Below are 57671 nucleotides of genomic sequence, written 5' to 3'. Positions count from 1 at the left end.
TAGGAGAGTCATTCATGCGTAAATTAGTACTCTGGGGACATAGTGTTGATGAGTATCGTGAGATGTTTGATTTGTCTCAAGAGGATATGAATTCAAAGATATTGGAATATGGATGTGGTCCCAGTGCAGTAAACGCTCAACAGTTTCAAGAAGCGCATCAAGCAGTAAGTTGTGATCCTTTGTTTGTTTTGGATAAAGATACCTTATCCTCCAAGGCGATTATGATTTTTGCACAAATGGCAGATGAAGTTCATAAGCAACACGATCAATTTGATTTCAGTCGCTTTGGAGGTTTAGAGCAGCTGCTTGAGCATCGACAAAATGGAATGAAAAAATTTTTTGCAGATTATGAGCAAGGCAAGGCTGAAGGACGATATTATGGTGCAGCAGATTATCATTTACCTTATCCCGATTTCTCTTTTGATTTTGCATTAAGTACAAATTACTTATTTGCAGATTTGGAAGATCAGACTGTCGAATTCCATTTAAATGTAATTCGTGAATTAGCAAGAGTAGCGAAGGAAGTAAGAATTTTTCCCTTAAATGATACGGAAGGAAAAACCTCTGAGTTTTTAGGCCCTGTATTGTTGGAGCTGCAAAAAGAAGGTTATGGCGTAGAAATTAGAGAAGTCGATTATCATTTGCATAAGTCTGAAAGCGCTATGTTGCGAGTTTGGGCACAGAAATGTGATATTTAATTAATGCAGCCTGGGTGAAGCGAAGCGAAACCCAGGTGTTCTGAATTAACCCAAACCCGGGGTTTCGCTTCGCTTCACCCAGGTCACAAGGTTTTTTATGTATTCGATGTTACGTCCCATACTTTTTAGTATGGATCCTGAAAGTGCGCATACTTTTAGTTTGTCTGCTTTGCATTATGTACCCAAGTTTTGTTTTAAAAAGGTAAAGCCTAAACCTACTGAAGCTTTGGGACTACAATTTCCACATGTTGTCGGTTTGGCGGCAGGTTTGGATAAAAATGGAGAGCATTTAGACGCATTAGCCAAACTGGGTTTTTCCTTTATTGAAGTAGGTACTGTTACGCCAAGACCACAAATCGGTAATCCTAAGCCGCGATTATTTCGTTTGCCAGCGGCTCACGCGATTATTAATCGTATGGGGTTTAATAATCACGGGGTTGATGCCTTGGTAGGGAATGTAAAAAAGGCACGTTACAAAGGAATCTTGGGTATTAATATCGGCAAAAATAAAGATACTTCGTTGGAACATGCTGCAGATGATTACATTCATTGTCTGGGTAAAGTATATGAGTATGCCTCATATGTGACCATTAATATTTCTTCACCGAATACCCCCGATTTGCGCCAGTTACAGCAAAAAGAATATTTTGCCAACTTATTGTCGCAAATACAGGCTGAACAAATTAAATTGTCAGATAAATTTCAACGCCATGTGCCTTTAGTAGTTAAAGTATCTCCAGATGAAGATTTAGAAACATTAAAACAGATGACGGAAGTGATTTTGCAGTATGGTATTGAAGGAATTATTGCGACGAATACAACCTGTTCTCGGACTGGAGTGAGTCATTTATCCCATGCTCAGGAAACTGGAGGGTTAAGTGGTAAACCTCTATGGGAGCTTTCTACCCAGTGTCTGCGTTTGCTAAAACAATATGTTGGTGATGATGTTAGCTTGATCGGAGTAGGAGGCATCGACAATTGTGACAGTGCGCAGGCTAAGTTGGATGCTGGTGCTTCATTAATCCAAGTGTATACTGGTTTGATTTACCAAGGACCGGGTTTGATATACGAATTGTCAAAAGGATTAAAATGAAACAGTAAATGGTATCCAGTTATGATCTCTTCTTCATTTTTACCACGATTTGCTTAGGATATCTAAGATGAAATGCATTACTAAAGATCTGGCTTGGCAAATGGAATCGTGTATCAAGCAAACCCATATAGAAGTAACCAAGCAATATCCACAAGGAAAAATATTGGAACTTAATGGAGGCGCTGCTTGTTTTTCAGGGACTGATTCATATTTGTCACAAGTAGTAGGGTGGGGATTTGCCACAAAACGTGCGCATTTTCAGTCTGAAATAGAGCAAATAGAACATTTTTATAAAACATTAAACCATACTCGTGTAGATATTGAATTATGTCCTTTTGTGGGAAATGAACTTACAATATTTTTAAGCCAGCGTGGTTATTGCATCAGTGAATTAAACAATGTCTCAATATTGGATTTAAACACATATCAGCCTAATGACGGTGCTGCAGATCCCTTAACCATTAAAGAAATAAAGCCGCATGAACTGAATGAATGGGCCAAAAAGGTTGCCTTAGGTTTTGATGCTCCTGAAGCTGAGGATCAATTTTCTCGTTATGCCCAATCTAAAGGAGTTAGTGCCTATGCTGTTTTTGATAACGATGTAATTGTAGCTGGTGCTTCGATTGCCATTCACGGCGATTTCTGTGATTTAGGGGTGACGAGCACTTTGCCTGCTTTTCGAGAGAAAGGATTACAAAAAAAATTACTAAAAGTCCGATTGAATAGGGCAAAACAGCAAGGGGTGTCTTGGGCAACGGTTACTACAGAGCCAGGGAGTGTTTCTGATTGTAACGTACAAAAAATAGGTTTCCATTGTGCTTATACCCGCATCAAAATGACTTTGGAATGACATGAATCCCATTCAATTTTGTAGCTGGCGCAGCAGAATCAGGTTTTCGGATAGAAATAACTTACTTATAACAAGGGGACGCGATGCAGTACTCAGGCCACTTTGAATTTTAAGCAATATTAGCACTTCCCTGTAATAACAGTTACAATAGCCCATGTTTCGATTGTGTTACTTGAGTCATGAAGAAGAAACTTTCTGTTAAAACCAGCATTTTATACAAACGTTTGCTTGCATATGTGAAACCATTTTGGCCCATACTGGCATTAGGTATATTTGCCAACATTTTGTATTCCTTGATTGACGCTGGTTTTACATACATGATGCGTCCTTTTTTTGATAAAAGCTTTATTAATGTCGATATGGATTTTATTAAGAAAATTCCTTATATCGTTTTAATCGGAATTACCTTGAGAGGACTTGTTAGTTCATTGGGCAGTTATTGTATGACTTGGGTTGCCCGCTCAGTAGTTAAAGTATTAAGGGAAAAAGTTTTTAATCATATTCTTCGTCTGCCTGCTGATTTTTATGACGAAGCAACTTCAGGACAAATGCTTTCCAAAATATTGTATGACGTGGAGCAAGTAGCGCAGGTTAGCGCAGATGCTTTAACAGATATTGTCCAAAATATTTGTTTAATTATAGGTTTTCTCACTGTGATGATGGTCATTTGCTGGCAGTTATCACTCATGTTTCTGTTAACTATTCCCTTTGTTGGCTTAATTGTGAACTATACAAATAAACGCGTACGACGAATAAGTCATAAAGTACAAAAAACTATGGGAGAGGTTACTGAAATTGCCAGCGAAGCAATTGAAGGTTATAAAGTAGTGCGTATTTTTGGAGGGGCTGCTTATGAATCTGGAAAATTCTGTAAAGCCATAGAGCGTTCACGCCAAAACGATATGAAAGTTGCTACAAGCAAGGCGATTAATGTGTCTGGAGTGCAAATTGTTATTGCGATAGGTATTGCAGCAATCATTGCAGCAGCAATTCAATTGTCTACAGTAGTGATTATTTCTGCCGGTTCTTTTTTAGCAATTATTGCTGCAATGATTCAGTTAATTAAACCGATGAAAACCCTAACGACCTTGAATGCCGTAATACAAAAAGGTCTAGCTGGTGCTGAAAGTGTTTTCTCCATGTTGGATCTACCCATTGAGCAAGAACAAGGGATCGTTTTGTCGCAAAGATCACAGGGCGCTCTGGAGTTTAAACATGTCTCTTATGCTTACCGACAAGGGGAGCGCATATTACATGATGTAAGTTTCACTGTTGAAGCAGGTAAAACGGTAGCATTGGTAGGTCATTCTGGAAGTGGCAAAACAACGATTGCCAGTTTATTGCCTCGCTTTTACGAAGTGACTCAAGGTGTTATTACTCTGGATAATACACCTATTAATCAAATAAGCTTGGCTAGTTTGCGTGAGCAAATGGCTTTAGTGAGTCAGAATGTGACATTATTTAATGACACTTTAGCCAATAATATAGCATACGGTCGTTCGGATGTGAGCCGGCAACAAATTATTCAAGCTGCCAAAATGGCTTTTGCTGACGAATTTATTAGCCGTTTTCCAGAGGGTTATGATACGCGTATTGGTGAAAATGGAGTATTACTCTCGGGTGGTCAGCGACAAAGAATAGCTATTGCGCGTGCTATTTTAAAGGATGCACCTATTTTAATTCTTGATGAAGCAACATCTGCTTTGGATAGTGAGTCCGAGCGATACATCCAAATCGCTTTGGATCAAGTGATGAAAAATCGCACTACACTTGTTATTGCGCATCGTTTATCGACGATTAAGCATGCGGATAAAATTATAGTGATGCAACACGGATGTATAGTAGAGCAAGGTACCCATCAGGAACTACTTGATTTACAAGGCTATTATGCACAACTTCAAGGAATGCAGCACATAGATATGATTCGTGAGGATGTGGTAGCCTGATGTCTGCTTTCCTGGATAAATTATGGTATGGAAAAGATCATCCACTTCAATGGGTGTTGCGCCCTTTGTCTTGGGGATATTTTGCTGTAGTTTCAGTCAGGCGCTATTTTTTGCAACGTTTTAGTCAAATAAATTGCCCAGTTCCTCTGATTGTTGTTGGTAATATAACGGTTGGAGGAGTGGGAAAAACTCCTTTAGTTATTGAGTTGACCAAAAGAATACAACAAAAAGGATTGCGAGTTGGTATTGTTAGCCGTGGTTATGGTGCAGCAACGAAGCATTTTCCCTATGAAGTACATGTAAATGATTCTGCTCTAAAAGTTGGAGATGAGCCTTTACTGTTGGCACAAAAAACCAAATGTCCTGTAGTGATTGCACCGAAACGAACCGAGGCGGTTCGTTATCTTTTAGAAAAGCATCAAAGCCAAATCATTATAAGCGATGATGGATTACAACATTACCGTATGGGACGAGCTATTGAAATTGCTGTTATTGATGGAACTCGAGGATTAGGTAATGGCCTTTGTTTGCCGGCAGGCCCACTAAGAGAGTCTGCTGCACGTCTAGAACAGGTTGATTTTATTGTGGTAAATGAAGGTAAGTGGCATGAGGATTCGGATTCAGTATCGATGAAACAAGCCCACTCTGCAGTAGCGTTTCAAAAGAGGTCTAATGCATATCCAATGGTATTGAGGCCTGGAACAATTAAAAAATTAAGTACAGATGAGGAAATTGAACCTCAGAAATTAAATGAAAAATGGGAGGCGATTGCTGCGATAGGTAATCCCCAACGTTTTTATTCCACTTTGCTGCAATTAGGGATAGAATTCGATACCTGTTCTTATCCTGATCATTATCAGTTTAAGCCAGATGATTTGAATTCTTCGAAATCACTTATTATTATGACGGAAAAAGATGCAGTGAAATGCCGAGCATTCAGCTCGGATAACATGCATTATTTACCCGTAGAGGCTGTATTGGATGATGCATTTTGGGACGCATTGTGGTTACATCAACAGTTAAAAGGTTATTGCTGATTATGTTTGCTTGGATTCGCTGTTTTTTATTTTTAATTATGTTCCACGTTAGTTCAGGATTATTTGCGACTGAAATTGAACCAGTGCCGCAACTTGTACAATCTATCGATTCAACTACAGGTAGTTGGACTTTTTCTGGTATGGTAAAAAATGAAAGTGGGGATAAATACGGCTATTTTTTTGAAATGCATCGCCAGGGTTCAGAGTTCCATACTAAAGCAGCTTTAATTGATGGACAAACAAATCAACTGGTATTTTTTAACGAAGATAAAGAAAAAATTGAGCAATCAACACCACTTGATTGGCATGTTGGTTATTCCTTTATTCGTTACAATCCCATCAATGACAGCTGGATTTTTGGTGTTAAAACAGCAGATAAAAAAGGATTTAATTTCAAAGTAGATATGTTAAAACAAGCGAATAACGTGAATGACTCCTTGATCTTACGTCCAGGAGTAAAACTTCAGGTGCTCCAGACAAGCCAGCTTAATGGACATTTACGTATCGATGATAAGGAGCAGTTTGTTACAGGGAATAAAACCTGGTTTGGCAAATTGGTATTAAACAACGATCAAAAAGACACTCATGAGATTAGTACAACCTTCTGTCGGTTGACTGATGATAATGGATTTTACTCTGCAAATCTTAAAGAAAAAGATGCAACTAGTGCTGCTGTAGCAGGTTGGCTTGATCCATTGGGCAATAAAGTAAAAATGTCCCAATTTGTTTCAATAAAACCTTTAGATAATGATCTGTGCATGCTGAGCATAGGTTTACCCAAGCTGAGTTTAAAATTGATCAATACTCTGAAGGCTAATGATCCATCATCACATACAGTCGCAGGGTTTTCTAAAGACGGTCGTGAAGGTTTTTGTTTTGTTACGCAACAATCATTTTTAAAAAATCAACCAAGCGAACTCGGTATTAATAAGGAGAAGTTAACTGCCTGAGGGTGGGATGTTTTGTAAAATAGAAACAGTCAATTTATTTATTGCTTGATGCCCGGTTTTTTTTATATAAATTATCCATAATTACAATGGTAAATAGATAAGAAGTGAGATCAAAGCAACGGATATTTTTTGCTATTTACAATAATGCAGCACTGGATAATCGATAGTTATTTTTTCCTGTCGATTTCACTGCATACAATGCTTCATCAGCTTGTTTGATTAAGCTGTTTAAGTCACAGCCATCAGCTGGGTATAGGCTTATGCCAATACTGCCTGTAATTGAAATGTCATGTCGTTTTATGGTTATAGTTTTAGCAACAGCATCAAGAATTTTTTTTGCTATAGTTTCAACGGAACTTACATTAGATAATTCAGTGAGCGCGATAATGAATTCATCGCCACCTTGCCTGACAAGTATATCAGTAGACCGTAAAATAGTTTTTAACCTTTTTCCTATCTCTATTAATAAGAGATCTCCTATATCATGCCCCAAATTGTCATTTACTCTTTTAAAATAATCCAAGTCCATAAATAAAATGGCAATTTGTTTTTGGTAACGTATCGCATAGGCTAATGCATGATTAAATGATATTTCCAACTGCTTTCTATTTCCCAAACCAGTTAAAACATCATGATGAGCAATATATTTAAGTTCTTGCTCTGCTCGTTTTTGAGTATCAATATTTTGAATTTGTGCAATAAATTGGAGTGGTTTATTCTCTGGATCTCGGATTAATGAAACACTAAGTAAAATCCATATGATGTCGCCATTTTTATGAATATAGCGTTTCTCCATATGATAGAATCGTATTTCCCCCGCCAATAATTGCCGTATATAATTTAAATCCAGCTTTAAATCTTCTGGATAGGTAATGGATTGAAAATCAGTATTCAATAATTCCTTTTCTGAGTATCCAACAATCTGACAAAGAGATTCATTGACTTTTAGCCATCGCCCCTCCAAAGAAACTATAGCCATACCAATTGCTGCTGAATTAAATGCAGAACGAAATCGTGACTCACTTTCTTCCAATGCAGCATTTATTCTAATTAACTCGTCAATTAGATCTAAATTCTCATAACGCAATTTAAAATTTTTATTAAGCAGCCCATATCCTATCGAAGATACAATTGATACAAAACAAAAATAAATCAGTAATGCGGCTCCAAGTAACCAATAGGTCAGTGTATTTTGATAAAAAAGCCAAAAGCTTAGAGGAAGAATGGATAAAGTAAAAAATAAAAGACTTGCAAAAAGATTGGGCTGAAGAATATGAAGTCCACCAGATGCTACTCCGATAATGATAATGATGACCAGCATTTGATCTAACAGATTGTTATAAGGAATTAGCACTGATCCTGCTACTCCCCATAGTGCACCATAAATAGCACCAAAACTTATTAACCATTTTAAATAGTATTCTGATGATAAGGGACGATAAGAATTAAAAATATATACACTTACATGTAATGCAAAAATGGATAGAGTAGCCAGAAACCATACAAAAAGAGTTTTTGGATTGATAACTGTATATAGTCCAATAAAGACTATTAATGAGCATAAAAAATTTGCAGGGATGCTTAATAATAAGTTTTTATTAAGCAGCATTATGCGCTCGGCAAATATTACTTTCTCTATTTTCTTACTGTCTATTCGAGCATCTTGCATGTAGATCCCATCAAATTTTAAAGAGAAGCTAAACCTCAGTTTTAGTTTGATAATTCTACATATTAATATAGTAGATAAATATTAATTGGTGTTCTTTAACTGCTCTCTAGAATCCAGTTTGGGGCACTGAAGACCCTTGGTTTACCTGAGCCAGCTTTTGTTCTTTCTCTTTATCCCATCGATCTTGCAGCTTTTGCAATCGTTCTTTTACGTCAGGAGCAAAAGTCAGTTCTGGAGGAATTTTTTGGGGATGATTCTTTTTATCATCTTTTGAAGTCTTCAATGCGCTGGGAGCAACTGCAGATGAATTAAATTTAGCCAGATGAGGCTCTGACTGTTCTTCCAATTCCGGATTCTTCAATGCGCTGAGTATCACTCCAGATGAATCAAGTTTAGCTAGATGAGGGTCTAATTGTTCTTGCAGTTTTTTCGCATGTTTAGGATCTACAATCCACATAGCATCAGTTAGCGCGGGGATGCACATGTTGGGCTCATCATTTACCCACCAACCTAAATCGCTCATGGCTTCACGTACGAAATCCGCATCTTCGTTCTCTTCATCAAGAGCATAACGTAATATGGTGATAAGAGCTTTTTCTGGATCTTTATAATCAATAGGAAGTTTCGAATCTGAATTCAAAAAGCTAAACCAGCCATGTTCTAATTTTTCGTGGTATTTCTGTTTAAATTGTTTGCATAATTGGGCTGCACTTTGTTCTGGAGGTGCCGAGAGTTTATATTTACCCAAACCTTCCGGACTTTTGTAGTATTCGGACATTAACAAGGCATGCATCGTAGCAGTTGGGTGAACATCATCCCAAAACATATGTTTCGCTCCTGGAGATGTCCCCTCCGGGGTTATTTTATATTCAGGTGAATCTATGTAGGGCTCTTTTAGTTTGTCTTTATCAAAATATTCATGGTATTTTGAATCTTTGCCCTTATCAAGGACATCATTATAAACTGTGCTAAAGACTTGATTGATATTAAAAAGATCAATAGAGCAATCAGGACGGTTCTTATTTAGTTTTGTTTGCAGCTCCAGATATTTGGTTCTTAATTGCGCATTGAAATAGTTTGATATTTCTCGAGCGTGTTGACACTCCTCAGGTGATTTATTCTGGAAACGTGGAGTTAATGATAGATCGGGCAAATTACATAAAACAAAATTTTTATAACCTTGTTTAATTAATTTCTCAATATTATCAATGTTACTCTGTACCGCACGATCAGCAGCTTCCTTTGTTAGGTCCGAATTTGCTGTAATTAAATCATTTGCCCCGGAAAATATAGTAATAAGTGTCTTTTCCTTTTGTTCTTTAGTAACTTCCTGTTTCTCATTATCTTCTAAGAATTGCGCTACCTGCTTCGATAAGTTGGATACAAGCAAACGGGTGAAAAAAAGCTTTATCGATGTAAGCAGGGAATAAAAGGAAAGAAAATCAACACTCCAGCTGTAATCATAAGATGTTGCACCACCCTGGCTATAATTTACAAAGAAATTTCGACCGTTAAATTGCGCAGTCCGGCCATTATCAAGAGAGTAATATTCTTGAACGTATTGCCTATAACGGGGATCTGATATCAATTTGTCTGATATATCATCAGAGGATTCTTGCAGTGGAGCTTTGGTGAGCCTCTTTTCTTTGCGAGGATCCGGGACATTTTTTCTGTATCGACCTGCGATTGCGGCATCAGTTAAGTCAGCATTATCAAGTGTATATCTTGGCTCTTTTTCGTTTTCTGGAGTGCTTTCTCGTTTTGCCGCGAATAGATGGCCTTCATCTCTATCCTGTGCATGTTTTTTACGTTGCACTTCATTTGATTCAGCCTCAACTTCATTCGAAGTGTATCTCTTTCGCTGATAGGGTGATTGATAAAGAATATCATCACTGATATCCGCAGAGTCAAGATTATATTTTCCAAAATGATGTTCAGTATCTTTCTTTATTTTATCCTCATTAATGAATTTGCTAATGAGGGTCGCTCGCAGCACGTCTGCCCAGGTATAACCATTGGTAAAGCGTTCTTTGGGGGACTTATCCAATCCTAGCTCTTTGTCCCAGAGCCCATTTATAAAGGATCCTAGAAAAGAAAATTTTTCCCCCATGTTTTTTCCGTCAGAAAGGCTATCGCCAAATACGACGAAGTAACTTATTTCTTTTTGGGCAGGGCCGATAGGTTTTCTGATATCTGTTTTGGAAGTCGCCATATAAAATAACTACATACTGGGCAATATTTGTTATTTTATAGATAGATTATTAAGGTTTTATTAATAGGGGAAAAAGAGAAAAGTAATTATTTGCAGCTTACTTCTCTTTTTCAGGAAGAAATTGGGACAGTGCACTGGCAATAATTAATGCAGCTGGAATAATTAATAGAGTAAGTTGATAATCATATAGGGTATGGAGGTTTGTATCGCCTTTAGAGTAATCCAGTAAATAGCCTACCAGTGGTTGTAGAAGAGGGGCTGAAGCCATTGCTAAGGTATTGGTAAACCCAGTGCATGCAGAGAGCGACTCAGGTGGCGCTAGTTCATTCGCGATGGTAAATGCAAGCATATACGCGCCGCAACATAGCCCAATTGCAAACAAAAGTACCCCAGTGAGGAAAATAGCGTGTGTGGGTATGAAAAGAACAAGAATAAATAAAATGGCAGTTGATAAGCATGAAATATGAATAAGTGGTTTGCGTTTAGACAAATGAATTGAGAGCCAGCCGTAAATAGGACAACTTAAACCCGCTCCTAATAAAGTCATGGATGTAAGTATACTGGCAGTTTCTAGAGAACAGTTTAATTTTAACTGAAGGAAAGGAACTGCCCACATTGCAGCAAAAACAGTAATAACCGAAAACTCTAGACCAACAAATAATCCATTAATCCATACTAATTTATTTTTTAGCATAAGTAGCAAATGTTTTTTATACTGATGATGATCCGTAATTACAGGTTTATTACTTGGAATAAAATTCAAACATAAAAAAGCAATTAAAAGACCTATGATACCGCTTCCTGCAAGAAAGTAATGCCAGCTAATGCGACTTATCTGGGAGCCCATTCCAATCATGCACAATACCGTAACAGTAAATCCTAGAGTTTCTGTAAGCCCGATCATAAACGCATATAGCCTTAGGGGATAATGTTGGCGCAGCACACGTGTCATACCTACAAACGCAAAAGCAGAGCCGCCACCGATAATGAGACGCCCAAGAAATAGCACGAATAAGTTGTATCCAGTAGAAAATAGCAAACAACCCAAGGCACACAGTAAGGCGTTTAAGGATAATAGAGTTCGCGTATTGTATCGATCAAAAAGAAGACCTACGGGAATTTGCATTGTGGTATAAACATAATAAAAAGCACTACTTAATAGACCGGCAGTGAATGCTGTGAGTTGTTTCTCATGCATTATAGCGCCAATAATAATCCCTGATGATAATTGCAAGAAAAATTGAAACAAAAGAAAGAATACGCTGACTAACCATATAATGGTTCTTTTGGAGCTGTGTGAAGGTGTTGGGTGCAATAAATTCATTAATCTGTTTCAAGAAAAAAGGCGAAATATATAGCATCATGGAGAGAGTGTAAATTTATTTTGAAAATTAAGGCGCAGCTTGAGTTAAATTTGCGCTGATCGCAGCAGCTTGGGGCAGGGTAACGAAAACGTGGATGTTCTAATACGTTCCAATACCTCAGGTCTCGTTGTATTACCTCCATACTATAAATGCAACCAAGCATTAATTGCATCTAATGGAAATGAATGATGGGCACACCAATTCTGAACAATACGATTATCTAAAGTTGAGGATATTCCATGCACTCCAGGCGTCAGTTTTTCGTTCAGAAGCATTAATGCAGCAAGGTTATGAATATAAAACTCCGGATCGATATATTTCATTGGTGTCGGATCATGGAGTACGAAATTGATTGGCATTTTATGATTTAAGACCTCATCATCACTAAAGTGAGGACCAAACTCATCATAGACTCCTAAGTTAGCTAAAATTTTTCCGCTGAACCAGGAGTGAGGATATTCGTTCATCACTGCTTTTTTCCCTGTTGCGCTAACAACAACATTCACTTCGATTAATGCACGTTCCAACTCACTGAAATCCTGAGGAGCGATTGCTTTGATACCTAACTTTTGGGCTAAATTTCGTTGTTGTTCAGTCGGCTCAACAACAACTACAGGAATTTTATTCTGTGTGCAAAAATAGGCGAGTCCTCGGCCGATTTTCCCAAAACCAAAAATAATCCATGAGGTTTCAGCGAGATTGACTCCTGTCAATTGAACCAGAGCCACATGACTGCTTTCAGCACACCCAAAAACTGTCTCGAGTTGTTTTGTCATCGTGCGATCCACGCTAATCACAGGAAAATTAAGTAGTTGCTGTCGGTAAAATTGATCCCCAGAACCGGTTAATTCGATTGCACCAATTTTAGGCTTTCCAAGAAATTGATAAAGCTGTCCGCCACAATCAAAATAAAGATCAAATGGTTCTCCAGCAAGTGAGCGTGGATCGTCTACATAACGAACTTTGGCCTCCTTTAAAGAGGATACTGCCTGTGGATGAGCATGACAAAATTCTGTAGGATTGGTGACGGTGACATCGGCTCCTGCTGCAATTAAGCAAGCTATTTTTAATAAAGTATTGGTTACTACAGGAACATGATGAGCTACTCGTAACCCAGTCAATGGACGTGTGACACTCCATTCTGCAAGTTGTTCATGCATAAAAGGAGCTTCTGTTTGAGGATATTTTTGAAAGATTTTTTTTAGTGCGTCCTGCATTATATTATGACCATAATAAAAAATGCCTAATCGTAGCATAATTTATTGACAGGACTTACGAAAAAAACCAATCTTTTCGTTAAAAAAATTTTTTTCATTCAGTTATTTAGTTTATCTAAACTCCCTCATTTAAAACAGTTTTTGCCTCGATCTTGGAGTTTTTCGTAAGTCCTGATTGATCCATTATATTTCCGAAAATAAAAGTACCGTGGGTTGAAGCGAAGAGAAACCCAGGTTTTCTAAAGAGGGACAAAAGTATTTAGCCCAGGTTCCCTGTTGATTTCACCCAGGCTATAAGCGCGGTTATGTTATTATTTGCTCATTGATAATTTGTGCTCAATGGTAGAGGAGCTGTCATTGCTAAGCCAGCTAACAATCCATTGCCAAAATCCAGTGACTAGACTTTGCTTTGCAGGAGTAAAGAACGAATAATTTTTCATGGTACCTTGAGGTTGAGGCTTGCATATTTGATTTAAATATTCCAATTCCTCTTTAAATAAGGTTTTAGTTAGAATTCTATTATTCCCATTAACTTTTTGATTGATTGAATCAATCAGTGCATCTATATGGGGCAACTCATCCTTAGTAAAAGATTTTCGAATCACGGCTTCGAGCTTCTTCCTGGCAGTATTTTCATTTGTAATTTGAAGTTTTGACATCAAATCCTTTTTCAATTGAGTCGTGTTATTATTTGCTAAAATTGCATATTCGATAATATTCAACTCTTGTTTTGTTTTAGCTGATTGAATCAAATTATTATAATGCTTGGCACGAATTTGGCCACGATAATAATCAAAAAAATAAGAAAAATAACTTAAAGTTTGGTCACGATGTTTTAGATAATCTTTTACTGCATCAGTACAGCTTTTTTTCAATTTAGCCAGATTCGATTTATCCAAATTCGATTGTTTCGTATCTTTTTTAGAAGGTAACGATTTTTTCTCCATTTCTTTTGGTTCTGGTGAAATCACTTTTGCTTGAGGCGCGAAAAAGCGTTGAATTTCAGGCAAAACAAAATTCTCAGGTAAGTTTACTCGTGCTAAACTTTCACGAAGTAATCTGATTGTTGTATGGAATTCATTAGCAACGGCGTCATTTTGCATCGAAAGCGGTCTTTGAAATTGTCTGAGCAAGCAATGAAGCTTAAATTCCAATTGACAAACCTGTTTAAATCGAGGGTTATCGATTAGTTTTTCCAAAAGCGCACAATTGCTTTCACTCAAGTAATCTGGGTCAATATCTTTTCCAGCCATAATAATTTTTATTTGCGCCAGATGATTCGCTATTTCCAGATTTTCAATGGGCTGATCCAAATCAATGTTCTGCTCATTAATAATCCTCTGACATTCTGCAAATATTTTAGCAAGTTCTTCCAATGCTTGTTTCAAGGGTAAACTGTCAAAAATATGACGATAAATTTGATTGTTTAAATCGAGTTGCTCTTCCAGCATCTTGAGCTCAACGCGTTCCAGAGCTTTTTGAATTACTTCTTTATATGGATGTGCTAATTGAGTAAGAACTTGAGGATTTGTACTGTTCAGAAGTTGAAACAGCTTAGGACGTACGTCGGTTTTATCATAATGGGCTTCGAGATTCTCCATATAAGCCTTGATGATGTCCGCACCATGGTCTTGTATAGGCTGTTGCAGGTCCTCATCCAAGTCGGTCAATTTTTTATTTTCAAGAAGATTGCCTAGTGTCGCCCATTCTTTTTGTTGTAATGCTTCAGTTATTAATATTTGCAGGCTGTATTGCTTTTCAAATAAGGGGAAGACACTTGCAAAGAGTACAGGATCTTTTAACGCATCTAGAATACTCTTATTGGGAGCACTTGGAAGATCACTTTGCTTAAACAAAGTATTAAATATCTTCTCATTTTTTTCTTTAACTGCTCTTTTTAAAAGATTTAAATAAAGTGTGCTGCTTTGGATTGAAGGATCTTGCTCTGGATTTTTAATTGAATTCAGAAGCGAAGCTCTAGGATTGGGGACGTTGGATTTTAATAATAATTGATAAAGTCTACCATAGCCTTGTTCATAGATTCTATCAAACAAAGCAGGAATAGGTTGATCACCAAATAATTGTTGAATTGCAGATTTTCTTTCAATCGTGCTCAGAGTAAATTCTTTGGCAAGGAGCTGATTGGCTATTTTTGTTTGCTTTTGAGCACAACTAAAAAGAAATAATTCTTTAAAATCTAATCCGAAATTAAGATTAGACTCAATAAATGGTGCTAAAACAGAGTCATTACCTTTTTCTATTGCTTGTTTAAGTAATTCTACAATAGGTTGTTTTAAAAGAGTTTCAGGGGTTATTCTTCCTTGACTCAAAAATCGGGCAACCAAATTTTTATTGTTATTGACTAATGCGGATGTAAAAATTTGTTCTGTTAATTCATCATCAATTACAACTGTTTCTCTATCGAGTAAAAAGTCTAAAGGTATTAACAGGTTATTTTGTGCCAGCAGGGCAATAAGTTTTGGTCTTTGCTTTAATGTTGGCGCGAGTTGTAATAATAATTTAATTCCATTTTCATTTTTGTCCTGGATTAAGTCATTGAGGAATTCATCGAGTTCCTCTTCTTCCCAGGTTACTTTGCTAAATAATGTTTTTGCTAGAGATGGAAGCTTATTCTTGAATAAGTCTTTGATTCGTTTTTTTTGTTCTTGTGGCACTGCGTTCAATGAAAGAATATCGGAGGGAATCTTGGTTATAACTCGATTGAGTTTGGCAAGATTTCTAGTATTTGTAGCCGAAGCATTGAGGTACTCATTAAAAAGTTGAGGGGCCTTTTGAGCACATATCGTTATTACAGGCGCAATATTCCAGTTTAAACTGTATTCTAAAATGAGTTTCTTTATTTTAGGGCTTGCATCTGCAAAACAGTTTTCGATGATTGCGTAATCTTCATAATCAAAACATAACATGAAGAGTGCACGTATATCCTCGGTTTTACGCAGCACGTTGAACTTTAATTGAGTAAGAGTATCTAAAATAGATAAGTCTTCTTCTTGTAATCCTTTAGTGTAAAGGAATTCCAAGGTGTCTTGTTCAAGGCGGCTTTTTTGGGACTGCAGTTTTTCCTGAAGAAACAAACTCATTTCTTTATTGCCATTCAATATGGCAATGGTCAGTGCACTTTTGAGCATTTCTTCGGGAATATTATCTCTCCATGCTTTTTTAACATGCTCATTTTTTCGCAGGAAAATAAGGGCATTGAGTAGCGTTATTGAGCCAAGCGGCGTGCTTAGATCAATTAAATCGTATTCACGTTTTTCGACATGTCCCCAAAGCGTCGAATTTGATTGTGCAAGCCATGCGTGGGCATAAGTTTCAAAAATGGTTTTATCGTCACGCTGCATGCATTGAGCGAGCAAATCAGGATCCTGAAGATTAACCATGAAGCCATTTTCAAAGAGTTTTTTCAGAGTGGTCACATTAATCGCTTGAATAAGCTCTTGGTTAAAAATAGAAGTAAATGATTTTGGGTTAATTTTGGCATTTATTAATTGCTTGAATAACAAATGTAAAACATGATGTTGGTTGGCGATAGCAGCACATTGAATTTGTTTTATTATTTGTTCTGGCGACAGTTTACTTAAAAACTGGTCTATTGTATTAGAATCCACTTCTTGTTTAATAAACGTCAGAAGTTGCAAATGATTATAAGTCGTTTGATTTTTATGTTCTTGAGTAAGATTTAATTGATCTAATAACTTTAATATTTTGGTGTAATCTGCTTCCCTTTTCATAGGTAGCACAAGTTGTTTTACTGAGCGATCCAGAAGCATCTGCAATTCATTTTTTAACTCTTCTTGTTCTTCAACTGCAGTGTATGTTTTGCGATAATGATCAATTAACTTTTCTGCTTCTTTAAGGTTTCCAACAAAGAGAGTGAACTGAATTCCTTGTAAAACAGCTTTTTTTAGAATGGGTGATTTTGGTTGTTGTATTAAAAGATTGTTAAACTCAGGACGAAAATATTCTTTTGTTAGTGTGTCATAATTGATTTTGTTCTGCTTAAATAAATATTCGAGGGTGTCGATATCATTTGCTATAGCCGCAAAGAAACTGGAATTTGTATCGATCTGACCTGCAATGGAAATTTGATGTAACTCGTCATGTGAAGGGTAGTGTTCAGGAGTTGCATCAGGAGGAGCAAATGCACGAATGGCTAGTCCAAAAGAATCGTCTTTATAATCAAAGCAATCTTTAATTTCTTTGATTAAGTCATCAATTGATTCAAGCTCTTTGGTTTTTTTGTTGTAATTCGGATCGTAAACTATATATTTTCCGTTTTCGACAGATAAAGTGATAGCATGGTTTTTACTAAAAATTGAATAGAAGCGATTATTGCCCGTAATTTTTTTGAAAATTTCTTTCCAGTGTGCTTCAGCTGTTACGAGTCCTAAATTAAATTCATTTCTTAATGGTTTAGTTCCAATATCTAATATTTTTTCGACGTCACTTTGTAAGAATTCATAATAACTATATTCATCGGCACGGAATGTTTTTTCAATTTTGATAATGAAATTATCAAGAACAGGATTATCACCGATGTGATAAGTGCTGGGTAAATTCGCTAACTGGTCGAGTAAATAAAAAAACGACTCTGTTTTACGCTCTAAATTAGATTTGGTATTTCCTGCTGCATATTTGATATATAAAGCAGCGAGTGCTGCACATACTCCTTTTTTATTCAATGTGAAGTCAATATTGCCTTTTTGTTTTAGACAAAGATTTACAACATTAATAATTTTGCCTTGATTCGGCATAGTAAACTCCTCAATTTTTGATGTTGCGATTATAATTGACATATTAATTGAATACAATGCAGAGTGTATCCATATTGGTCACTACGGGATAGAGGGGGGGGATTTTAAAAATGGGTAAAAGTTATAATTCTATACTTCAAAAATAACTTCTTTTGCAGGTGGTCTTAAATTATAGTGGGAACTCATACTATGTCCATATGCTCCAGTATTTGCAATTAAAATGATATCATTTTCTCGAGTTAAGGGGAGTAACCGGTCGTATCCCAATGTATCTCCAGATTCACAAATCGGACCAACCAAATGCGAAAAACCAGCTTTTTTTGAGTGCAGTTGACTTAAATTGACAATTTCATGATAAGCCCCATATAAAGAAGGCCTGATTAATGAATTCATCCCTGTTTCAATTCCTATAAATTGGACTTCGCCTTTTTCCTTACATTGAGTGGCTTTTGCTAAGAGGACACCGCTTTCTGCAACGAAATAGCGACCAGGCTCTAACCAGAACTGCAAATGTGGGTAATTTGCTTTTACTTTTAATAATCGTGAATCAAGTTTTGTCAGGTCCAAGGGTTTTTGTCCTGGTTTTTCAACAATTCCCAAACCACCACCTAAATTAATGAATTCAATATTAGGGAATTTCTCAATGAGTGATGTGAGTATTAAAGCGGTTTGCTCCCAAAGCTCTGGTGTAAGAATTCCACTTCCCGAATGTGAGTGCAGCCCAATGACATGGATATTATACTTATGAGTTAATGTTCTAAGTTGTTCTATGTCATTTTGGTCAATTCCAAACTTTGACTCATTTCCTCCGGTTATAACATGTTTGTGGTGGCCCGCACCTGTACCAGGGTCAATACGGACTATAATGTTGCGGTTTTTGAATAATTCAGGCCAGTTTGCTAAAGGGTATAAATTATCTATTGTAATATAGCAGCCTAAATTCATGGCAAATTCATATTCTAGCTTTGGGGCAAAATTTGGCGTAAATAAAATTCGTTTTTTGTTCATATGGGGGAATAAATCTGTTATTCGTTTTAACTCCTGAATGGAAACACATTCAAATCCAATGCCTTCATTTTCCAAAGTTTTTAAAATAGAAGGATGGGGGTTGGCTTTGACTGCATAAAATAGAGTATCGATTGATTGTAAGCTCAGTAACTGTTTGGCCTGAGATACTTGGGTTTCGCAATGATATACATAGCATGGAGAATGTTGTTCTGCAATTGCAAGCAGACGGTCACGCTCGATTTCCCACCATGGGGTAGGGCGATTGATCCTTTTTTCAGTTTTTTGGGGATGAAATACTTTTTCGAATTGAATGATAAAATTATCCAAAATTTGATTGTCTCCAAGAAGATAATCATTGGGTATCATGCATAATTGTTCAAATCCCTCAAAAAATTGGTCGGTTTTATTTTCCAGGGAATAGTGTTCATATAAGTCAGATAGTCCAGCGTAAGCAGCTGATTTATTCAATTTAAAATCTTTATCGGACTTTTGTTTGAGACATAAGGTGAGCGCATCAATAATTCGGCTATTTTGGGTCATTATGAGCTCATGATTTGATTGCATCATATGAGAGTATAATTTACGAATTGTATTAATTCAATTCACATTGCCTTGTGTGTGGTTTGATATTGGTCAATATGATGTATTAATTTATGCTTGCAATTTTATTTATGCTCACATAGTCTGTACTAAAAAATAATTATTCATAAGGAATTGATATGGCGCAAGATAAAATAAATATTGATGATGCAGGAAAGACTGGTGCTATAGTTGCTCTTGGAAATACAGTTTTAGCGCCTTTGTATTGGGTTGATGCGAAATTGGGTTTAACTGCAGCAATTGTTGCGACGAGTGCATTTTTATATGGTGCGCATGAAATAGGTAAGAAAAGAAGACCGATTGCAAATGGTGTAAATAGCTTAAATTCCTTTTTTGGTGGTAATACAGGCGATAAAAGCACGGAAGTGCAAAATGCTCTAGCAAATATTGTTGTTGGAGGTGCGGCTATATTTGACGAAATTATGCCTAATGATAAAAATAATCGTCCATAATATTTTCATTTTTAGATAATTTATTAAGGAAATGTATTATGCCTCGAGAACAAGTAAGTTCTGAAAAAGTTTTAAAGACTGGTGCATTAATCAGTTTTGGAAATTTATTTATGTCACCTTTTTACACCAGATTAGGCCCATTTGCTTCGCTGACTCTTACCGCCGCCGCGTTATTTGGATTGCATGAAGTAGGCAGAAGCAGGCAGTCGGGAAATGGCTTTTGGGGCTTTTTTTCAAATAAGGCCAATCCGGATGTTTCTGATTTAAACACTGCTGTGAAAAACGTTGTGGAGGGTGGTGCAACGGTGTTTGATCAGGTTTTCCCTCCGGGAAAAAAATAGTGCAAGCGCCCACGCTCCATTCACTGAGTGGCTGTGTTTAGCTCATCTTGCGCGAAAATCCCGTTTCGGAAGCCCCACATACTGATGAATGCTGTAATGGCACTAACTTAAGAATATTTTTCTATATTTCCTTCCTGTCTACGTCCCGCGAACACGTTGCGGAACGTAGACTCTCAGAGAATAAGTTTAAGCGTAACCTGCGCTCAAATCCAATCGTTCTCTAAGGTGAACCATGGGAATCTATAAAAAAGAAAACCCCAGTTTCGCTGTGCTGCACCGAGGCTAGATTGATTTATCCCATTTTATGAATTTTAACTATCATACCAATCTGAGCATTATCTAGATAATAAACAACATTGTCTTTTAAGCGCTGTTTTTGTGAGACAGTGAATGATGATTGTGGGTTATTGGGCGGTGATACCTGAAACTCAGCATCAAAAGAATAATAATTGCTTTGTTTTACATTTAAAGTACCTTGCATTTGCCAACCATGATGATCGATGAAGGGTAGAGCTACGATGCTTTGATTATTTGCTGGTTGTCTCCATGAATAATGCCCCAAGACTTGGTAACTTGATCTTCGACTCAGTAAATAGTATTCATCGCGTAAGCTTGAAGAAGAAGGAGACAACAAGCGATAGGGCTTCCCTGATTTTTCTGTATCTGTTTTTAAGGATATTGCATTGGCATTTGTTGGGATAAGCGGTGCATCAATAGAAAGCGCTCTGTTTTGATTTGGCTGTGCAAATATAATTAAATCAATTTGGTAAGAAGGCTTGGCTAAAGTCAGGCAAGAATACAGGAGGCTAAGAGTTATTATTATTAATCGTTCCATGGCTAATTTATTTATTGTTGTTATTTTAATGGATTTGCCCTTAACTGCATTGTAGCCACTCTGCTTTGAAGTTATGCGAAACTTACTTTTCTCCCAAAGGGGCTTTGTTGAAAAAATCTCATGTAATTCCCGCCTTTGGGGGAATTACATATATACAGTTTGGTCATCATTGTATCTTTCCAAACTATTTATTCAACAACGCCCTCAGTAATGGGGCAGGGGTATTTTTAACTTAAAAACAGAGTTACTATCTTGCATCCAGGCAACAATACTACATGTAACAATGCGATTATAGCTGTCTCTATTGAGTTCACTCAACAACAATTTTAGGGAACTTATCCGCATAATTAATTGGTTTTTTCGCCAATTCCATAGCACTCTTCATTGCTGTTTTAATCAATGTATCAGTTAATTCATTACGAGCTTGAGTTGCAGTAGGGTTACCTTCATCACAGTTTTGTCTTATGCGTCCATCCAAAGGAAGTTGTCCGAGTAATGTTGTATGGTATGTAGCGCAAAGAGTTTCGGCGCCACCTGTACCAAAAATTGCTTCTTGATGTCCGCATTGGCTGCAAATATGAGTGGACATATTTTCTATAATACCCAACACATCAATTCCTGTTTTAGAAAACATGGTTATTGCTTTTTGTGCATCAAGAGTTGCTACGTTTTGCGGTGTAGTTACTACTATAGCTGCGGTTAGGGGTATTTTTTGTACTAATGTCAATTGGATATCTCCTGTACCTGGTGGTAAATCAAGGAATAAATAATCCAGATCATCCCAAAGTGTAATATCCAGCATTTGAATTAGCGATTTAGCAAGCATAGGACCTCGCCAGATGAGTGCCTGCTCGCTGTTGGTGAGATAGCCAATAGACATGGATTGTATTCCATGAGCTTTTGCAGGAATGTAATGCTCGCCGCTGATTTGTACTGGTTCGGTTTTGCCGAGCATTAAAGGCATGCTTGGGCCATAGATGTCCGCATCTAGAATACCTACTCGTGCACCTAATCGAGCTAATGCTGTTGCTAGGTTTACAGTTACAGTAGATTTTCCTACACCCCCTTTTCCTGAAGCCACAGCAATCGTATTTTTTACGCCACGCAAGCCTTTACCAACAAGTTGTGTTCTATGCGGTTTGATTTGTTGGTTGATGTGAATGACTATGTTTTGATTGGGGAATGCTGATTGTAACGCTGCGAGTAATAGAGGTTTATAATGTTCTTCAAGTAAGTTACATGGAAATCCGGCAGTTAAGTTGAGGCTCAACTGCTTATCCGTCATTTCAAGGCTGCACTGTAAATTCATTTCCTTACCGGTAAGATCAAGAAACGGATCTTTTAAGGTACTCAGCAAGTGGATTACGGTATTTTCAGTGGTCATAGATTAGCCTTTTAACACAAAAGAGGAATAATAGCGCAGAGCAGTTTTATTTCATAGGATTAGTTTGCAAGATCAAACAGTGAGTCCAGCAGGTTCATATTCCCAACTAATCCAGTGATTGCTGGAGAGGTAATAAATACCACAATAAATAGGAAGATGAGTATGCTTTGTTAAATAAGAACCGTATTCGACCAATTGTTGTCGATGCTTTATCATTGATGTTTCATCTTCTTTTCCTGTCTTGAAATCGATAATCCAGCGTTTGCCCTGATCCTCAAACGTGCGATCAATGATACGAGTAATGGGTCTACCATGCTGTTCTACCAATAACTCGTATTCATTTTGTTCCTGATGATGTTTGCTAATAATCCATAGTCCTATTGGATCTTCAAATATCCGAGTAATTTGTTCCTGGATGCTGGATAGAGCCTCGTGTTGCATCTTTTCATCGAAACCTGATTTTCGTAATTCATAGCGTGCAAGGTTCCAAGGAACTTCAGCTACAGTCCCAGGATGATGATCACATATCCATTGCAAGAGTTGGTGAGTTACGATGCCTGTTAATCTAGGGATATTTGTTGATAAAGAGGGGGGAGTCGTCTTGATGTTGAGATGCACATCAAAAGCATCAGGTGTTATATTTCGGTAATAATCGAGTGGTAAACGCCCAAATTTAGGTAAAGACAAGTTTGTTTCTTCAAGCATGTGTATGGGGTTATCTTCAGTAAATTCTATATGTTTAAGAAGGCTCTTAAACGAGGCTTTAGAGGAACGTTCTGAATGATCCGTTAAATACAGACGTGATTTTGCCCTTGTTACTGCAACATACAGTAATCGCTGTGCTTCATAATGGCTTTTAACTCCATCCAATCGACTTAAATAATCATATAATGCACAATGCTCTTGGTGTGCAGCTTGTATGGGAGACATTAGCAACAAATTGCCGTGTTTTTGAGTAGGCAAATTAAGCCAACGTAACATCGGGCTATCGCCACGATTGGGTTGCGTTCCCAAGCCAGGCAAAAGTACAGTATCAAATTCAAGCCCTTTGGACTTATGAATCGTCATTATTTGTAAACGAGAGGGATTTGCTTGTTGTGAATAGAGTTTGTTAAGTTCTGAGAGAAACTCGCTTAGATCCGGTAAACGACCATCTTGTTCGTGGCGATCCAGTAAGGTCCAAAATTGTTCCAGATCATTGAGTTGTTCGGTGTTCAGAATACTATCCATATACAATTCTTTTAATGTTTGAATCACCCAGGCTGAAAGCTTGCTCTCATATCTTTGAGTTAAAGCGTTATGCATAACTCGTATAAAAAAATCGGCGCGAATCCTACCTTCCTCACTTAACCCCTGGATTTTGTTTAAATGCAATAAGGCAAAGTAAATTGATTTTTTCTTATTAAACTGTGCTATGGCATGAATATCATTTAAAGCAAGGCCGCAATAAGGACTGTGAAGAGCCGCGAGCCAGGAGAGGCGATTCGCTGGTGTCAACAAGGCCTGGGTCAATGACCAAACATCACGTAGATGGCCTAGATTGGTTAATAAAGTAATATCCGTACCCTGATAAGGAATCTGATGTTGGCGCAAGAGTCTAGTTATTTCAACGAGTTGCGTTCTTGAGCGTACTAAAATCGCGATAGATTGATGAGGATAAGTTTGTAATTCGTATTGAACGATTTCGATGAGTTTTTTTGCTTCCTGTTCCTTATTTTTAAATTGTAGGGCGCAAATGGTACTGCATTCTTCATCTTGAATGACATTGACACTGGAATGAAATGAAACAGCTCCAGATTCTATATCAACTTGTTTGGGGAAGATATTGGAAAATTGATGATTTACCCAATTGACAATAGTTTGTGTTGAGCGAAAGTTGCAGCTTAATTCTAGCGATCTTAATTTAACAGGCCCAATGCCTTGTTCTTTAGCGCGAAAAAATAATCCTACTTCAGCTTGCCTGAATCGGTAAATCGACTGCATGGGATCACCGACGATAAATAGAGTTTTTCCATCATCTTCCTGCCATCCATGAACGAGTTTCGTTAACAGCTCAAATTGAGTAATTGATGTATCCTGAAACTCATCGACCAAAATGTGATGAAGAGTATGATCTAAATATAAAGCTAAATCAGTCGGATTTTCTTCATCACCTAATGCACTCAATGCTTGCTGAGATATGGCAGTGAAATCAACCTCATTTTGCTCGCTAAACAAAACATGTAAATGACTTACAAGAAAGGGGAGCAATAAAAACAGCGCTTGCAGGACGTCCCATTGCTCCAAATCATATTCTGGTTTAGGTAAATTGCTGACTTGGATTAATGCTTCAAGAAAATCAGGGTATTCATTGAGTTCGTTGAGCAATTCTTTGCTGGCATTTTTTAGTCTTTTATATTCATCTGGAGCGCAGGAGCTACTGAGCAAACCTACATGATGATCAAAGCTTTTGCGGAAATTTGCATCCCCTGTAAGCAAGAGTTTACTTAAGGCTGTTGCTATCTCTTGGGTGGTTTGTTGAAAATCATACCAATCTTTGAGCAGATAGCGTGGTGAACTGGGATTATTTTCTATGATTGCCAATTCGCGGGCGCATTGAGTTAAATCTTGAGCCAAATGTGGAGGTAGACTTTGTGTGAATCGTTTTAACTCATGTTGTTCTATAAGGAGTAGTGCGTGCTCAAACGCTGATTTTTCTTGAGTCCGTGCTTGAAATAACGGAGTTATCCATTGATCTCTTTGAGAGAGTAATACCGTGAATAATTCAAGTAATCGATCCTGGCGATTATCCACATGTAGCAAGAGCGTTTTTATTGCATTCTGATATTCAGGGGTTGTCAGCGCAAACTGAATACAGCATCGACTCGCGTTTAAATAATGACTTTCAGCTTTCTCAGTAATTTGTGAATAAGAAATTTGCTTTTCCAAAAGTGGAATTGATTGATTAATGCTTTGGCATAAAGAGTCTATAGTTATGACTCTTAATCGATTGGGCTGCTGTAACAAATCCCATTGATAGTAAGCATCACTTTGAAGTGCTGCATGGGCAAAATCAAGTGTCATTTGTTGATGAGGCGTATTGGCTTTTTTATGATGTGCTGCCTGCTGTAGCGCCAATACGATACGTTCACGCATTTCACTCGCGGCTTTGCGAGTAAATGTTAATGCGACAATCTGCTCCGGAGCCGTTACCGTACTCAACAATCGCAAATAGCGCTGGGTAAGAATTTCAGTTTTCCCTGATCCTGCGGGGGCTTGTACGATAAATGATAAGGAAGGATTAGTGGCCTGGCTTCGTTGATCACTGTCGACTAGCATTATTTTTATTCCTATATATTTGTCATTAATCGGGGAGTAATGAAACTGGACTACAAAAACATCATAATCTTCATCCTTCTATGGGAACCTTCTCTCCTCTACCCTTAATTTAAGGAAAAAACGTCGCTCCGGCAAAGGCGAGAACCTATTCTACAGTGCATTGTGCCTTATTAGGAATGGATTCCCGCCTTCGCGGGAATGACAAATACGCAAACAATGTATGCAACAAAAAAGCAACCATTAGGGAGAAGATAGTTTATTCGACAACAATTTCTTGTGCCGGCGGACGCAAATTGTAATGAGAACTCATGCAACGACCGTAGGCTCCAGTATTGGCAATTAATAGCACATCACCTTCTTCGGTTACGGGTAATAATCGGTCATATCCTAAAGTATCTCCTGATTCACAAATAGGGCCCACGATATGAGAAAAACCAGCTTTTTCTTCATGTAATCGACTCAGGTTTACGATTTCATGGTAGGCGCCGTATAAGGAGGGGCGGATTAATGAGTTCATACCTGTTTCTATGCCAACGAATTTTACCTTTCCTTTTTCTTTGCATTGAGTAACTTTAGCGAGAATAACACCGCTTTCCGCTACAAAAAATCGACCGGGTTCAAGCCAGATTTCAATCTGTGGATATCGTGATTTCACGGCCATTAACAGCGCATCCATACTTGCAAAATCCAATGGTTGTTGGCCGGGTTTCTCCACGATACCTAGGCCACCACCCAAATTAATGGATTTAACGAGAGGGAATTGTTCTGTTAACGATGCAAGCATTAAAGCAGTTTGTTGCCATAATTCTGGAGTGAGAATGCCACTTCCTGAGTGTGCATGCAAACCTATTACCTGGATTTTATTTTTATTCGTTAGTGCGATAATTTGGTCAATGTCATTTTGCGTAATGCCAAATTTTGATTCATTTCCCCCTGTTGAGACATGTTTGTGATGACCGGCACCAGTACCAGGGTCAATACGAATAATAACTTCTCGATTCTTAAATAAATCAGGCCAATGCTCTAGCGGATATAGACTATCTATGGTGACATAACAGCCAACATTTAAAGCATATTCATATTCTGTTTTTGGCGCAAAATTAGGCGTAAACAAAATTCGTTTTCGGTCTATGTTAGGGAAGAGTTCTAATACTCGGTCTAACTCCTGAATGGAAACACATTCAAAACCAATCCCTTCTTTTTCCATAGTTTTTAAAATCGATGGATGAGGGTTGGCTTTAATTGCATAAAATAATGTATCAATTGATTTTAAAGCCAGTAGTTGCTTGGCTCGGTCCGCTTGGGTTTGAGTGTGGTAAACATAACAAGGCGAATTGAGCGAGGCAATGGTTAATAACCGATCGCGCTCTTTTTCCCACCATGGAATATTGCGAACAGCAGGTTTGCCAAATTCTTCATGCCAGCTTTTTGAGTAATAGAAAATTTGAGGGTTATTTTCTATAAGCAAGTGATGAAGTTTTTGACATAATTGATTTGCTTGCGACTCATCGACAACAAAAGTTAGGTTCAAATCATTGGATGCCAGTGACATCAAGTAGACTTGTTTTGCTTCAAACACCTCCAATGCAGGACCAAGTTGTGGTAATACTGTCCTGATATGATGGCCTACAAGACTTACTGCACTACATGGCTCAATGAGTTTGGCCCGACCAAATTGATTGAGTTCTGCAAGTAACGCATTAATTGCTGGGCGGTCATGTATTTTGCTATTGATATCTAGCGATAAAGTAACGTTAAATTCTGAAGATGAGAGCAAATCTACCGAGAAACCATGATGTTTGAAGGCTGTAAATACATCAGATAAAAATCCAACTTGTTGCCACATGTGCAAGGTATCTATAGAGATCAATAAGATGCTATTTTTAATCTGAATGGATTTTATTAACGGTGCCGTTTCATCAATATCCTTGGTAATAAGCGTTCCTGAATGTTCTGGCATTTGAGTAAATTTAACCGACATTGGAATATTGGCGCGCCGAACCGGGGGTATGCAGTTGGGATGTAACACTTTTGCTCCCATGGACGCAATTTCTTGAGCTTCATCGTAATTTAATTTTTTCAATAAACGGGCTTGGGGCAGTTGATGAGGGTTCGCCGTATAAATTCCTGGAACATCAGTCCAAATTTCACACGATGCTGCTTGAAGCTTTCCTGCAAGAAGCGCGGCGGATGTATCTGAGCCACCACGACCTAGTAAAACCGTTTCGCCTTGAGGGTTGGCAGCAAAAAATCCTTGAGTAATGATGGCTTGAGCACCACTGGAGATAAATTTCTCAACTAACTGAGGATCATATTCACTTTCACAGCGAGCAGAGAGGTAATTTGCAGATCCGCCTTCAGGGAAAGGCGAACTGGTTAAGAGCTCGCGCGCGTCATACCATTTACAATGAATTCCTTGTTTTTCGAGAAATGAATGCCCTAAGCGGGTCATCATCAGCTCGCCCATACTTAAAATTTCTGCATGTGTTTTGGCAGGAGCCTGCCTTAATAAGGCAATGCCGGTGAGCCACTGCTCTAGTTGAAGCAAATCTTTCGCTACTAATTCAGGATCGACTTCCAGCTGTTCAGCAAGATTAAGATGCCCATTACGAATATCAGTAAGAATACTCTGATGTTCATTGATTAAAGCCGCTTCAATGGCTTTTTCAAGTTTGTTAGAAATTTGTGTTAGTGCGGAGCATACAATAACAGGCTGTACCCCGGAACTCATATGCTTTTTGGTGATGGAAACAATATTATTCCAATTATTACGAGTTGAAACGCTGGTACCGCCAAATTTAGTTACTATTTGTTGCATGATTCATTTCCGCACAAAATTAATACACATTAACATGGACAGAAGTAGATGCACAAGTTCTTATAGGTTGAATTACAGATTTATTGATGGTTTTAATTCATTAATTGGCCATGATGGGTTTAATTGGTTCATTATGAGTTAATATTCATTACTCGTTGAATATAAATAAGAAAAAGGTATTTTTAATGATTTGAAAAAAGGGTACACTCACTTTTTAGCGAACGTATTTATTCAATTTTGGAAGTATGATATTTGAGGAGTAAGGAGTGAAGAATATGCACAAACCTTTAAGAACACTGGTTAACGCGGCTGTAATTAGTGTTCTAGCTACTGGTGGAGCTCATGCAGCTGGATTCTCTTTATATGGAGAAGGTGCCGGATATGCCGTTGGTAACTATGCTGCTGGCTCTGCCGCAGAAGCGGCTGATGCATCAACAGGATGGTATAATCCTGCTGGTTTAGCATTGCTTCGTGAGCAGCAAGTAGTTTTTGGTGGCATTGGTATATTCCCTACTCTTAAACTAGATGGTACCAGTACCTTTAATACATCTACTGGTCTGCCTCCACCGTTTCCTTCATCCGTTCAATATGTACAAGAGTTTGAAGGCGTAGATGGCAGTTACAATGGTTTTGTCCCTTCATTTCATTACGCACTTCCTTTAGGTGAACGTACTACCTTCGGCCTAAGTGTTACCTCACCATTTGGTTTGTCTACTGATTGGGCTCCTGATTCACCAGTACGTTATTCATCTACCTATACTGAAATTTTAACCATGGATATTTCACCCGAATTGGGTACTCGCTTAACTGAAAATTTTGCAGTTGGAGCGGGCCTAGATTTCCAATGGGCACGTGCTAAATTCAATCAAATGATTGGTGCACCGACTTTATTTCAAATTCTTGGGGAAGATCCTGCCACTGTTGATTCATTAAGTTATAACAAAGCTTCATCTTGGGGGGTTGGATTTCATGTTGGGGTGATGGGAATATTTAATGACAATCACACACGTATAGGTCTTAATTATCTGTCCCGAATGAGACATGTTTTCTATGGACATAGCCGTTTTTCCGGAATATTAGCCAATAACAATTTTAATCTGGTTTTCCCGGTATTACCTCCTTCGACATCTCGAACAAATAATGATGTATTTACTAACCCACAAGAATTCCCTGATGTGCTTACTTTAAGTGGATACCAAGATATCAATGAGAAATTGGCTTTATTGGGATCTGTTGTTTATACTGGATGGGGGTCGTTTAAAAACATCCAATTGAACAATGTGGCTGTACCAAATATTGGAGGGGCGCCATTTTTTAATGTGACCCAGGCAAATATTAATAGTAATGTACCTCAAAATTACCACGATTCCTGGCGTGTTGCGCTTGGTGCAAACTATCATGTAAATCCCAAGTTGATGCTCCGTGTGGGTGGCGGTTATGATCAGACGCCAACAAATGATATAGATCGAAATGTGCGTTTACCTGATGTCGATCGTTGGGCTGTTGCCGTTGGCGCTCATTATCAATGGCGACCTACTGTTGGTGTTGATGTAGGATACACCCATCTGTTTGCTGGTAATAAACCAAATGTCAATTCTGTACAGCCTCTTTCACAAACTTCTACATACAATGTGGAAGTTAATGATGGTCGTTTCGCAGCAGATCTGGTTGGTGCTCAATTGACATGGATTATTGATAAAGCCCCAGAAGCTCCTACAAAATAATTACTTAAAATTGATTCTGATAGATAAAAAGCCACTTAAAGTGGCTTTTTTATTTATTAAACGATGGGGGTTGTTGATATGGAGGTGAGCTTATCTCCTCACTAATCCAAATAAGATTGATTACTTTTTAGTAATAGTCGCTTCACCAGGACCATTTATAGTAAGGGTATATCCGTTTTTAGATAAAAACTTTGGAGTGATATCTCCTGTATCAAGATCCATACGAACTTCACCTACCTCAATAGGATTTGATGTATTCGTGGCCATTTTAATTACTGCAGAGCATTGTTTACCTGTTGTGTGTCCGTAGCAGGCCAATTTTACGAGATTCCAGTAAACTTTTTGAGTTGAATTGGCGGGAGTTGGGTATGCAGAAGGGACGCCTGCTATATAAGCATTTGATTCTTCAGGAGTGTTATTATGCGTCATTAAATAAGTTGGACTTGCAAAAGCTGTTAAAGCACTGATGCCTAAAGCTACTGCTGAAAAACTTTTAAATATTAAATTCATTATCTCTCTTTCTCCGTTTAATTATAAATGATTGGCTAGTTTTTATTGAATTCACTATGATTAGTGACAAGTCAAACAGTTCTAAACCAATCGGTTTTTCTACATCAAAACCCATCAAGAGTATATCGGAAAATAACTAAGTGTCTATCACCGTAGGGTTCATAGACACCATATGCGTGGGTTTTTATTGTAAGAAAAAGTGATGGGCTGGGCATCTTATATGAATGATTTATTTTGACTTAACAAGCGTGCAATATCTTTTGCAAAATAAGAAATAATAAAATCCGCTCCAGCACGTTTTATCGCAATCAAACTTTCTATAATGGCCTGTTCTTCATTGATTAGCTTGTTTTGAGCAGCTATTTTAATCATTGAATATTCACCACTTACCTGATAAGCACAAAGAGGCACTTCAGGGAAATTTTGTTTTAGTTTTGCTATAACATCCAAATAAAATCCAGCAGGTTTTACCATGATCATATCGGCACCTTCCTCAAGATCCAGGGCTGTTTCTCTTAAGGCTTCAGCGCCATTCGCAGGATCCATTTGATAGGCCTTGCGATCACCAAATTTTGGTGCTCCTTGGGCTGCCTCTCTAAAAGGTCCGTATAGACAAGAACAATATTTGGCACTGTAACTTAAAATAGGAATATGTTGATATCCTTGTGCATCTAATGCTTGACGAATTGCATTCACCATTCCATCAGTCATTCCACTGGGTGCAACCCAATCAGCACCAGCTTGCGCATGACTTACCGCTTGTTTTGCAAGTAAAGCCAGAGTTTTTTCAGTATCAATGCATTCTTCAGTAAGCACACCACAATGACCATGATCTGTGTACTCACAAAAGCAAAGATCGGTAATAATGAGGATGTCTTTATTTACAGAACGAATTTTTTTTATCGCTTTTTGAATAATTCCTTCATGATGAAATGATTCACTACCACAAGCATCTTTTTGTTTAGGAATGCCAAATAGAAGTACTGCTGGAATGCCTAAGGAATAGAGCGACTCAATTTCTTTCGGGAGACAATCAAGACTTAATTGAAACTGACCAGGCATCGCACTTATCTCTTGCGGTTCATTAAGTAATTCACTGATAAATAAAGGAGCAATAAATTGCTGCGGATGCAAGCGTGTTTCTTTAATTAAGGCTCGGGACATCGGATTGCTTCTTAAACGCGTTAATCTTAATGGTATATTGTAGTCGGTCATGAATTAATTCCTATCATGTAGTTCATTCTGTGGCTAAGAGATCGAAGCGCCCAAAAAATTCGAGATATTTTAACACAACTCCTGTAACTTGGGTGAAGACGCAAGCCCTAACCCAGGGAGATGACCGAGAATTCCTCACCTCCCGATTACGTTTACTTGATCAAACCTGCATTTTAGTGTTTTCTTTTTTTTATTTTCTTATTGGAGGTATACAAAAAATCAATAGCGCTACTGCTATCACTGTTGCTAATTTGGATACTAAAAAATCGATTGAGTAAGTATCTCAGCGTCAACATATTCGCATCTGTTTGTGACAGACCGATGTTATAGCTTAAATAAAGACGCTTTGAAAGAGATTTTCCCACTACAAAGGAAGTCGTGTCGCTTGAGGTATTGGTGAGTTGATTATAGTTGGTATTCGTTTGTACATTAAAATCAATACCAACCGTTTGTTTGAGTTGTTCTAAAAGTTGGAGACTGTTCGTGGTGCTACCAAGATTCATCGACGATATAGCCGCTAGAAGTAATTGTCCTCCAGCCTTGTCTGCTTGGTTCGCGGGACGACCTAGAACAAGCATGGAAAGAATATCTGCTTGGGAAAGAGTTGAAGGATCAGAAAATAATTGTATTTTAGGACGGGTTAAGCGACCGGTTGCTTCTACGCCTAAAGTCATGGTTTCCCCATAATTAATATTTTGCACATCGGTACTATTAAAGTCTAAAAGTTGACTCGAACTAGCAAAGTTTGTTGAAGTAGTAGTAATTTTTTTTGCAGCACGGAGATTAATTCCCGGATTACTTATGGACCCACCAGTAAAGATTAATTGTCCTTGTTGTATTGCCAAATCCTGTCCGTAGGCCTTATAAGTACCCTGTCTCACTGATAGTTCACCATATGCATTGATTGAACTTTGTTGCGATTGTTTTAAATGCAGTACTCCATCCAAATAACCCTTTAACCCTTTTACATTAACTACAACTTCTTTTCCCATTTTAAGATCAATATCCATGCTATTAATCAAGGTAAACGAAGAGGATGATTTTTCCTTACGTTTATAAACCACATCATCGGGCAAGGAAACGCTGTTGTGGAATGAACGGGGTTTAATTTCAGCATAAGGAACCAAGATAGTGCCTGAAATGGATTGTACTGTTGGTGTTAAATGTAGATTGAGTTTTGGTGAAATGCCGACTTTGAATTCACTGGTTTGAACCAGTGGAAAATCATTGCCTTCCAGGGTGATATCACCTGTAAATTGGGTGCTTAGGTTTGCCTTCCCAGTAAGTGATAAATGATGACCTGAGGATACTATAGAACCTGTTGCTTCCCAAGAACGTTCCTTTCCACGTACATTCACCTCAAAAGAATCGATATTAAGTCCTAGCCGAGGTAAGAAAAAACTGGTGTTTATCAGTCTTAATTGACTTTCGATTTTTCTTTTACTCAAAGTACCGTTTACTTTTAATGAAGCAATCAACTGTCCTTTTAGTTTGCTAATTTCGGGGCTAATTTTTTGGATAAAATCCAAGGAGTTTAATTCCAATAATAATTCACTGTTGATTGGTTGCTCGTCTTTTAAGCCAGTATCAAGAGCAAATTTAGGTAATTGAAACTTCAGTTTTAAATTTTTATGTTCATCAATCGCTAAAATACCAGAACCTTTAAGATATTCAGGTGAAAGAAGGATCTTTAGAGAACCACCTTTGAATTGAAGCACTGGGAGGGTGTCATTACTGGGGTCATGATAAACACCAAGACGTATTGTGAACAATAAATTCCCTTGATTTTTAGCACTAATCTCACCTTGAGCTGATAAATTGGTATATAAACGAGCATGCTGGGGTGCACTATTCTGAGGGCTTAGATTTGCATCAAAAGTCCATTGCCAAGGCAAGGTTCCGCGAATTTTTGCCTTCATTAGCCAATGATCCTCAGGAGCAGTGGTCATTTGAGAATGCATATCAATTTGTAGATTGGGCAAGACACCGGTTGCTGTAATTGTTCCTTTTTCACTATCGATAACTTTATCTTGTTCCGTGTTCCATTGTAGGCCTTGCCATTGAGCAGTTATTAATTGGCTTTCCCATAGAGAATGAGGATGCAACTGTACATCCAATTGTTTTATTTTAATTTTAAGTGATTTATTTTGATATTCGATTCCGCTCACAGTAAAGTGATTTAATAGGCTACCCTCAATTTGATGAATTTTTATATTACCAGGAAGATATAAACGACTGAAATGAATTATCGTATGTAACCCCGATTGGGTTTCTAATAAAAATAAGGCAATTCCGCCTAATAAAATAAGAAATAACGAGCTAATATAAAGTGTTTTGACTAACACGTGCAGAGTTTTTACCAGAATTCGCTTCATAAGTCTGGTCCCATGCTGATTACTAATCGTGGACTGCTGCTATTCCGCTGCCATCGTTTATTGATTTCTTGAGCTAATCCTACTTTAATTGGTCCTATAGGTGAAACCCACATTAAACCACCACCTGCATCGAAATATCCAGCTAAAGGAGTTGGATTGTAAACAGCACCTGCATCATAAAATGCTATGACGTACCAGTTTTTTTTGGTTTCCTTTTGAATTTCAAAGCCACCGTAACTGAGTACTCTTCCGGGACCTATTGCATTAAAACTAAATGCTTTTAAATTATCTGCTCCTCCTAAAAGTAATGCAAGCGACAATGGTTGTTGATTGATGTTATTGATTGCTGTAACTCCTTGAATTGCATGTCCGTAAAGACGCAAACGGATTGGTTCTATTCGCATTGCAGCTTTTATATCCACGGAAGCTTGGGCAAAATTAATTGTCGACAAGAGAGCTTGATTTGCAGCAAGGCCATTAAGCGTGATGTTATATCCAGATGGCGAAAAAAGCAGATCTTGTGTTTTGCTAAACGTAAAACTTGCTTTTGGATAGAGTAGAAATTGTTTCGTATTTGGCTCTAATGCATAATGAAATCCTTCATATAAGGTATTGACTGATAAAGTGCGTTGATAATTAGTTACACGATGCTGTTGAGCCAGTGACATAAGAATCGAGTTACTATAACCTGCACTGTAGCTTAAATTCGAAAAGTTTCCGGTAAGAGTATATTGATCATTTACAGGGTTTTTTCCGGGAACAACATACTGGGCCTGTAATGCATTTTGAACAAAGGATCCTTGAGCCATAAGATTGAATTTATGTCCTTGGCTATTGACTGGTACTACATGTAAGGCAGCTCGGCCGCGAGGTCCTGTATCTGTTCCGTAACCTGCGCCAAGGGTATAAGAGTATTTGGATACAGGTTCAGTATAGATTTGTACAGGAGTTGTTGGGTTGTCTGTAATTTGTGGTTTAACGAGAACGGAACTAAAGTAGCCGCTGTTTGATAAATCATTGTTTAATTTAAGTATCTTATCTCCTGAATAGACTTGTCCTGGATGAAAAGGAACAAAACGATGCAGTAATTTAGGGTTAATGTATGTAGGGTTAAATTGTATTTGTCCAAAATAATAAAGAGGTCCAGTATCAAGAATGAGTGTGATTTCTGCTGTATAGTTATCTTCATCGATTAAAATTTCACTTTTCTTAAATCCAGCACGCATGTATCCCTGACTTTCTGCGCTATCAAGGAGTTTTAATTTAGTTTGTTCATATTGTTCCGTGAAAAGGGGGGCTCCTTGCTGTAGAGGTATATTTTTTATTGCATCACGCAAGACAGGATTATGCGCTCCTTCACCAATTATCTCCATTTTAAGCTGTGAAATCATGATTTGTGGGCCAGCATGGATGGTAATGAGCAACTGCTGCGCATTAGGTCTTTGAAGTGTTGCCTCGGCCTTAAAATAGCCGAAAGGTTGTACCGCTTGAAGTATTTGTTCTCTCAATTCTTCCAGGCTAAATTGGGAGAGAGGTTTTAATTTTTGTAATTCATTCAATCGTTTTTCAACGTTCGCCTCTACTTTTCCAGAAACTCCATGAATTGTAATGGATGCCAAGTCATTACTTTTAGCAAATAAAGCAAAACAGGTAATGAGAAGTATCATATAAATTAATTTCTTCATGATAGTCTCAGTACTCGCTTCACCAGAAAAATCCTCTTATTCTGCGTATAAAACGCTTTTATGAATATACACTTATTCGAAATTTAGGGCTAGGAATAAAATATATCTGCGCTGCACCCAGCCTACATTGCTGTTGCATTACTATACATCCGCCGTTTCCATGCTTTTGAGTCGATAAATCAAGTCAAGCGCCTCTCTAGCAGTCAATTGATCGGGATCAATTTGCGCCAATTCACGCAAAATAGGTGATTGAGGTTTTACTTGAACTATAGGTTGGGTTTGCAAAGTCGATGGAGTCTGATTTTGTACATGATGTAAGTGAGTGTGGGCAATTTTTAAAACCTCAGCAGGTATGCCGGCAAGCTCGGCGACCTCAAGCCCATAACTTCGGTTTGCATGTCCAGGCTCTACCCGATATAGAAAGATGATGCGACCAGTATCCAAAGAGGCTTGTAAGTGAGCATTCCGAATACATGACCACTGCTGGGGAAGATTTGTTAATTCAAAGTAGTGCGTGGAAAATAAAGTATAGGCCTTGATGGTTGTTGCAAGATAGGTGCAAGCGGCATAGGCTAGCGCCATGCCATCGTATGTACTGGTTCCGCGACCGATTTCATCAATTAAAACCAGACTTTCATGGGTTGCCTGTCTTAAAATTTGTGCTGTTTCAGTCATTTCTACCATAAAGGTTGAACGTCCAGAGGCTAAATCATCACTAGCACCAATACGTGTAAAAATTCTATCAATAGGTCCTAAAGTGACTGATTTAGCGGGTACAAAGCTGCCAATATGTGCTAGAAGTACAATTAAAGCTGTTTGGCGCATGTACGTTGATTTTCCGCCCATATTGGGGCCGGTGATAAGCAATATATTTTGCGATGGTTTAAGATGCAGGTCATTGGCGATAAAACGTTCTTGGAGCAAATGTTCAATTACTGGATGACGGCCGGCTTCAATGGTAATTTGCGATTCAGCTACAAGATTTGGACAACACCAATTGAAACTTTGTGCTCGCTCTGCCAGAGTTGTTATCACATCCAGTTGAGCTAGAGCCTGCGCTAATTGTGTCAATTCGTTTATATTGTTCTGGATTTCAATCAGTAAATTCTCATAAAGCCATTTTTCGCGTGCTAAGGCCTTTACTTGCGCCGATAATACCTTCTCTTCAAATTGCTTCAATTCTGGGGTGATGTAACGTTCTACATTTTTTAAAGTTTGTTTTCGGTGGTAATGAGGTGGTGCTTTCTCTGCTTGGGTTTTGGACAGCTCAATGTAATATCCTTGTACGTTATTGAAGCCAAATTTCAGCGAGGACAATCCAGTTGTTTGTTTTTCTTCCAGCTCCAATTGCATGAGTTTATCGTTGGCACGCGTGCTGAGCATCCTCAATTCATCAAGCTCTTCATCAAAACCGGGAGCTATAACGCCACCATCACGAATTAACATTGGTGGGTTTTCTATAATCGCGGATGCGAGCAATTGCTGGAGTACTGGTAGCGGTTTAATGTGGTTTTTTAATTGTACGGTGAGTTCGCTCTTGTTGTGCACAAGTACAGTATTCAGCTCGGGAAGTAACGCTAAAGTATGACTTAAAGCAACTAAATCACGTGGGCGAGCTGATTTTAGAGCAATACGCGAGATAATCCGTTCTACATCACATGTTTGTCTTAATAATTCATGGATAGATACATCGTTTTGCAGATGCAGTAGTTCCATTATCGCATCTTGGCGGGCTTTGATCTTGCCACGATGTTTAAGCGGTCTTCCTAACCAACGTTTGAGCAAACGACCGCCCATGGAGCAGGCCGTTTTATCCAGAAGAGATAATACGCTGTTTTCATGATTGCCATTGATATTATCAAATAACTCAAGATGTTTTTGTGTCGCGGCATCGAGTTGCAAGTAATCATGTGTATGTTCTAGGGTTATCGTAGTTAAATGAGGTAGCGATTGTTTTTGTGTTGTGTGTAAATAGGCCAGTAAAGCACCTGCTGCAACCAGTGCGGTGGTATATTCTTGTTCACCAAACGCGGCGAGATCATTTACTGAAAATTGCTCACATAAGAGTTTTTTGGCACTATCGAAGCAAAACTCCCAGCCTGGTCTTAGCTTAATTGGGAAATTTTGGCAGTATTCTTCCAGTGAGGATGTTTCTTGTAAGAGCAACTCTGCGGGTTGCAATCTCGTAAGCTCTGCGCTGAGTTGATTTGTTTCAGCTAATTCCAGTAAATGAAAACGGCCGCTACTTAATTCAACCCATGCGAGACCAATTTTTTGCTTTTGATGGTGAACGGCCAAAAGTAAATTATCTTTTTTAGCATCCAAAAGTGCTTCATCAGTCACTGTTCCTGGAGTGATAATACGGGTAACCTGACGTTCGACGGGTCCCTTACTGGTTGCAGGATCTCCTATTTGTTCACAGATAGCTACCGACTCGCCTTTTTTAATTAATCTTGCCAGATAATTTTCTACAGCATGGTAAGGAACGCCAGCCATAGGAATTGGTTTATCAGCAGATTGGCCACGATGGGTCAAAGTAAGATCCAATAATTGTGATGCACGCTTGGCATCATCAAAAAATAATTCATAAAAATCGCCCATACGGTAGAACAGGAGCATATCAGGATATTCTGATTTAATGCGTAAATACTGTTGCATCATCGGCGTATGGGAAGTTGTCATGAATGTTTTTACTCGAGTTTAAATTGCGGCGATTTTAGCAAAATGATCTAAGGTAGAGTAGAGCCTATTTGAAATGGTAGGGGAAGATTACTGGTTAATTTAGGGTATAGGGATAATTGTTGTGCAATTATTTTCCATATTGACCTTTGTAAATATCAAAAAATAAACCTTGGATTCAAGAATAGAATCTGGGATATTATCAAATAGACTAAATCTAATGACTTATAATGAACAGGCAAAGGAAATGCTATGTTAACTCCAAAGGATGTGAAGACCGTTGAAGCAGCCAAAAAAATTGTTGAAGAGCGTAATCTAACTCATGTCAAGGTTGGTTTATTTGATATAGATGGAGTTATGCTTGGAAAATATATGAGTCGTAATAAATTCTTCTCGGCTCTGGATAATGGTTTTTCTTTTTGTGATGTGATCTTAGGGTGGGACTCCAAAAATAAACTGTACGATAATGGGAAATATACTGGTTGGCACACCGGTTACCCTGATACTTTAGTGCGTATTCTTCCCGAAACGTGTCGCGATCTGGTTTTTGAAGAAAATCAGTTGTTATTTATGGCTGAATTTGCTGGAGAGGCTGAAGCCTTATGTCCTCGAGCATTGCTGCGTCGCATTGTTAATAAAGCGGATTCAATGGGGTATGTCGTCTATGCTGCCTTAGAATATGAATTCTTTATGTTTGACGAAACACCTGACAGTGTACGGTCTAAAAGCTTCCGCGATTTAAAACCCATGACGCCTGACTTCTTTGGTTATTCAATGATTCGCAATACCGTCCATGCGGATTTATATCATCAGATTCTCAATATGAGTGAGATTATGGACTTTCCTATTGAGGGGTTGCATGCGGAAACAGGCCCTGGGGTGATTGAAGCAGCGATTGCTGTAGATAAGGCCCTCGAAGCAGGGGACAAGGCTGCCTTGTTTAAAACATTTATGAAGGTTTTAGCGCAGCGCAACAATATGATGGCAACTTTTATGGCTAAATGGTCGCCGCATTATCCAGGTCAAAGCGGACATATTCATCTTTCTTTACGCCATAAAAATGAGGAAACCAGTGCGTTTTATGAACCTTCCATGCCCTATAATATGAGCCCAATTCAACGGCATTTTGTAGCTGGGCAACAGCGACTTATGCCTGAGTTTTTGGCAATGGTCTCGCCTACTGTGAACAGTTTTTCTCGTTTGATTCCAGGATTTTGGGCTCCAACTGATGCAACCTGGGGTGTAGAAAATCGTACTACGGCACTACGTGTTATACCGGGAAGTGATAAGTCGCAGCGGGTTGAATATCGTTTGGGGTCTGCCGATTCGAATCCTTATTTGGCTTTGGCAGCCGCTTTAGGCTCTGGTTTGTATGGAATCGAACAAAAACTGGAACCATATCCCGAAATTAAAGGCAATTCTTATACACAGCAGCACGAAGCAGAGCTTGCTTTACCTCGAACTCTTTGGGAAGCGGCTACTCGTCTTAAGGAATCAAAAGCCGCTCGTTCTTTATTTGGCGATTCATTTGTTGATCATTTTGCTGCTTCTCGAGAATGGGAAGAGCGCGAATTTCGCCGTCATATTACGGACTGGGAATTGGACCGCTATTTTGAAATTATTTAACCTGGGTTTACTCGATTATGAATGACACATTGAAAACCTATTCGCCTATAGATAATTCTTTATATGTAGAACGTGCTTTTGCCAAAGATAATGAGATTCAATTTGCTTTGGAGAGGGCATTAAATGCAAAAAAACACTGGGCAGCTACTCCCCTTGCCGAGCGCGAGAGATACTGTACTGCGGCAGTAGATGCTCTGGTTGCCAACAAGAATGAGATTGCCAACGAAATTTGCTGGCAAATGGGGAGACCCATCCGTTATGCTGCTGGCGAAATTAATGGTCTTGAAGAGCGGGCTCGTTATATGATCGCTGCTGCACGTGATGCACTTGTCCCGATCTCATTGCCTGAAAAAATGGGCTTTATTCGTTATATCAAACGTGAGCCATTAGGACTCACCCTAGTTATTGCTCCTTGGAACTATCCTTACCTTACTGCTGTAAATGCGATTATTCCAGCCATAATGGCTGGAAACGTGGTGTTGCTCAAACATTCAGCGCAAACACCACTTGTAGCGGAGCGATTTGACCAAGCATTTAGAGAAGCCAATCTTCCGCAAGGAGTATTTCAGTATTTGCATCTAACTCATTCCGATACGGAAAAAATTTTGCGCGATTCATCAATAAATAATGTTGCTTTTACGGGTTCTGTTGCTGGTGGAGCGATGATAGAACGAGTAACCGCGGGACGTTTTTTAAGTATTGGCCTTGAGCTTGGAGGAAAAGATCCGGCTTATGTCCGTTATGATGCTGATATTAATAATGCAGTTGATACACTTATGGATGGGGCGTTCTTTAACTCAGGTCAATCTTGCTGTGGTATTGAACGTATTTATGTTCACAAGAGTGTTTACGAGCATTTTGTTAACAAGGCAGTAGCCTTGGTTAAACAATATAAACTCGGACGCCCTGATGATCCTGAAACAACCTTGGGGCCACTCGTTCGTCCTTCTTCGGTGGCGTTTGTACGCGCGCAGATTCAAGAGGCATTGGCGCAAGGAGCTGTAGCACATATTGATAGTCGAGATTTTGTAATGGATCAACCAGGTTCTGCCTATATGGCCCCCCAAATTTTAACGCAAGTAAACCACAAAATGCGGATAATGACCGAAGAGACATTCGGGCCAGTGGTCGGTATTATGTCTGTTGATAGTGATGAAGAAGCTATTGCATTGATGAATGACAGCGAGTATGGGTTAACAGCCGCTGTTTTTACTCAAGACATTTCCCAAGGAATTGCTATTGGTGAACAACTTCATACAGGAACATTTTTTATCAATCGTTGTGATTATCTAGATCCTGCTTTGGCTTGGACTGGAGTTAAGAATTCTGGGCGTGGATGTACGCTCTCTTCTATAGGATATGACTTACTGACTAGACCCAAATCGTATCATTTAAAAACGATTAACAGAGAAAGGAATCTACCATAATGAGTACATTACTGATGGCTAATTGGAATTATCCCACTTCGATAAAGGTAGGAGCAGGGCGTGTTCGTGAACTTGTCGAAGTTTGCCATACCTTGGGAATAAATTCACCTCTCTTGGTCACGGACAGTAACCTTGCGAAATTACCGGTGATTGAGTCAATATTGACACATTGTCGTGATACGGGCTTGTTTATTTCCTTATTCGCCGATGTAAAAGCAAATCCATCGGGAGAAAATGTCATGGCAGGTGTAAATGCCTATCAAAAGGGGCAACATGATGGGGTTATTGCTTTTGGAGGAGGCTCAGCTCTTGATGCAGGTAAAGCCATTGCTTTGATGATTGGACAAAAGCGTCCTTTATGGGATTTTGAAGACATAGGAGATAATTGGCGACGCGTCAATGCGGCAGGTGTCGCTCCAGTTATTGCTATACCAAGTACCGCAGGTACTGGTTCTGAGGTTGGGCGTGCTTCTGTGATAACCGATACGCAACAACAACGCAAAAAGATTATTTTTCACCCTAAAATGATGCCGGCTATGGTTATTTTAGATCCTGAATTGACAGTTGCTTTACCACCGAATATTACGGCAGCAACAGGTATGGACGCGCTGTCTCATTGTTTGGAGGCCTATTGTGCTCCCGGATATCATCCGCTTGCAGAAGGAATTGCTCTTGAGGGGATTCGTCTAATAAAAGAACACTTACCTCGAGTGATGCAAAATGGTAATGATATAAATTCCAGGACACAAATGCTTGTAGCTTCTTCGATGGGGGCAACGGCTTTTCAACGTGGTTTAGGCGCTATGCATGCACTTGCTCATCCTTTGGGAGCAATTTATGATGCGCATCATGGGCGATTAAATGCCATTCTCATGCCTTATGTATTACACGCTAATCGATCCGAGATTGAATACAAAATAACGCGGTTAGCGACCTACTTAGAGATTGAAAATGGGTTTGATGGATTTCTTGATTGGATAATCCAGTTGCGTCAAGAATTAGGCATCGAGCACAGTTTAGCTGAAATTGGTATTGATAAACGACATGCGGCACGTATTGCAACAATGGCGACGGAAGACCCTTCAGCACAGAGTAATCCAATTCTTTTTGACATTCAACAATATGAACGCATCCTTATTGCAGCAATTCAAGGCGATTCTTCCCGTCATTCAGAGATGGTGATGATGAGATTGACAGAAGCACCTTAAGGACCACCATGAACATTGGAATATTACAATGTGACCAAGTAGATCCAAGGCTAATTGAGGTACATGGAACTTACTCGGAAATGTATATTAAGCTACTGCATCAGGAAGGCCCCAATTTGTCATTCACAGTCTATGATGTTCGTTATGATGAATTGCCAAGTCATATTGATGCCGCTGATGCTTATGTTATTACCGGGAGTCGCTATGGTGTTAATGATGATTTAGCTTGGATTAGTGCACTTGAAGAATTCATTCGACGTCTTCATGCGGCAAGAAAAAAAATCATAGGGATTTGTTTTGGCCATCAGCTTATTGCGAAGGCGTTAGGGGGGAAGGTTATAAAATCTCATCAGGGGTGGGGTATAGGTATGTCTGTAAATAAAATTACCCAACACAAGCCATGGATGTCACCATCTCTAGGGATTTTAAATCTGATCGTTAGCCATCAGGATCAAGTTGTGTTTCTTCCTGAGGAGGCAGAGGTTCTGGCTGCTAGTGATTTCTGTCCGTTTTATATGTTGCAGATTGGCGACAACCTGCTCACCGTCCAAGGGCACCCTGAGTTCAGCAAAAGATATTCTCAGGCGTTGATTGAACTTCGCAAAAATAACTTAGGAAAAGAACTAGCCGCGCAGGGATTAAAATCATTGCAACAACACTGTGATGATAAGGTATTTGCCAAATGGGTTATTAATTTTTTGAGTTTCTAAAATAAGATAATGCCATACTTTTTTATTGAAATATCAATAGGTCATGGTTGAAGTTAAATTTATTTGCTAAAATCTAAAGGGATTTAAAAAAAATATTAAACTTATAGGGAGAATGAAATGAATCGTTTCGCTTTAATTGCAGCAACTGGTTTTCTAGCATTAGCGCTAACTGCATGTGGTGAGTCAAGTAACAAACCTACAGCTACCACTACTACTGAAACTACTACAACACAACAACCAGCTCCAGCACAACAACCCGCTGCTCCAGCGCAGCAACCAGCTGGTGGCAACCAAACTCAAAACCAGTAAAAGACTTTAACCTGGGTGAAGGCTTAGGCCGTAACCCAGGAACATTTCGGCCTATTGATGAGTCCTTTTGATAAATTAATCAAAGAAATTTCAGCAATTCTTAAAAAAATGAATTGGCAATTAGTTACGGCTGAATCATGTACGGGTGGGCTTATTGCAAGTTATCTCACTGAAGTTCCTGGTAGTTCAGTCTGGTTTGAACGTGGGTTTGTGACGTACAGTAACCTATCGAAAGAAGAGCTGCTTTCAGTGCCTAAGCAATTAATTGAAGAATACGGTGCGGTCAGTGAACCTGTTGCATTGGCGATGGCGACTGGTGCTTTGCAACATAGTGTAGGTCATGTAGCCGTATCGGTTACTGGTATTGCTGGCCCGGATGGCGGCAGCTTTGAGAAACCCGTGGGAACAGTGTGTTTTGGTTGGGCCGCTAGAGACATGAAGCCCAGGATATTAAGAAAACAGTTCACCGGAGATCGGCAAGATATACGCTTGGCTGCATGCCAGGAAGCTTTATCTGGTATTCTTTCTTATATAAAAATTGATAGACACTGATATCGTAAGAAATAGTGTTGCCGGGAGCATGGGACACTTTACAAGCAATTTTTGAAGTCTCAGATTAAAGTAAATTTCTCTATATAAATATTACTGCAGCTACCAACTCTTGATAAGCGCTCTATTTTTGTCCTATGGTTAGGCTTATTAAATCGTTAGCTACTTGGTGTGCATTTTGTTCAAATTCAAATTTCATTCGATCTTTCAAGGGTACATATGCTCTTTCTGGTGTAGGGAAAAATATATGCTTAGTGGCATTAGCAATATTTATTGCTGCACGTGCTGCATATAATGGAGCAGCTGTTACTTTGGAAGTTAGTTCTTCATTTTTACTCTGCATAATATCTACCTCGGAAAATATGTCTTACAATTGTACCAGATGATTAACCAACTATCAATCAGAGGCGGTTTTTCTACGGTAGGCTGGTTTCTTTTCTGAAAGCGACATTTTGGTTTTGCCGCATTTGAGCTTGAGCAAAAAAACTCCTTTAATACAGTGAATCAATTTGCTGCTTGTTCCTATCTGTGTGATAATTTTACCCTTGCATATAACTACCTGGAAAATATTATGGAAGAAAATAAACAAAAAGCATTATCCGCTGCCCTCTCGCAAATTGAACGTCAGTTTGGTAAGGGATCAGTGATGCGTATGGGCGACAGCACCGTATCCCGAGATATAGAAGCCATTTCAACTGGGTCTTTAGGATTAGACATTGCTTTGGGAATTGGTGGTTTACCCAAAGGACGTATTGTTGAAATTTATGGCCCAGAGTCTTCTGGTAAAACAACGTTAACCTTACAAGTTATTGCCGAATGTCAAAAAATGGGAGGCACTGCTGCATTTATTGATGCAGAACATGCCTTAGACCCCAGCTATGCGCAAAAGCTGGGTGTTAATGTGGATGAGTTACTGGTTTCTCAACCTGATACAGGAGAGCAAGCTTTAGAAATTACCGATATGCTGGTACGCTCAGCTGCGGTCGATGTTATTATCGTTGACTCTGTTGCTGCATTAACTCCTAAAGCAGAAATTGAAGGAGAAATGGGCGACTCACATGTTGGCTTACAAGCTCGACTCATGTCACAGGCTTTACGTAAATTGACTGCTAATATTAAACGCTCTAATACACTGGTCATTTTTATTAACCAGATTCGTATGAAAATTGGCGTAATGTTCGGTAGCCCCGAAACAACTACCGGCGGTAATGCATTAAAATTCTATGCTTCCGTCCGCCTGGATATTCGTCGCATTGGATCAATTAAAAAAGGCGAAGAAATCTTAGGTAGTGAAACACGAGTTAAAGTTGTTAAGAATAAAGTGGCACCACCATTTAAGATGACCGAATTTGATATTCTGTATAACGAAGGTATTTCTCGTGAAAGTGAAATTATCAATTTAGGTGTCCAACTCAATCTGATTGAAAAATCTGGGGCTTGGTACAGTTATAAGGGTGAGAAAATTGGCCAGGGTAAAGATAATGTTCGCTTATACCTGAAAGAGAATCCTCAAGTTGCAGCAACTCTCGAACATCAAATTCGTGCAGAGCTTTTAGAGAAAAAACTCCCTATGCTTGCGTCAGCTAGTGCCGACGAATTTGAGGCCGTTGATGACTAAAGCATTTGATTGTGCTGTGCGCCTGCTATCCAGGCGCGAGCACAGTGCACTAGAACTTTGTGATAAATTAAAGCAAAAAGGATATAGTGCTATAGAAGCAAAAATAGCATTGGATGAATGCCAACGCTTGGATTTGCAAAGTGAACGACGGTTTGTGGAGATCTACAGTCGTTCACGAATACGTCAAGGTTATGGACCTTTAAAAATAAGCCAGGAATTGACTAGTAAAGGAGTTGATAAGGAATTAATTCATCAGTTCTTGCAGCAAGAGCAAGATAATTGGTTGACTTATGCTTTAGATGTTTGGCAGAAAAAAAGTAAAGGTCAATGTGAGTTATCGTTTGATGAGCTCCAAAAACAACAGCGTTTTTTGCTTTATCGTGGATTTGGTATGGATACCATTGTTCAAGTGAAAAAAGAATTGAAAAAATAAAAATGAAATCGTAGCCTAGGTGCCTTGTAGCCTGGGTAATGTGCAGTAGTGCTTTTAAGTTAAGCAAAATTCCCTTTTCTCCAAAAGGGAGAAGGTGCCCGTTAGGGCGGATGAGGGGATTTACTATATTAGTCTCACCCCAGCTCTCTCCTATTGTTGAGAGAGGGCGTTTATTTTTAGATTAAAAGCACAATTTCTGCACATTTCCCGAGGACGGTTGAAAATTAAAATTAACTCAAATTGGTGTTGATTCGAAATGAAAAGTTCTGAAATTAGAAAAGCATTTTTTGATTATTTCACACAACGTGGTCATCAACTAGTGGAATCCAGCTCCTTAATTCCTGCTAATGATCCTACTTTATTGTTTACTAATGCGGGTATGGTGCAATTTAAGGATTTATTTTTAGGACTTGAAACACGTTCTTATCAGCGAGCGGTTACTGCCCAACGTTGTGTACGCGCAGGTGGTAAACACAATGATTTGGAAAATGTGGGGTATACAGCAAGACACCATACATTTTTTGAAATGTTGGGTAATTTTAGTTTCGGTGATTATTTTAAGCGAGAAGCAATAAAATTTGCTTGGGAATTTTTAACTCAAGTTCTGCATTTGCCCGAAGAGCGTTTGTGGGTGACAGTTTATAAAGAAGATCAAGAAGCAGAGGATATTTGGTTAAAAGAAATGAATGTTTCGGCTGCGCGTTTCTCACGTTGTGGAGAAAAAGATAATTTCTGGTCTATGGGGGATACAGGCCCTTGTGGTCCATGCACCGAGATTTTTTACGATCATGGTCCTGATATTCCAGGTGGTCCTCCAGGAAGTCCTGATGAAGACGGGGATCGATATATTGAAATTTGGAACCTGGTATTCATGCAATTTAATCGGGATAAAGATGGGAATTTGCATCCGCTACCCAAACCATCTGTAGATACAGGTATGGGACTTGAGCGACTCGCTGCCGTAGTTCAAGGTGTTCACAGCAATTATGAAATAGACAGTTTCCAGTATTTAATTCAATCGACAGCAAAACTTGGAACTATTACCAATTTAAACCACACTTCGTTAAAGGTAATTGCGGATCATATTCGTTCTTGTTCCTTTTTAATCGCTGATGGAGTGATTCCTGGTAATGAAGGACGCGGGTATGTGCTTAGAAGAATTATTAGAAGGGCAATAAGACATGGTAATAAGTTAGGCTTGCCAACTCCGTTTTTTTCACAATTAGTAGAACCTTTAATTACAGTTATGGGCGATGCTTATCCTGAATTGATAAAATCTAAAGCCCATATAGAAAAAATCCTCAACCAGGAAGAAAATCAGTTTGCCCGCACGCTTGATCAGGGATTACGTCTATTGCAAGAGCAAATGCATTCTCTTGGTGGCCACGAAATATCAGGGGAAATCGCATTTAAACTGTATGATACCTACGGTTTTCCTGTCGATTTGACTGCTGATATAGCTCGAGAGCAAGGCCTCTACGTGGATATGGATGGCTTCAATCAATTGATGCAACAGCAAAGAGAGCAGTCTCAGGCTGCCAGTCAGTTCAGCGTGGATTATAGTACTACTGCTCAATTGGATTACCAATCTAATTTTCATGGTTATGAACAAAACGAAACAGAAGCAAAAATTATTGCTTTGCTTCTAGAAGGAAATGAAGTTGATGCCTTAAGTCAAGGTACGAAAGGAGCTGTAGTTCTGGATCACACCCCTTTTTATGCGGAAAGTGGGGGGCAAGTAGGGGATAAGGGAATATTAATAAGTACAGGTTTTCGTTTTCGTGTCGATGATACGCAAAAAAAAGGTCAAGCCATAGTACATTATGGTGAAGTAGTGGAAGGTTCAGCGACCTTGAATCAGTTGCTGAAAGCAGAAATAGATAACGAGCGCCGAGAAGCAATTCGTATAAATCATACCGCAACTCATTTATTGCATGCTGCTTTAAAAACAGTAGTCGGACCACAAGTCCAGCAAAAGGGTTCATTGGTTGATGCAGAGCGAGCACGCTTTGACTTTTCTCATTTTGAATCATTGACCACAGAACAAATTAAAGAAATTGAATTATTAGTTAATGATCAAATTCGAGCCAACAACGAAGTTGTAACTCAACTCATGGATATTGATTCTGCCAAAAAAAGTGGTGCAGTTGCTCTGTTCGGAGAAAAATATACCGATAAGGTACGTGTATTATCTATGGGTGAGTTTTCTAAGGAGCTTTGTGGTGGAACTCACGCACGGAGGACAGGTGATATCGGGTTGTTTAAAATTGTTGCTGAATACGGAATTGCAAGTGGTGTAAGACGTATAGAGATGGTAACAGGTCGTTATGCGTTAGTTTGGGTTAATGAACAACAGTCACTTTTAAGTGAGTTGGCGTCATTGTTAAAAACCACAACGAATAACTTACCGGACAAGATAGGACAGCTTATCGCTGAACATAGAGGTTTAGAAAAAGAAATTGCCAAATTACAAAGTGAGAAAGCACAAAAATCAGGAGCAGATCTGGCAAATGAAGTAGAACAAATCAATGGAATCAGTCTATTGGTAAAACAATTGGAAGGTGTTGATAGCCAAACCATGCGTACAACCTTAGATCAACTGAAATCCAGACTTGATTCAGCTGTAATTGTTTTATTTACAGTGGATCAAAATAAAATGAATGTGATTGCTGGTGTAAGTAAGGGTATTTTAGGGAAAGCACCTACTGCGGCTACATTGGTAAAACATCTCTGTGGAAAGGGCGGGGGGCGTGATGATATGGCTCAGGGAGGAGGGGTTTTGCCGCCTGATTTGGATAATAAGATAGAAGAAATTAGAGAGATGGTACGCCATTCATAAATGATATCGTACTACCCACTAAGTTTTATACGGCGTTCCAAGTTCACACGGCTTCAGTCATGTACTATTATGTACACTCCTGGCCTTGTCTAAGACATAGTGGGTAATGCTATTTTATGCTGCCTGGATTTTTCTCCACCAGGCTAATTATCTGTAAAGTAATCATACATAAGGAGATGGCATGAGTTTTTTACAAGAGTTTAAACAATTTGCTATAAAAGGGAATGTAATTGATCTTTCTGTTGCTGTGGTTATTGGTGCGGCATTTGGCAAAATTATTAGCTCATTAGTTAGCGGCATTGTGATGCCTTTAATTGGCTTATTATTAGGTGGAATTAATGTCGCAAATAAAACGTTTTCCGTCGGTGATGCGATTGTAAAATGGGGAGAATTTCTCCAGGCCGTGATTGATTTTACAATCATTTCATTTTCAATTTTTGTAGCAATTAAAGCACTTTCTTTATTAAGAAAAAAGGAAGAAAAGCAAGAAAAACCAACTAGAGAAGAAACATTATTAACTGAAATTCGTGATTTATTGAAGGAGCAGGGTGCAAAAAGCGAATAATTTTTTGTAGCAAAATTCGTATTGTTTGTAGCCTGGATGCAGCGAAACCTTGGTTAATAAGGTTTCAGAACCCCGGGTTAGCTTTGCAGTACCCAGGCTATGTAAATTTCATGATTTTTTTACTCCACTGTTGCCTCAAAATGAAAGGTTATCGAAAGCCTTATTCGTTATCAAAGACTCCTAAGTATCTGTAAATCTGCTATAATTTTAAACAAGAATCATCATTAATAAGGATAGTTATGACTGGGCTCTTGAATTTAATTGCTGTTATTGTTGTCTTTGGGGTGGTTTTATGGCTAATCGATACTTTTATACCTATGCCACCATCAATTAAAAGCTTGTTAAATGTACTCGTTCTTATTATTTTAGTTATCTATATTTTACAATTTTTTGGCTTGATAAAAACAATTTTACCTATGATTAAGATTTTTAAATAAATCAATCAAATAATTGGTTTGCAGTTCAGCTAGATCTGGGATTTGGAGTAACCGCTCACACCTATTTGAAAATAATTAAGTAGCTGAGCTTAACATTTTGAAGTCTAGCATGGATACTTAGAGTTCTATAGCTGGACTTCATAAGCACTGTACCAGCCTACTCACGACCAATCAACGTTTCCCTGAGTTTTCGGCATGCGTGCGTGACTAAAGACAGAGCTGTTATTTAGCCTATAGCCTCAATGATTTTAGGAGGCGACTTAATGATAAATGGCACCAATAAACTAAACCCGGTCAAACAAGCATTTAGCAATTGGTGAGCCATCGTCAAACTATTGACCGCTATATTTTATGATCAAACTGTACTTGATTTTTGATGTTACTTAATAACTTTAGTTACTCTTGGTACACGTTGTAGTGCCAGTATCTTTTCCAGATTGAGATATCCAGTTGCCTTGTAAAGATCCGTCTTGTTTTAATGTAATGGACAATATACCCGAAATCGTGTTATCTACGGCCCCCCAAAAAGAAGTGCTCATAAAATTATTAATATTTGAACCCATTAATCCTGTACCATACAGTACTGGATTACCCGTGTTATCATCCCATTCAGAATTGTAAGTATCGCCAGTTTTCGATATGGTAAGAGAAAAACTCTTATTATCTAATAAAGAGCCATTCCATTGACATTTATAATTTCCTTCAATGGATTGAGATGTGCTGGCCGTCATATTGTCAGCATAAGCTGTGGTGATAATGAAATATAATATGGCTGTTAAAGAGATATCTACCAATGCTTTCATAACAAACTCCTTTTTGTTAATGACTGATGCACATGCCACTTTATGATGATTTTTTACAACTAATAGTGGCGGCTTGATTCTTATTACTTTGTGCCCACTTGCCTTCCAAAGTACCATCTGGTTTGATGATGATGTATTGGGCAAAAATAGTCGTCGGATCTTTAGACCACCAAAATAAAAATGAGAATGCATTATTCTGCTCTTTATTTTGTAAACCAATTCCAACAAGGCTTGGTGTGGTGTCATTCATTCCTTTTTTCGACATTCTATAACTATTGTTACTCCCTTTTTTTATAGTAAGGTATTCTGTGCCATCTGGCGGTGTAGAAAAAGGATCATGGAAATTGCATACATAGGTACCTGAAATGTCTGTCGTTGAAGTTTGAGTTATGGACGTATCTGCAAAAGCAGTCGATAAAAATGATAGACAACTCAATGTTCCTAGCATCATTGTGAGTGAAATCCTATTCATAGAGATCATAAAAAACTCCTTTTATTTATTTCATAATCTGTCCAAAATCTCTGCATTTATAAATTGAGTTATACATATTATAGATGATCTATCACGATCTTGTAGCGCTATAATTACAATCAACCCTTCTTTTTTGTAACCTGGAACTTTTCCTGAAGATTTCAACTGACTAAGAGAGCAGGTGCTTGCAATCTGGGGTTCTTCTGCCTTATTAAGGAACACTTCAATATGTTGCATCAAGTGCTATACAAGTCCAGATTATTTCAACATCATAATTTTTGCAGTTTCAGCTTTTTCAAATAACTCTTCTATTTTGGAGTCAATTGGAAAATTGTTGCTTTTACAGCTATCAAGATAGATTTGCTTTGGGGTGTAACCTAAATCATCTTCTAATGTAGCATTTGCTCCATTTTCCAAGAGGAATTCAATCCATAAATCCTTTCGACTGGCTGCCGCATGATGCAAAGCGGTCTTACAATAAAAGTCCATAGCATCTATTTGAGCGTTATATCTAAGAAGAAGAGTAGCAATTTGTTTCGTCTCTGCATTACAGTGTTGATTTAAAATTAATCCCATAAGTGGAGATTTAGTATTTTTTCCCCCTTGATTGGGATTAACATTATTCTTAAGCATCCGTTCAATCATGGGGATAATAGCAGAAAGATCTGTATACTTATAAAGACACATATTTTTATTAGCACAATAATGATATAAATTTTTGCAAAAAGAAAATTGTCTGTACGCCTCACTTGGATATATTATTGTGGACTTATTTAAGTCCATCTCTTTTGCTTGATTTAATTTGATCAAATCTGGATTTTCAGAAGAAATAGCCAGATTTATGTCTTGCAAAAGCGATGCAGAAATGTATTTTTGTTTATATAAAATATTCAAAATGGCTCTTAGCTTCGCTAAATCTATTGATGAAATTTCATAGTTCATATTTTCTTTTTCTAAATCATCATAGCTGAAACCAAATTCCTCCAGGTATTTTTCAAAAAGTATTGGATTTTTGGGTTTCTGAAAATTAACAGTGAACTGATTATCACCCCTATTGATAATTATAATTTTATGAAAATTCGCTACTTTATAAAAATGATAAATAAGTATTGCATAGAAAAGCACGAAATCTGTACGCCATCCTGATTCAGGTTCTCTTTTATAGTTGGTCAAATCAAATGGCGCCTGATCTTGACGAGGAGTTATCTCATCTGGGCTTTGTACAAAAAAGTTGTATTTACTGAGCATGACTGACATTGACTAATAAGGGAATCGCTAAATTTTACCCATTTTTTTATAAAGAAAGAATGGCAGCCGTTTGATTATTCCCATAATAATTTTCCAGAAATAAGGATAATAAAACATCCTTTTCTTATGTATCAGGGCGTTCCAACAGGCTTGTGCACAAAGGTCTGGAGGGGCTGCATAAAAAATTCCGGGCAAGCCATAAGTTTGTTTGGTATCAATAAAACCCAAGCGAGCAATGGTGATGTGTTGATTAGGACTGGCAGCTTGCTGTAAACCCTGAAGATAAATTTCAATGCTTGCTTTACTTGCTCCATACAGACTGTTTTTGGCGCGTCCACGACATGCAGCAACAGAACTTAAAAATAATAAATTATATTCTTTTTGCTGACGATTTAAGTAGGTGTGGATCAATAAAGTAGTGGTCAAAATATTTACTTTGATGAGGTGAGTGATGGTTTCAATATTCAAAAGATCGTTATCAGTGAAATCGCTGTGTGCAATCAATAAATCCAGTTCGCGGTTCTCAGTTTTAAAAACAGCAAGCAGATCATTAAATTGCTCAATCAAATCTAAAACAAGTACATCACAGCGTACTCGATATCGAAGTTTGATATCATTTGCAATCAGATCGAGTTGATTTTTCTGGCGCCCTACGAGAAGCAATTGATGTCCTGATCGAGCGGCAATATGAGCAAATTTTTCTGCAATGATGGAGGTTGCGCCTAATATGACCCATGTTCTTTGTATCATTTTTTTATCCCTAATCGGTTTGCCAGATCAGAGTTCATAATACATGCATGGCGCTTAAGAGTTTGCGAGAATTGTTCATGCTTCTCATACATCTGATGATATTGTTCTTCATTTAAAAGAAAGTCCTTAGCTAAATAAACTCGGCCATTGAGTTCAGTAATTAATTGGTTCATGGCATACATTGCCTGCTTTGCTTGTACATTATGAATAAAATCAACTGCCAGGGTAAATCCAGGTTGACAAAAGGAAAGTAAGCCTTCACCAGATTGAGTGAACAGCTTGAGTACAGCAAGGGTTGGTGTTGCCTTATGAAGGCGAATCAATTGTACTAATCGCTCCAAAGTGGTTGAAGCATGATCAGTACTAAAAACTGCCTGAAATTGAACTAATCCTTTAGGTCCATAAAGTCTGTTCCAGTGCATGAGTTTATCCAGGGGATTATTAAATTGTTCAAGCGTTAGTTTTTCTTGTCCTTTTTTATGGTTAAAAAAAATCTGGTTAAATAATTTTATACCCCACGGCCTGATTAAAGAAAAAGGAATTTTGGGTATGGAGTGAATTTTTAATTTTTTATCGTCGAACGGATCACAATAATCTGCCACAGAAAAAAGAGCGCGGGGAACCGGATTGAGTAGATCAAGCCAAGCTACTTGATAATCATGATGAATGCCTTCTGTCACCATATATTCGGTGAGTGATTGGAGCGATTCAAATTGTTTATGTTTGGTTTGAACAAATCGAGGAGCCTTTTTTAGACGGAGTGCTGCACGGGTAATAATCCCTGTAAGACCTAAGCCTGCGATCGTCGCATGAAATAATTCGTTATTTTCAGAACGGCTACAATGAATTTTCTTACTTCCAATCAATAAATCGAATTCAATGAGATGGTGTCCAAAACTACCTTCGAGATGATTGTTTTTTCCATGCACATCGTGAGCAATTCCACCCGCAACTGTAGCATGGACAGTCCCTGGGAGAACGGGAGGAATGAAATCAGGATGCACTAAAAATAAATCTTTAAGTGGAACCCCTCCTTGACAGGTTACAATACCCGTTTCGGGATTAAAATTGATAAAATGATTCAGGCGTTCGCTATCAATAATAAAACCATCAGTATTAAAACAACTGTCGTTATAGCATAGCCCTGAACCACGTACGAGGATGTTTTCTTGGGGATTGTGGGCAAGGTAATCAGCAAGTTGTTCTTCATTATCAGGACGTAAACAGAACGACTGGCTATAGCGCGCACGGCTAAAATTGGTTAATGTTTTTGTTTTGCTGCGCATTTTATATGTGGTTTCATCATTTCCAATATTTATGACTATAATTCATTTAGAAACATAATTAAAAGGAATTATGATGAAAACTATTTTAATCTTTTTAGGCTTTCTCTTTTCCCTTTCTGTTTTTGCAGCAGATATTCCTCAGGATTATTTAGGCGCACAAAAATATGACAAAACCCAGTGTTTTCATAATACAAGTCAAGATTGTATTAATTCGCAATGCCTGAACTCTTCTGAAATCGATTGTCAGGATAATTGCCGAAAAATGGCGCAGGCAAAATGTCAACAACAAACTAATGAGTAAGTTTGTCTTTGCTTTTTCTCAAATTAAGTTTGATATATTGTCAAATGATTGGCATATGATTTTTGACTGTCCATGCAAACATGTCACTGGTTATCTTGATTAATCTCAAATTGGCAAACACCTCAATTTCATTTCAGTATTGTGGCCTTCATCCAGGCTACAATTCTACTTTAAATGACAAGACTATTTTATAAATGGCATACAGTTTGCATAAGGCTATTCAATAGAAGAATCATGATGCTTACTTGAATTTAATGAGTTAAATTCAAGTTTAAAAAATTTGTATGGATTGCTTATATGGCTGATAAAAACGTTTTATCACAAGAAGAAATAGATGCATTACTAAAAACAGTTGGTGAATCTCCTGAAGAGGGTCATCAAGAATCAGAAGGTGAAACACTTACTAAAGAAAAATCGGATCATAAAAAAGCAAAAACGAATAAAAATGATGTAACGAACTCTACATTTGAGCCAATTGAAATAAAAAAAGAAAATGATGTAAAGACACTTAATTTTACGGCTCAAGAACGTATTGTCAAAGGCAAGCTGCCCGTATTAGATAGAATTTATGACCGCGCAGTGCGTCTGTTTGCATCTGATATTTATAATGTGACCGCCAAAGATTTTGAGATTAAGCAAGATCCATTACTTATTATAAAACATCGCGATTTCATGGAGAGTTTGCCTAACCCAAGCTTAATGAGTATTTTTAAATTCAAACCATTACGCGGCAAAGGCATAATTCTTTTTGATAGTACTTTTGTCTATGATCTTGTCGATTATTATTTTGGCGGTAGTTCCCAATTCTTTGCCCAAAAAGACAGAACAGATTTTACTGCAACTGAGTTGCGTGTTATGGAGGTGATCACGAAAAAGCTCATTGCTAACCTGAGTCAAGCTTGGAAGCCCATTATTCAGCTTGATATCACCAAATTTAATGATGAAACAAACCCACAGTTAGTCAATATAGCAGAACCCGAAGAAATGCTATTAGTAGCGCGTTTTTCCATGGATTTTGGCAAAGAAATAGGTATTTTCTATTTTATTTTGCCTTATTCGATGGTTGAGCCAATCAAAGAGCAATTGGAGCTTGGTGCTTCTCGTCCAGATGATGAAATTGATCCAAACTGGGTCAAATCATTAAAAGAAGAGTTAATGGATGTTGAATTAACTGTGAGCTCGGCAATGGCTGAAACCAAAAGCACTCTCGGTGCTGTGATGTCATGGCAAGTAGGGGATTTTATACCTATGGAAATGAAAGAAATAGTTACTTTGGATATTGAAGGAACTCCAGGATTTACGGCAACTCAAGGTACTGCGAATGACAAGCGTGCTGTAAAAATAATAAAAAATATTAGTTATTAGGAGATGAGGAATGTCTCAAGAAGCAATAGAACAACCCAAACCATCAAATACTCTTCCTCAGGAAGCAGACAGTGAAAAAATGGATTTGATTCTGGATATCCCTGTATCTGTGACTGTAGAAATCGGCCGCACTAAAATGACGATTCGTAATTTACTCCAATTAAACCAAGGAGGAATTGTTGCCCTGGATCGTTTAGCAGGTGATCCGCTTGATGTTTTAGTCAATGGGACTTTAGTTGCACATGGGGAAGTGGTAGTGGTTAATGATAAATTTGGTGTGCGATTAACCGATATCGTCAGCAAAGCAGAACGAATTAAGCGGTTAAGATGATGCAATCTGCACTCAATCAGGGAGAGCTCATGCGTGTTGTCATGGGCTTATTGTTGGTTTTATTGCTTATCCTTCTATTGTCTTGGCTGGTGAAGCGGTTACATGGTATGCAAATGAGCTCGACAAAAGGATTTCAATCCATAGCGAGTATGATTTTAGGACCTAAGGAAAAAATTACCTTGTTAAAAGTAGGGACGCGTTATTTGTTGGTTGGATCAGGTTCCGGGCATGTCACGCTGCTTTATGATTTTGGTGAAGAACTACCGACAGGTTTTGATTCCAAAAATAAAACTTCATTTGCAGTGCTACTTAAATCAGTTACGAAATCATAAGATGAATAAAATGAATTTAATGATGCGATATCCATCCTATAACATAGAGAGAGTTAGTTTTTATAAATCTCGAGTTAGTCTACGTTTCACTCTAGCCTCTGTATGTATCATTTTGTTGTGTTTGGTTCCTCTTGCTGTGCAGGCTGCGCCTTTATCTTTACCTGCCATGACAGTACAACCTGGAGCAAATGGTGAACAAACTTATAGTGTTAATCTGCAAATTTTGATTTTTATGACCTTGTTAACTGTTTTGCCGGGGATGTTGATGGCAATGACGGCTTTTACAAGAATCATTATTGTACTTTCT

Annotated in this window: 45 protein-coding genes and 1 pseudogene (1 of these 46 only partly in view); 25 read left to right on the top strand and 21 right to left on the bottom strand. The window is 38.3% G+C overall.

What is annotated here, in order from left to right; translation table 11 throughout:
- The first annotated feature begins 14 nt into the window (after positions 1-14).
- From ELY20_RS04035 to ELY20_RS04010, 6 genes are all read left to right on the top strand, one after another.
- A complete protein-coding gene (locus tag ELY20_RS04035) occupies positions 15-698 on the top strand; it encodes a hypothetical protein (protein WP_110141472.1) in 684 nt (227 codons plus the stop codon).
- A gap of 97 nt (positions 699-795) precedes the next feature.
- The gene (locus ELY20_RS04030; protein ID WP_110141473.1) at positions 796-1791 is read left to right on the top strand and encodes a quinone-dependent dihydroorotate dehydrogenase; all 996 of its coding nucleotides are present in this window, start codon (positions 796-798) and stop codon (positions 1789-1791) included.
- Between the two features lie 67 nt (positions 1792-1858).
- A complete protein-coding gene (locus tag ELY20_RS04025) occupies positions 1859-2641 on the top strand; it encodes a GNAT family N-acetyltransferase (RefSeq protein WP_110141474.1) in 783 nt (260 codons plus the stop codon).
- Between the two features lie 179 nt (positions 2642-2820).
- On the top strand, positions 2821-4587 hold the full coding sequence (gene msbA / locus ELY20_RS04020) for a lipid A export permease/ATP-binding protein MsbA (protein ID WP_110141475.1): 1767 nt from the start codon (positions 2821-2823) through the stop codon (positions 4585-4587).
- Positions 4587-5624, top strand: a complete 1038-nt coding sequence (gene lpxK / locus ELY20_RS04015) for a tetraacyldisaccharide 4'-kinase (RefSeq protein ID WP_110141476.1) — start codon at positions 4587-4589, stop codon at positions 5622-5624. Before msbA ends, lpxK begins: the two co-directional genes overlap by 1 nt.
- A 2-nt stretch (positions 5625-5626) precedes the next feature.
- On the top strand, positions 5627-6574 hold the full coding sequence (locus ELY20_RS04010) for a hypothetical protein (RefSeq protein WP_110141477.1): 948 nt from the start codon (positions 5627-5629) through the stop codon (positions 6572-6574).
- Positions 6575-6710: 136 nt separating this feature from the next.
- Here ELY20_RS04010 and ELY20_RS04005 read toward each other — a convergent pair whose 3' ends face one another.
- From ELY20_RS04005 to lysA, 6 genes and pseudogenes are all read right to left on the bottom strand, one after another.
- Complete coding sequence (locus tag ELY20_RS04005; RefSeq protein WP_110141478.1) at positions 6711-8243, bottom strand: GGDEF domain-containing protein; 1533 nt, start codon at positions 8241-8243, stop codon at positions 6711-6713.
- A 106-nt stretch (positions 8244-8349) separates the two neighbouring features.
- Positions 8350-10455, bottom strand: coding sequence for an SGNH/GDSL hydrolase family protein (locus ELY20_RS04000; protein ID WP_110141479.1), 2106 nt, complete (start codon positions 10453-10455; stop codon positions 8350-8352).
- 97 nt (positions 10456-10552) lie between these two features.
- The gene (locus ELY20_RS03995; protein WP_110141480.1) at positions 10553-11779 is read right to left on the bottom strand and encodes an MFS transporter; all 1227 of its coding nucleotides are present in this window, start codon (positions 11777-11779) and stop codon (positions 10553-10555) included.
- A gap of 183 nt (positions 11780-11962) precedes the next feature.
- Entirely contained in the window at positions 11963-13036 is a 1074-nt protein-coding gene (locus ELY20_RS03990) for a Rossmann-fold NAD(P)-binding domain-containing protein (protein ID WP_110141567.1), read from the bottom strand.
- Positions 13037-13347: 311 nt separating this feature from the next.
- On the bottom strand, positions 13348-17811 hold the full coding sequence (locus ELY20_RS03985; RefSeq protein ID WP_110141481.1) for a hypothetical protein: 4464 nt from the start codon (positions 17809-17811) through the stop codon (positions 13348-13350).
- Between the two features lie 129 nt (positions 17812-17940).
- Positions 17941-19080: pseudogene (lysA, locus tag ELY20_RS03980) on the bottom strand (diaminopimelate decarboxylase); the annotation flags it as partial.
- A 458-nt stretch (positions 19081-19538) separates the two neighbouring features.
- On the opposite strand from lysA, the gene ELY20_RS03975 reads away from it, so the two are divergent.
- Positions 19539-19871 carry a hypothetical protein gene (locus ELY20_RS03975; RefSeq protein WP_110141483.1) on the top strand — a complete coding sequence of 111 codons (333 nt, stop codon included), beginning with the start codon at positions 19539-19541 and terminating at the stop codon, positions 19869-19871.
- A gap of 38 nt (positions 19872-19909) precedes the next feature.
- A complete protein-coding gene (locus ELY20_RS03970) occupies positions 19910-20212 on the top strand; it encodes a hypothetical protein (protein WP_110141484.1) in 303 nt (100 codons plus the stop codon).
- Positions 20213-20504: 292 nt separating this feature from the next.
- Here the strand turns inward: ELY20_RS03970 and ELY20_RS03965 are convergent, their stop codons facing one another.
- From ELY20_RS03965 to ELY20_RS03950, 4 genes are all read right to left on the bottom strand, one after another.
- Positions 20505-21047, bottom strand: coding sequence for a CsiV family protein (locus tag ELY20_RS03965; RefSeq protein ID WP_110141485.1), 543 nt, complete (start codon positions 21045-21047; stop codon positions 20505-20507).
- Between the two features lie 310 nt (positions 21048-21357).
- Complete coding sequence (apbC, locus tag ELY20_RS03960) at positions 21358-22431, bottom strand: iron-sulfur cluster carrier protein ApbC (RefSeq protein ID WP_110141486.1); 1074 nt, start codon at positions 22429-22431, stop codon at positions 21358-21360.
- A gap of 72 nt (positions 22432-22503) precedes the next feature.
- A complete protein-coding gene (locus ELY20_RS03955; protein ID WP_110141487.1) occupies positions 22504-25749 on the bottom strand; it encodes a UvrD-helicase domain-containing protein in 3246 nt (1081 codons plus the stop codon).
- A 256-nt stretch (positions 25750-26005) separates the two neighbouring features.
- The gene (locus ELY20_RS03950) at positions 26006-28567 is read right to left on the bottom strand and encodes a bifunctional aspartate kinase/diaminopimelate decarboxylase (RefSeq protein ID WP_110141488.1); all 2562 of its coding nucleotides are present in this window, start codon (positions 28565-28567) and stop codon (positions 26006-26008) included.
- A gap of 266 nt (positions 28568-28833) precedes the next feature.
- Between ELY20_RS03950 and ELY20_RS03945 the strand changes: the two genes are divergently transcribed.
- Complete coding sequence (locus ELY20_RS03945) at positions 28834-30291, top strand: OmpP1/FadL family transporter (protein WP_110141489.1); 1458 nt, start codon at positions 28834-28836, stop codon at positions 30289-30291.
- A 120-nt stretch (positions 30292-30411) separates the two neighbouring features.
- On the opposite strand, the gene ELY20_RS03940 is transcribed toward ELY20_RS03945, so the two are convergent.
- From ELY20_RS03940 to mutS, 5 genes are all read right to left on the bottom strand, one after another.
- Positions 30412-30801: a hypothetical protein gene (locus ELY20_RS03940; protein WP_110141490.1), complete on the bottom strand. Its 390-nt coding sequence runs from the start codon at positions 30799-30801 to the stop codon at positions 30412-30414.
- A gap of 216 nt (positions 30802-31017) precedes the next feature.
- On the bottom strand, positions 31018-32016 hold the full coding sequence (hemB, locus tag ELY20_RS03935) for a porphobilinogen synthase (protein ID WP_110141491.1): 999 nt from the start codon (positions 32014-32016) through the stop codon (positions 31018-31020).
- Between the two features lie 173 nt (positions 32017-32189).
- A complete protein-coding gene (locus tag ELY20_RS03930) occupies positions 32190-34391 on the bottom strand; it encodes a translocation/assembly module TamB domain-containing protein (protein ID WP_110141492.1) in 2202 nt (733 codons plus the stop codon).
- On the bottom strand, positions 34388-36076 hold the full coding sequence (locus ELY20_RS03925) for an autotransporter assembly complex protein TamA (protein ID WP_110141493.1): 1689 nt from the start codon (positions 36074-36076) through the stop codon (positions 34388-34390). Before ELY20_RS03925 ends, ELY20_RS03930 begins: the two co-directional genes overlap by 4 nt.
- A 141-nt stretch (positions 36077-36217) precedes the next feature.
- Positions 36218-38758 carry a DNA mismatch repair protein MutS gene (gene mutS / locus ELY20_RS03920; RefSeq protein ID WP_110141494.1) on the bottom strand — a complete coding sequence of 847 codons (2541 nt, stop codon included), beginning with the start codon at positions 38756-38758 and terminating at the stop codon, positions 36218-36220.
- Between the two features lie 249 nt (positions 38759-39007).
- On the opposite strand from mutS, the gene ELY20_RS03915 reads away from it, so the two are divergent.
- The 6 genes from ELY20_RS03915 to ELY20_RS03890 all read left to right on the top strand — a co-directional run bounded on the left by ELY20_RS03915 (position 39008) and on the right by ELY20_RS03890 (position 44587).
- Positions 39008-40381, top strand: a complete 1374-nt coding sequence (locus ELY20_RS03915) for a glutamine synthetase family protein (RefSeq protein WP_110141495.1) — start codon at positions 39008-39010, stop codon at positions 40379-40381.
- 17 nt (positions 40382-40398) lie between these two features.
- The gene (locus ELY20_RS03910; RefSeq protein WP_110141496.1) at positions 40399-41808 is read left to right on the top strand and encodes an aldehyde dehydrogenase family protein; all 1410 of its coding nucleotides are present in this window, start codon (positions 40399-40401) and stop codon (positions 41806-41808) included.
- Entirely contained in the window at positions 41808-43016 is a 1209-nt protein-coding gene (locus tag ELY20_RS03905; RefSeq protein WP_110141497.1) for an iron-containing alcohol dehydrogenase, read from the top strand. Before ELY20_RS03910 ends, ELY20_RS03905 begins: the two co-directional genes overlap by 1 nt.
- 8 nt (positions 43017-43024) lie before the next feature.
- Positions 43025-43726 (top strand): glutamine amidotransferase-related protein, encoded by a 702-nt coding sequence (locus ELY20_RS03900; RefSeq protein ID WP_110141498.1) that lies wholly within the window; start codon positions 43025-43027, stop codon positions 43724-43726.
- A 117-nt stretch (positions 43727-43843) separates the two neighbouring features.
- Positions 43844-44035 carry a hypothetical protein gene (locus ELY20_RS03895; RefSeq protein WP_110141499.1) on the top strand — a complete coding sequence of 64 codons (192 nt, stop codon included), beginning with the start codon at positions 43844-43846 and terminating at the stop codon, positions 44033-44035.
- Between the two features lie 57 nt (positions 44036-44092).
- Positions 44093-44587: a CinA family protein gene (locus ELY20_RS03890; RefSeq protein WP_110141500.1), complete on the top strand. Its 495-nt coding sequence runs from the start codon at positions 44093-44095 to the stop codon at positions 44585-44587.
- 121 nt (positions 44588-44708) lie between these two features.
- On the opposite strand, the gene ELY20_RS03885 is transcribed toward ELY20_RS03890, so the two are convergent.
- Positions 44709-44927: a hypothetical protein gene (locus ELY20_RS03885; protein WP_110141501.1), complete on the bottom strand. Its 219-nt coding sequence runs from the start codon at positions 44925-44927 to the stop codon at positions 44709-44711.
- A 228-nt stretch (positions 44928-45155) separates the two neighbouring features.
- Between ELY20_RS03885 and recA the strand changes: the two genes are divergently transcribed.
- The 5 genes from recA (at position 45156) to ELY20_RS03860 (ending at position 50476) form a co-directional block, all read left to right on the top strand.
- Positions 45156-46202: a recombinase RecA gene (gene recA, locus ELY20_RS03880; RefSeq protein WP_110141502.1), complete on the top strand. Its 1047-nt coding sequence runs from the start codon at positions 45156-45158 to the stop codon at positions 46200-46202.
- Positions 46195-46635 carry a recombination regulator RecX gene (recX, locus tag ELY20_RS03875; RefSeq protein ID WP_110141503.1) on the top strand — a complete coding sequence of 147 codons (441 nt, stop codon included), beginning with the start codon at positions 46195-46197 and terminating at the stop codon, positions 46633-46635. The genes recA and recX overlap by 8 nt, the downstream gene beginning before the upstream one ends.
- A gap of 256 nt (positions 46636-46891) precedes the next feature.
- On the top strand, positions 46892-49474 hold the full coding sequence (gene alaS, locus ELY20_RS03870; RefSeq protein WP_110141504.1) for an alanine--tRNA ligase: 2583 nt from the start codon (positions 46892-46894) through the stop codon (positions 49472-49474).
- Between the two features lie 181 nt (positions 49475-49655).
- Positions 49656-50039 (top strand): large-conductance mechanosensitive channel protein MscL, encoded by a 384-nt coding sequence (gene mscL, locus ELY20_RS03865; RefSeq protein WP_110141505.1) that lies wholly within the window; start codon positions 49656-49658, stop codon positions 50037-50039.
- 239 nt (positions 50040-50278) lie between these two features.
- Positions 50279-50476: a Thivi_2564 family membrane protein gene (locus tag ELY20_RS03860; protein WP_110141506.1), complete on the top strand. Its 198-nt coding sequence runs from the start codon at positions 50279-50281 to the stop codon at positions 50474-50476.
- Between the two features lie 392 nt (positions 50477-50868).
- Here the strand turns inward: ELY20_RS03860 and ELY20_RS03855 are convergent, their stop codons facing one another.
- The 5 genes from ELY20_RS03855 to ELY20_RS03835 all read right to left on the bottom strand — a co-directional run bounded on the left by ELY20_RS03855 (position 50869) and on the right by ELY20_RS03835 (position 55035).
- Entirely contained in the window at positions 50869-51279 is a 411-nt protein-coding gene (locus ELY20_RS03855) for a hypothetical protein (RefSeq protein ID WP_110141507.1), read from the bottom strand.
- Positions 51280-51319: 40 nt separating this feature from the next.
- The gene (locus ELY20_RS03850; protein WP_233590486.1) at positions 51320-51760 is read right to left on the bottom strand and encodes a hypothetical protein; all 441 of its coding nucleotides are present in this window, start codon (positions 51758-51760) and stop codon (positions 51320-51322) included.
- A 249-nt stretch (positions 51761-52009) separates the two neighbouring features.
- On the bottom strand, positions 52010-52999 hold the full coding sequence (locus tag ELY20_RS03845) for an ankyrin repeat domain-containing protein (protein WP_126955355.1): 990 nt from the start codon (positions 52997-52999) through the stop codon (positions 52010-52012).
- Positions 53000-53026: 27 nt separating this feature from the next.
- Entirely contained in the window at positions 53027-53749 is a 723-nt protein-coding gene (locus ELY20_RS03840; RefSeq protein ID WP_110141510.1) for an SDR family NAD(P)-dependent oxidoreductase, read from the bottom strand.
- The gene (locus tag ELY20_RS03835; protein ID WP_110141511.1) at positions 53746-55035 is read right to left on the bottom strand and encodes an FAD-binding oxidoreductase; all 1290 of its coding nucleotides are present in this window, start codon (positions 55033-55035) and stop codon (positions 53746-53748) included. The genes ELY20_RS03840 and ELY20_RS03835 overlap by 4 nt, the downstream gene beginning before the upstream one ends.
- A 70-nt stretch (positions 55036-55105) precedes the next feature.
- On the opposite strand from ELY20_RS03835, the gene ELY20_RS03830 reads away from it, so the two are divergent.
- The 5 genes from ELY20_RS03830 to fliP all read left to right on the top strand — a co-directional run.
- Positions 55106-55336 carry a hypothetical protein gene (locus tag ELY20_RS03830; RefSeq protein ID WP_233590485.1) on the top strand — a complete coding sequence of 77 codons (231 nt, stop codon included), beginning with the start codon at positions 55106-55108 and terminating at the stop codon, positions 55334-55336.
- 297 nt (positions 55337-55633) lie between these two features.
- Complete coding sequence (gene fliM / locus ELY20_RS03825) at positions 55634-56701, top strand: flagellar motor switch protein FliM (protein WP_110141512.1); 1068 nt, start codon at positions 55634-55636, stop codon at positions 56699-56701.
- 10 nt (positions 56702-56711) lie between these two features.
- Positions 56712-57032 carry a flagellar motor switch protein FliN gene (gene fliN, locus ELY20_RS03820; RefSeq protein WP_076547449.1) on the top strand — a complete coding sequence of 107 codons (321 nt, stop codon included), beginning with the start codon at positions 56712-56714 and terminating at the stop codon, positions 57030-57032.
- The gene (gene fliO / locus ELY20_RS03815) at positions 57029-57364 is read left to right on the top strand and encodes a flagellar biosynthetic protein FliO (protein ID WP_233590484.1); all 336 of its coding nucleotides are present in this window, start codon (positions 57029-57031) and stop codon (positions 57362-57364) included. Before fliN ends, fliO begins: the two co-directional genes overlap by 4 nt.
- Positions 57365-57374: 10 nt before the next feature.
- A protein-coding gene (fliP, locus tag ELY20_RS03810; RefSeq protein WP_233590483.1) for a flagellar type III secretion system pore protein FliP crosses the window boundary here: on the top strand, positions 57375-57671 show its beginning. 522 nt of this gene lie beyond the right edge of the window; the window shows 297 of its 819 coding nt (coding positions 1-297); the start codon lies at positions 57375-57377; its stop codon lies beyond the right edge, outside the window.

Origin of the sequence: Legionella qingyii, from assembly GCF_003990155.1 — a bacterium.
Taxonomy (GTDB): Bacteria; Pseudomonadota; Gammaproteobacteria; order Legionellales; family Legionellaceae; genus Legionella; species Legionella qingyii.
This window is presented reverse-complemented; position numbering and strand designations above follow the sequence as displayed.

Excerpts from the sequence above, each read along its gene's own strand:
- ELY20_RS03885 (WP_110141501.1), bottom strand. The coding sequence starts at position 44,927 with ATGCAGAGTAAAAATGAAGAACTAACTTCCAAAGTAACAGCTGCTCCA.
- ELY20_RS03895 (WP_110141499.1), top strand. The coding sequence starts at position 43,844 with ATGAATCGTTTCGCTTTAATTGCAGCAACTGGTTTTCTAGCATTAGCG.
- ELY20_RS03915 (WP_110141495.1), top strand. The coding sequence starts at position 39,008 with ATGTTAACTCCAAAGGATGTGAAGACCGTTGAAGCAGCCAAAAAAATT.
- ELY20_RS03985 (WP_110141481.1), bottom strand. The coding sequence starts at position 17,811 with ATGCCGAATCAAGGCAAAATTATTAATGTTGTAAATCTTTGTCTAAAA.
- ELY20_RS03995 (WP_110141480.1), bottom strand. The coding sequence starts at position 11,779 with ATGAATTTATTGCACCCAACACCTTCACACAGCTCCAAAAGAACCATT.
- ELY20_RS03840 (WP_110141510.1), bottom strand. The coding sequence starts at position 53,749 with ATGATACAAAGAACATGGGTCATATTAGGCGCAACCTCCATCATTGCA.
- ELY20_RS03970 (WP_110141484.1), top strand. The coding sequence starts at position 19,910 with ATGCCTCGAGAACAAGTAAGTTCTGAAAAAGTTTTAAAGACTGGTGCA.
- fliO (WP_233590484.1), top strand. The coding sequence starts at position 57,029 with ATGATGCAATCTGCACTCAATCAGGGAGAGCTCATGCGTGTTGTCATG.
- ELY20_RS03860 (WP_110141506.1), top strand. The coding sequence starts at position 50,279 with ATGACTGGGCTCTTGAATTTAATTGCTGTTATTGTTGTCTTTGGGGTG.
- recA (WP_110141502.1), top strand. The coding sequence starts at position 45,156 with ATGGAAGAAAATAAACAAAAAGCATTATCCGCTGCCCTCTCGCAAATT.
- ELY20_RS03990 (WP_110141567.1), bottom strand. The coding sequence starts at position 13,036 with ATGCAGGACGCACTAAAAAAAATCTTTCAAAAATATCCTCAAACAGAA.
- ELY20_RS04025 (WP_110141474.1), top strand. The coding sequence starts at position 1,859 with ATGAAATGCATTACTAAAGATCTGGCTTGGCAAATGGAATCGTGTATC.
- ELY20_RS04005 (WP_110141478.1), bottom strand. The coding sequence starts at position 8,243 with ATGCAAGATGCTCGAATAGACAGTAAGAAAATAGAGAAAGTAATATTT.
- mscL (WP_110141505.1), top strand. The coding sequence starts at position 49,656 with ATGAGTTTTTTACAAGAGTTTAAACAATTTGCTATAAAAGGGAATGTA.
- ELY20_RS03910 (WP_110141496.1), top strand. The coding sequence starts at position 40,399 with ATGAATGACACATTGAAAACCTATTCGCCTATAGATAATTCTTTATAT.
- ELY20_RS04010 (WP_110141477.1), top strand. The coding sequence starts at position 5,627 with ATGTTTGCTTGGATTCGCTGTTTTTTATTTTTAATTATGTTCCACGTT.
- ELY20_RS03845 (WP_126955355.1), bottom strand. The coding sequence starts at position 52,999 with ATGCTCAGTAAATACAACTTTTTTGTACAAAGCCCAGATGAGATAACT.
- ELY20_RS03965 (WP_110141485.1), bottom strand. The coding sequence starts at position 21,047 with ATGGAACGATTAATAATAATAACTCTTAGCCTCCTGTATTCTTGCCTG.
- ELY20_RS03855 (WP_110141507.1), bottom strand. The coding sequence starts at position 51,279 with ATGAAAGCATTGGTAGATATCTCTTTAACAGCCATATTATATTTCATT.
- fliN (WP_076547449.1), top strand. The coding sequence starts at position 56,712 with ATGTCTCAAGAAGCAATAGAACAACCCAAACCATCAAATACTCTTCCT.
- ELY20_RS03975 (WP_110141483.1), top strand. The coding sequence starts at position 19,539 with ATGGCGCAAGATAAAATAAATATTGATGATGCAGGAAAGACTGGTGCT.
- ELY20_RS03940 (WP_110141490.1), bottom strand. The coding sequence starts at position 30,801 with ATGAATTTAATATTTAAAAGTTTTTCAGCAGTAGCTTTAGGCATCAGT.
- ELY20_RS03905 (WP_110141497.1), top strand. The coding sequence starts at position 41,808 with ATGAGTACATTACTGATGGCTAATTGGAATTATCCCACTTCGATAAAG.
- alaS (WP_110141504.1), top strand. The coding sequence starts at position 46,892 with ATGAAAAGTTCTGAAATTAGAAAAGCATTTTTTGATTATTTCACACAA.
- ELY20_RS04030 (WP_110141473.1), top strand. The coding sequence starts at position 796 with ATGTATTCGATGTTACGTCCCATACTTTTTAGTATGGATCCTGAAAGT.
- ELY20_RS03830 (WP_233590485.1), top strand. The coding sequence starts at position 55,106 with ATGATGAAAACTATTTTAATCTTTTTAGGCTTTCTCTTTTCCCTTTCT.
- ELY20_RS03925 (WP_110141493.1), bottom strand. The coding sequence starts at position 36,076 with ATGAAGAAATTAATTTATATGATACTTCTCATTACCTGTTTTGCTTTA.
- ELY20_RS03950 (WP_110141488.1), bottom strand. The coding sequence starts at position 28,567 with ATGCAACAAATAGTAACTAAATTTGGCGGTACCAGCGTTTCAACTCGT.
- ELY20_RS03930 (WP_110141492.1), bottom strand. The coding sequence starts at position 34,391 with ATGAAGCGAATTCTGGTAAAAACTCTGCACGTGTTAGTCAAAACACTT.
- lpxK (WP_110141476.1), top strand. The coding sequence starts at position 4,587 with ATGTCTGCTTTCCTGGATAAATTATGGTATGGAAAAGATCATCCACTT.
- recX (WP_110141503.1), top strand. The coding sequence starts at position 46,195 with ATGACTAAAGCATTTGATTGTGCTGTGCGCCTGCTATCCAGGCGCGAG.
- mutS (WP_110141494.1), bottom strand. The coding sequence starts at position 38,758 with ATGACAACTTCCCATACGCCGATGATGCAACAGTATTTACGCATTAAA.
- fliM (WP_110141512.1), top strand. The coding sequence starts at position 55,634 with ATGGCTGATAAAAACGTTTTATCACAAGAAGAAATAGATGCATTACTA.
- hemB (WP_110141491.1), bottom strand. The coding sequence starts at position 32,016 with ATGACCGACTACAATATACCATTAAGATTAACGCGTTTAAGAAGCAAT.
- ELY20_RS03835 (WP_110141511.1), bottom strand. The coding sequence starts at position 55,035 with ATGCGCAGCAAAACAAAAACATTAACCAATTTTAGCCGTGCGCGCTAT.
- ELY20_RS03900 (WP_110141498.1), top strand. The coding sequence starts at position 43,025 with ATGAACATTGGAATATTACAATGTGACCAAGTAGATCCAAGGCTAATT.
- ELY20_RS03890 (WP_110141500.1), top strand. The coding sequence starts at position 44,093 with ATGAGTCCTTTTGATAAATTAATCAAAGAAATTTCAGCAATTCTTAAA.
- ELY20_RS04000 (WP_110141479.1), bottom strand. The coding sequence starts at position 10,455 with ATGGCGACTTCCAAAACAGATATCAGAAAACCTATCGGCCCTGCCCAA.
- ELY20_RS04035 (WP_110141472.1), top strand. The coding sequence starts at position 15 with ATGCGTAAATTAGTACTCTGGGGACATAGTGTTGATGAGTATCGTGAG.
- ELY20_RS03955 (WP_110141487.1), bottom strand. The coding sequence starts at position 25,749 with ATGCTAGTCGACAGTGATCAACGAAGCCAGGCCACTAATCCTTCCTTA.
- apbC (WP_110141486.1), bottom strand. The coding sequence starts at position 22,431 with ATGACCACTGAAAATACCGTAATCCACTTGCTGAGTACCTTAAAAGAT.
- msbA (WP_110141475.1), top strand. The coding sequence starts at position 2,821 with ATGAAGAAGAAACTTTCTGTTAAAACCAGCATTTTATACAAACGTTTG.
- ELY20_RS03850 (WP_233590486.1), bottom strand. The coding sequence starts at position 51,760 with ATGATCTCTATGAATAGGATTTCACTCACAATGATGCTAGGAACATTG.